The 54,854-nt window shown below is 60.0% G+C and carries 63 protein-coding genes (1 of these 63 running past the window's edge); 41 read left to right on the top strand and 22 right to left on the bottom strand.

Going from position 1 to position 54,854, the window contains the following annotated elements:
- On the top strand, window positions 1-493 hold the 3' portion of the coding sequence (locus ACR0J1_RS18245; RefSeq protein WP_480734112.1) for a Rieske (2Fe-2S) protein. Its footprint begins 62 nt before the window's first position; 493 of the gene's 555 nt are visible here — the last part of the coding sequence; its start codon lies beyond the left edge, outside the window; the stop codon is at window positions 491-493.
- 125 nt (window positions 494-618) lie between these two features.
- Here the strand turns inward: ACR0J1_RS18245 and ACR0J1_RS18240 are convergent, their stop codons facing one another.
- From ACR0J1_RS18240 to ACR0J1_RS18230, 3 genes are all read right to left on the bottom strand, one after another.
- On the bottom strand, window positions 619-969 hold the full coding sequence (locus ACR0J1_RS18240; RefSeq protein WP_480734111.1) for a hypothetical protein: 351 nt from the start codon (window positions 967-969) through the stop codon (window positions 619-621).
- A gap of 54 nt (window positions 970-1,023) precedes the next feature.
- Window positions 1,024-4,479: a chromosome segregation SMC family protein gene (locus tag ACR0J1_RS18235; RefSeq protein WP_480734110.1), complete on the bottom strand. Its 3,456-nt coding sequence runs from the start codon at window positions 4,477-4,479 to the stop codon at window positions 1,024-1,026.
- Window positions 4,480-4,621: 142 nt separating this feature from the next.
- Entirely contained in the window at window positions 4,622-5,017 is a 396-nt protein-coding gene (locus tag ACR0J1_RS18230; protein WP_480734109.1) for a hypothetical protein, read from the bottom strand.
- 111 nt (window positions 5,018-5,128) lie between these two features.
- On the opposite strand from ACR0J1_RS18230, the gene ACR0J1_RS18225 reads away from it, so the two are divergent.
- On the top strand, window positions 5,129-5,899 hold the full coding sequence (locus tag ACR0J1_RS18225; protein WP_480734108.1) for a FadR/GntR family transcriptional regulator: 771 nt from the start codon (window positions 5,129-5,131) through the stop codon (window positions 5,897-5,899).
- Window positions 5,899-6,375 (top strand): metal-dependent hydrolase, encoded by a 477-nt coding sequence (locus ACR0J1_RS18220; RefSeq protein WP_480734107.1) that lies wholly within the window; start codon window positions 5,899-5,901, stop codon window positions 6,373-6,375. Before ACR0J1_RS18225 ends, ACR0J1_RS18220 begins: the two co-directional genes overlap by 1 nt.
- A gap of 61 nt (window positions 6,376-6,436) precedes the next feature.
- On the opposite strand, the gene ACR0J1_RS18215 is transcribed toward ACR0J1_RS18220, so the two are convergent.
- The 6 genes from ACR0J1_RS18215 to ACR0J1_RS18190 form a co-directional block, all read right to left on the bottom strand.
- Window positions 6,437-6,997, bottom strand: a complete 561-nt coding sequence (locus tag ACR0J1_RS18215) for a F0F1 ATP synthase subunit B (protein WP_480734106.1) — start codon at window positions 6,995-6,997, stop codon at window positions 6,437-6,439.
- A 5-nt stretch (window positions 6,998-7,002) separates the two neighbouring features.
- Complete coding sequence (locus tag ACR0J1_RS18210; protein WP_480734105.1) at window positions 7,003-7,554, bottom strand: F0F1 ATP synthase subunit B'; 552 nt, start codon at window positions 7,552-7,554, stop codon at window positions 7,003-7,005.
- Window positions 7,555-7,640: 86 nt separating this feature from the next.
- Complete coding sequence (locus ACR0J1_RS18205) at window positions 7,641-7,865, bottom strand: F0F1 ATP synthase subunit C (RefSeq protein ID WP_005981269.1); 225 nt, start codon at window positions 7,863-7,865, stop codon at window positions 7,641-7,643.
- A 48-nt stretch (window positions 7,866-7,913) separates the two neighbouring features.
- Window positions 7,914-8,672: a F0F1 ATP synthase subunit A gene (locus ACR0J1_RS18200; protein WP_170587982.1), complete on the bottom strand. Its 759-nt coding sequence runs from the start codon at window positions 8,670-8,672 to the stop codon at window positions 7,914-7,916.
- Between the two features lie 2 nt (window positions 8,673-8,674).
- On the bottom strand, window positions 8,675-9,007 hold the full coding sequence (locus tag ACR0J1_RS18195; RefSeq protein ID WP_170673619.1) for an AtpZ/AtpI family protein: 333 nt from the start codon (window positions 9,005-9,007) through the stop codon (window positions 8,675-8,677).
- Between the two features lie 184 nt (window positions 9,008-9,191).
- A complete protein-coding gene (locus ACR0J1_RS18190) occupies window positions 9,192-10,103 on the bottom strand; it encodes a DMT family transporter (RefSeq protein ID WP_480734104.1) in 912 nt (303 codons plus the stop codon).
- An 82-nt stretch (window positions 10,104-10,185) separates the two neighbouring features.
- Here ACR0J1_RS18190 and ACR0J1_RS18185 point away from each other — a divergent pair, with 82 nt between their 5' ends.
- Complete coding sequence (locus ACR0J1_RS18185) at window positions 10,186-10,518, top strand: ArsR/SmtB family transcription factor (protein WP_480534209.1); 333 nt, start codon at window positions 10,186-10,188, stop codon at window positions 10,516-10,518.
- On the opposite strand, the gene ACR0J1_RS18180 is transcribed toward ACR0J1_RS18185, so the two are convergent.
- The 4 genes from ACR0J1_RS18180 to ACR0J1_RS18165 form a co-directional block, all read right to left on the bottom strand.
- Window positions 10,515-10,928, bottom strand: coding sequence for a universal stress protein (locus ACR0J1_RS18180; RefSeq protein ID WP_480734103.1), 414 nt, complete (start codon window positions 10,926-10,928; stop codon window positions 10,515-10,517). The genes ACR0J1_RS18185 and ACR0J1_RS18180 overlap by 4 nt on opposite strands.
- A gap of 75 nt (window positions 10,929-11,003) precedes the next feature.
- Window positions 11,004-11,276 (bottom strand): hypothetical protein, encoded by a 273-nt coding sequence (locus ACR0J1_RS18175; protein ID WP_480734102.1) that lies wholly within the window; start codon window positions 11,274-11,276, stop codon window positions 11,004-11,006.
- Between the two features lie 59 nt (window positions 11,277-11,335).
- The gene (locus ACR0J1_RS18170) at window positions 11,336-12,247 is read right to left on the bottom strand and encodes a DMT family transporter (protein ID WP_480734101.1); all 912 of its coding nucleotides are present in this window, start codon (window positions 12,245-12,247) and stop codon (window positions 11,336-11,338) included.
- Window positions 12,244-13,122 carry a LysR family transcriptional regulator gene (locus tag ACR0J1_RS18165; RefSeq protein WP_480734100.1) on the bottom strand — a complete coding sequence of 293 codons (879 nt, stop codon included), beginning with the start codon at window positions 13,120-13,122 and terminating at the stop codon, window positions 12,244-12,246. The genes ACR0J1_RS18170 and ACR0J1_RS18165 overlap by 4 nt, the downstream gene beginning before the upstream one ends.
- Window positions 13,123-13,242: 120 nt before the next feature.
- On the opposite strand from ACR0J1_RS18165, the gene ACR0J1_RS18160 reads away from it, so the two are divergent.
- On the top strand, window positions 13,243-13,824 hold the full coding sequence (locus tag ACR0J1_RS18160) for an FMN-dependent NADH-azoreductase (protein ID WP_480734099.1): 582 nt from the start codon (window positions 13,243-13,245) through the stop codon (window positions 13,822-13,824).
- 66 nt (window positions 13,825-13,890) lie between these two features.
- Complete coding sequence (locus ACR0J1_RS18155) at window positions 13,891-14,634, top strand: aspartate/glutamate racemase family protein (protein ID WP_480734098.1); 744 nt, start codon at window positions 13,891-13,893, stop codon at window positions 14,632-14,634.
- 66 nt (window positions 14,635-14,700) lie between these two features.
- Here the strand turns inward: ACR0J1_RS18155 and ACR0J1_RS18150 are convergent, their stop codons facing one another.
- On the bottom strand, window positions 14,701-15,231 hold the full coding sequence (locus tag ACR0J1_RS18150; protein WP_480734097.1) for a prolyl-tRNA synthetase associated domain-containing protein: 531 nt from the start codon (window positions 15,229-15,231) through the stop codon (window positions 14,701-14,703).
- Window positions 15,232-15,320: 89 nt separating this feature from the next.
- Between ACR0J1_RS18150 and ACR0J1_RS18145 the strand changes: the two genes are divergently transcribed.
- The 11 genes from ACR0J1_RS18145 to trmD all read left to right on the top strand — a co-directional run bounded on the left by ACR0J1_RS18145 (window position 15,321) and on the right by trmD (window position 22,216).
- Window positions 15,321-15,839 carry a hypothetical protein gene (locus ACR0J1_RS18145; RefSeq protein ID WP_480734096.1) on the top strand — a complete coding sequence of 173 codons (519 nt, stop codon included), beginning with the start codon at window positions 15,321-15,323 and terminating at the stop codon, window positions 15,837-15,839.
- Window positions 15,840-15,999: 160 nt separating this feature from the next.
- Complete coding sequence (ffh, locus tag ACR0J1_RS18140; protein WP_480734095.1) at window positions 16,000-17,508, top strand: signal recognition particle protein; 1,509 nt, start codon at window positions 16,000-16,002, stop codon at window positions 17,506-17,508.
- Window positions 17,505-18,059 carry a GNAT family N-acetyltransferase gene (locus ACR0J1_RS18135; RefSeq protein WP_480734094.1) on the top strand — a complete coding sequence of 185 codons (555 nt, stop codon included), beginning with the start codon at window positions 17,505-17,507 and terminating at the stop codon, window positions 18,057-18,059. Before ffh ends, ACR0J1_RS18135 begins: the two co-directional genes overlap by 4 nt.
- Window positions 18,056-18,595, top strand: coding sequence for a GNAT family N-acetyltransferase (locus ACR0J1_RS18130; RefSeq protein ID WP_480734093.1), 540 nt, complete (start codon window positions 18,056-18,058; stop codon window positions 18,593-18,595). The genes ACR0J1_RS18135 and ACR0J1_RS18130 overlap by 4 nt, the downstream gene beginning before the upstream one ends.
- Window positions 18,592-18,888, top strand: a complete 297-nt coding sequence (locus ACR0J1_RS18125) for a chorismate mutase (RefSeq protein ID WP_480534185.1) — start codon at window positions 18,592-18,594, stop codon at window positions 18,886-18,888. The genes ACR0J1_RS18130 and ACR0J1_RS18125 overlap by 4 nt, the downstream gene beginning before the upstream one ends.
- 42 nt (window positions 18,889-18,930) lie before the next feature.
- Window positions 18,931-19,308, top strand: coding sequence for a 30S ribosomal protein S16 (rpsP, locus tag ACR0J1_RS18120; RefSeq protein ID WP_480734092.1), 378 nt, complete (start codon window positions 18,931-18,933; stop codon window positions 19,306-19,308).
- Window positions 19,309-19,320: 12 nt separating this feature from the next.
- Window positions 19,321-19,956, top strand: coding sequence for a 5,6-dimethylbenzimidazole synthase (gene bluB / locus ACR0J1_RS18115; protein WP_480734091.1), 636 nt, complete (start codon window positions 19,321-19,323; stop codon window positions 19,954-19,956).
- 2 nt (window positions 19,957-19,958) lie between these two features.
- Window positions 19,959-20,105 (top strand): hypothetical protein, encoded by a 147-nt coding sequence (locus tag ACR0J1_RS18110; RefSeq protein ID WP_480734090.1) that lies wholly within the window; start codon window positions 19,959-19,961, stop codon window positions 20,103-20,105.
- Complete coding sequence (gene rimM / locus ACR0J1_RS18105) at window positions 20,098-20,601, top strand: ribosome maturation factor RimM (protein ID WP_480734089.1); 504 nt, start codon at window positions 20,098-20,100, stop codon at window positions 20,599-20,601. Before ACR0J1_RS18110 ends, rimM begins: the two co-directional genes overlap by 8 nt.
- Window positions 20,601-21,416, top strand: a complete 816-nt coding sequence (locus ACR0J1_RS18100; protein WP_480734088.1) for a hypothetical protein — start codon at window positions 20,601-20,603, stop codon at window positions 21,414-21,416. Before rimM ends, ACR0J1_RS18100 begins: the two co-directional genes overlap by 1 nt.
- Window positions 21,413-22,216, top strand: a complete 804-nt coding sequence (trmD, locus tag ACR0J1_RS18095; protein WP_480734087.1) for a tRNA (guanosine(37)-N1)-methyltransferase TrmD — start codon at window positions 21,413-21,415, stop codon at window positions 22,214-22,216. The genes ACR0J1_RS18100 and trmD overlap by 4 nt, the downstream gene beginning before the upstream one ends.
- Here trmD and ACR0J1_RS18090 read toward each other — a convergent pair.
- Entirely contained in the window at window positions 22,213-23,013 is an 801-nt protein-coding gene (locus tag ACR0J1_RS18090) for a glycoside hydrolase family 25 protein (protein ID WP_480734170.1), read from the bottom strand. The two genes, trmD and ACR0J1_RS18090, sit on opposite strands and share 4 nt — an antisense overlap.
- Window positions 23,014-23,390: 377 nt before the next feature.
- Between ACR0J1_RS18090 and rplS the strand changes: the two genes are divergently transcribed.
- Both rplS and rpmE read left to right on the top strand, forming a co-directional pair.
- Window positions 23,391-23,774: a 50S ribosomal protein L19 gene (gene rplS / locus ACR0J1_RS18085; protein WP_170350317.1), complete on the top strand. Its 384-nt coding sequence runs from the start codon at window positions 23,391-23,393 to the stop codon at window positions 23,772-23,774.
- 11 nt (window positions 23,775-23,785) lie between these two features.
- Window positions 23,786-24,007, top strand: coding sequence for a 50S ribosomal protein L31 (rpmE, locus tag ACR0J1_RS18080; protein WP_008757924.1), 222 nt, complete (start codon window positions 23,786-23,788; stop codon window positions 24,005-24,007).
- 149 nt (window positions 24,008-24,156) lie between these two features.
- Here the strand turns inward: rpmE and ACR0J1_RS18075 are convergent, their stop codons facing one another.
- Window positions 24,157-24,966, bottom strand: coding sequence for a division plane positioning ATPase MipZ (locus ACR0J1_RS18075; RefSeq protein ID WP_480534168.1), 810 nt, complete (start codon window positions 24,964-24,966; stop codon window positions 24,157-24,159).
- Window positions 24,967-25,184: 218 nt separating this feature from the next.
- Between ACR0J1_RS18075 and ACR0J1_RS18070 the strand changes: the two genes are divergently transcribed.
- On the top strand, window positions 25,185-26,072 hold the full coding sequence (locus ACR0J1_RS18070) for an AEC family transporter (protein ID WP_480734086.1): 888 nt from the start codon (window positions 25,185-25,187) through the stop codon (window positions 26,070-26,072).
- A 56-nt stretch (window positions 26,073-26,128) separates the two neighbouring features.
- Here the strand turns inward: ACR0J1_RS18070 and ACR0J1_RS18065 are convergent, their stop codons facing one another.
- Complete coding sequence (locus ACR0J1_RS18065) at window positions 26,129-27,367, bottom strand: adenylate/guanylate cyclase domain-containing protein (RefSeq protein WP_480734085.1); 1,239 nt, start codon at window positions 27,365-27,367, stop codon at window positions 26,129-26,131.
- A gap of 62 nt (window positions 27,368-27,429) precedes the next feature.
- Window positions 27,430-27,879 (bottom strand): MarR family winged helix-turn-helix transcriptional regulator, encoded by a 450-nt coding sequence (locus tag ACR0J1_RS18060; RefSeq protein WP_480734084.1) that lies wholly within the window; start codon window positions 27,877-27,879, stop codon window positions 27,430-27,432.
- A 58-nt stretch (window positions 27,880-27,937) separates the two neighbouring features.
- Between ACR0J1_RS18060 and hmgA the strand changes: the two genes are divergently transcribed.
- From hmgA to ACR0J1_RS18015, 9 genes are all read left to right on the top strand, one after another.
- Complete coding sequence (gene hmgA / locus ACR0J1_RS18055; RefSeq protein ID WP_480734083.1) at window positions 27,938-29,293, top strand: homogentisate 1,2-dioxygenase; 1,356 nt, start codon at window positions 27,938-27,940, stop codon at window positions 29,291-29,293.
- Between the two features lie 66 nt (window positions 29,294-29,359).
- Window positions 29,360-30,616 (top strand): fumarylacetoacetase, encoded by a 1,257-nt coding sequence (gene fahA, locus ACR0J1_RS18050; protein ID WP_480734082.1) that lies wholly within the window; start codon window positions 29,360-29,362, stop codon window positions 30,614-30,616.
- A gap of 10 nt (window positions 30,617-30,626) precedes the next feature.
- Entirely contained in the window at window positions 30,627-31,577 is a 951-nt protein-coding gene (locus tag ACR0J1_RS18045) for an MBL fold metallo-hydrolase (RefSeq protein WP_480734081.1), read from the top strand.
- Between the two features lie 137 nt (window positions 31,578-31,714).
- Window positions 31,715-33,325: an FAD-dependent oxidoreductase gene (locus tag ACR0J1_RS18040; protein WP_480734080.1), complete on the top strand. Its 1,611-nt coding sequence runs from the start codon at window positions 31,715-31,717 to the stop codon at window positions 33,323-33,325.
- Between the two features lie 5 nt (window positions 33,326-33,330).
- Window positions 33,331-33,528: a DUF2783 domain-containing protein gene (locus ACR0J1_RS18035; RefSeq protein WP_480734079.1), complete on the top strand. Its 198-nt coding sequence runs from the start codon at window positions 33,331-33,333 to the stop codon at window positions 33,526-33,528.
- 5 nt (window positions 33,529-33,533) lie between these two features.
- On the top strand, window positions 33,534-34,076 hold the full coding sequence (locus ACR0J1_RS18030; protein WP_170671183.1) for a VOC family protein: 543 nt from the start codon (window positions 33,534-33,536) through the stop codon (window positions 34,074-34,076).
- A gap of 7 nt (window positions 34,077-34,083) precedes the next feature.
- Window positions 34,084-34,722 carry a maleylacetoacetate isomerase gene (gene maiA, locus ACR0J1_RS18025; RefSeq protein ID WP_480734078.1) on the top strand — a complete coding sequence of 213 codons (639 nt, stop codon included), beginning with the start codon at window positions 34,084-34,086 and terminating at the stop codon, window positions 34,720-34,722.
- 89 nt (window positions 34,723-34,811) lie between these two features.
- A complete protein-coding gene (locus ACR0J1_RS18020; protein ID WP_480734077.1) occupies window positions 34,812-35,144 on the top strand; it encodes a DOPA 4,5-dioxygenase family protein in 333 nt (110 codons plus the stop codon).
- Window positions 35,145-35,451: 307 nt separating this feature from the next.
- On the top strand, window positions 35,452-36,843 hold the full coding sequence (locus ACR0J1_RS18015) for an aminotransferase family protein (RefSeq protein WP_480734076.1): 1,392 nt from the start codon (window positions 35,452-35,454) through the stop codon (window positions 36,841-36,843).
- Window positions 36,844-36,908: 65 nt separating this feature from the next.
- Here the strand turns inward: ACR0J1_RS18015 and ACR0J1_RS18010 are convergent, their stop codons facing one another.
- The gene (locus tag ACR0J1_RS18010; protein ID WP_480734075.1) at window positions 36,909-39,362 is read right to left on the bottom strand and encodes an autotransporter family protein; all 2,454 of its coding nucleotides are present in this window, start codon (window positions 39,360-39,362) and stop codon (window positions 36,909-36,911) included.
- Between the two features lie 282 nt (window positions 39,363-39,644).
- Here ACR0J1_RS18010 and ACR0J1_RS18005 point away from each other — a divergent pair, with 282 nt between their 5' ends.
- The 3 genes from ACR0J1_RS18005 to ACR0J1_RS17995 are packed head-to-tail and all read left to right on the top strand — an operon-like array spanning window position 39,645 to window position 42,026.
- On the top strand, window positions 39,645-40,460 hold the full coding sequence (locus ACR0J1_RS18005; RefSeq protein ID WP_480734074.1) for an ABC transporter substrate-binding protein: 816 nt from the start codon (window positions 39,645-39,647) through the stop codon (window positions 40,458-40,460).
- Window position 40,461: 1 nt separating this feature from the next.
- Window positions 40,462-41,295 (top strand): amino acid ABC transporter permease, encoded by an 834-nt coding sequence (locus ACR0J1_RS18000; RefSeq protein ID WP_480534140.1) that lies wholly within the window; start codon window positions 40,462-40,464, stop codon window positions 41,293-41,295.
- A complete protein-coding gene (locus ACR0J1_RS17995; protein ID WP_480734073.1) occupies window positions 41,295-42,026 on the top strand; it encodes an amino acid ABC transporter ATP-binding protein in 732 nt (243 codons plus the stop codon). Before ACR0J1_RS18000 ends, ACR0J1_RS17995 begins: the two co-directional genes overlap by 1 nt.
- A gap of 129 nt (window positions 42,027-42,155) precedes the next feature.
- Here ACR0J1_RS17995 and ACR0J1_RS17990 read toward each other — a convergent pair whose 3' ends face one another.
- On the bottom strand, window positions 42,156-45,275 hold the full coding sequence (locus ACR0J1_RS17990; protein WP_480734072.1) for an efflux RND transporter permease subunit: 3,120 nt from the start codon (window positions 45,273-45,275) through the stop codon (window positions 42,156-42,158).
- A gap of 8 nt (window positions 45,276-45,283) precedes the next feature.
- Window positions 45,284-46,384 carry an efflux RND transporter periplasmic adaptor subunit gene (locus tag ACR0J1_RS17985; RefSeq protein WP_480734071.1) on the bottom strand — a complete coding sequence of 367 codons (1,101 nt, stop codon included), beginning with the start codon at window positions 46,382-46,384 and terminating at the stop codon, window positions 45,284-45,286.
- A 313-nt stretch (window positions 46,385-46,697) separates the two neighbouring features.
- On the opposite strand from ACR0J1_RS17985, the gene ACR0J1_RS17980 reads away from it, so the two are divergent.
- The 5 genes from ACR0J1_RS17980 to ACR0J1_RS17960 all read left to right on the top strand — a co-directional run bounded on the left by ACR0J1_RS17980 (window position 46,698) and on the right by ACR0J1_RS17960 (window position 49,237).
- Complete coding sequence (locus ACR0J1_RS17980; protein WP_480734675.1) at window positions 46,698-47,216, top strand: hypothetical protein; 519 nt, start codon at window positions 46,698-46,700, stop codon at window positions 47,214-47,216.
- Between the two features lie 80 nt (window positions 47,217-47,296).
- A complete protein-coding gene (locus ACR0J1_RS17975; protein WP_480734069.1) occupies window positions 47,297-47,866 on the top strand; it encodes a hypothetical protein in 570 nt (189 codons plus the stop codon).
- Between the two features lie 285 nt (window positions 47,867-48,151).
- Window positions 48,152-48,553: a transposase gene (locus ACR0J1_RS17970; protein WP_480734068.1), complete on the top strand. Its 402-nt coding sequence runs from the start codon at window positions 48,152-48,154 to the stop codon at window positions 48,551-48,553.
- Window positions 48,550-48,900, top strand: coding sequence for an IS66 family insertion sequence element accessory protein TnpB (tnpB, locus tag ACR0J1_RS17965; RefSeq protein WP_480734067.1), 351 nt, complete (start codon window positions 48,550-48,552; stop codon window positions 48,898-48,900). Before ACR0J1_RS17970 ends, tnpB begins: the two co-directional genes overlap by 4 nt.
- Before the next feature lie 28 nt (window positions 48,901-48,928).
- On the top strand, window positions 48,929-49,237 hold the full coding sequence (locus ACR0J1_RS17960; protein ID WP_480734066.1) for a hypothetical protein: 309 nt from the start codon (window positions 48,929-48,931) through the stop codon (window positions 49,235-49,237).
- A gap of 314 nt (window positions 49,238-49,551) precedes the next feature.
- Here the strand turns inward: ACR0J1_RS17960 and ACR0J1_RS17955 are convergent, their stop codons facing one another.
- A complete protein-coding gene (locus ACR0J1_RS17955; RefSeq protein ID WP_480734065.1) occupies window positions 49,552-50,298 on the bottom strand; it encodes an N-acetyltransferase family protein in 747 nt (248 codons plus the stop codon).
- Window positions 50,299-50,673: 375 nt separating this feature from the next.
- Between ACR0J1_RS17955 and ACR0J1_RS17950 the strand changes: the two genes are divergently transcribed.
- From ACR0J1_RS17950 to ACR0J1_RS17935, 4 genes are all read left to right on the top strand, one after another.
- Window positions 50,674-51,768 carry a helix-turn-helix transcriptional regulator gene (locus tag ACR0J1_RS17950; protein ID WP_480734063.1) on the top strand — a complete coding sequence of 365 codons (1,095 nt, stop codon included), beginning with the start codon at window positions 50,674-50,676 and terminating at the stop codon, window positions 51,766-51,768.
- 482 nt (window positions 51,769-52,250) lie between these two features.
- Entirely contained in the window at window positions 52,251-52,826 is a 576-nt protein-coding gene (locus ACR0J1_RS17945; RefSeq protein WP_480734062.1) for a hypothetical protein, read from the top strand.
- A 102-nt stretch (window positions 52,827-52,928) separates the two neighbouring features.
- Window positions 52,929-53,489 (top strand): hypothetical protein, encoded by a 561-nt coding sequence (locus ACR0J1_RS17940; protein ID WP_480734061.1) that lies wholly within the window; start codon window positions 52,929-52,931, stop codon window positions 53,487-53,489.
- Window positions 53,490-53,662: 173 nt separating this feature from the next.
- Window positions 53,663-54,145 carry a hypothetical protein gene (locus ACR0J1_RS17935; protein WP_480734060.1) on the top strand — a complete coding sequence of 161 codons (483 nt, stop codon included), beginning with the start codon at window positions 53,663-53,665 and terminating at the stop codon, window positions 54,143-54,145.
- Window positions 54,146-54,854: the final 709 nt, after the last annotated feature.

Below are 54,854 nucleotides of genomic sequence, written 5' to 3'. Positions count from 1 at the left end.
AGCAGGGCACTTTTTGGTACAAACTGCTCAACCATCTGCAGACGTAGTAGCCAGAGTAAAAGCACAGTCTCCAAGCATCAATGTGGACGATTTCCAGCCCGGAGATGTGAAAATTGTCTTACTCAACAATCTTCCAATAGTCGTTTGGCGAAGAAACGAAGCTGACATGGCGTTAGCTGCCATCCAGAACGATCCAGAAATCTGGAATGAAAAGTACAGCAAAATCTTAGGGCAAGCCGATCCAGTGTTTGCTGATGACGCCAACCTAACGTTAGATGGTGAATGGTTCTTTGCAGTTGCATATCCGCCGGATAGCCCAGGTTGGATACCGTTGTTGAGAGCAGGTAATTATGATGGGTTCTTTGATTCAAGATACGCCGGTCACTACGACGTGGCTGGCCGAATTCGTCTTCAAGGGCGCAATAACTTGACAGTCGTTGCCGGAGAGATGTCCGAAGATGGGCAAACAATTGAGCTCAACCTTCGTCGATAACAGGCATAGTTTAGCGAGGCCCGTTGTTACCTTGAAACATAGCCGATGTCAGCAAGGCAGCTATTGCCGTCTGCTTTGTCTGCGTAGCCGTCACCGGAAGAAGCGATTGAGTGTTTGTTTTCGCCTCAATCCGACCGCACCGGATACCGATTGCCTTTCTCGTCAATCAAGATCAACCGCTCGCCACTGCGCACATACAGGTCACAGCGGCTAAACCCGTTGCGATAGGCGATGCAGATGCTGCCATCCTCGGCGATGGAATAGGTGCCGAAGGCGGATTCTCCGCTAGCGTAAGTGTAGGAATACGCCCCTCCAGCCGAGTATTTTGACTGTCCGTCATCGAAAAAGGTCAGTGTTCGCCCTGCAAGACCGTTGAGTTCTTCGGCAGACAAGAGAACGTCCCCGGGTTTGGTCGCCCATTCGGCGGCTGTGGCGGATGTGGCAGCGAACAGGGCAAGGATCAGATAGCGGGTCATGGGGTCAGTCTAGCCCGAAGCCCTCTGCAACAGGCATAAACTTGCGGTGATGGCTCAGGCGACCATCTGTTCGGCCTTCTTGAGATCGACCGAGACCAGCTGGCTGACGCCCTGTTCCTGCATGGTCACACCGAACAGCCGGTCCATCCGCGCCATGGTCACCGCGTGGTGGGTGATGATCAGGAACCGGGTGTCGGTCTGCCGGCACATCTCGTCCAGCAGATCGCAGAACCGGGTGACGTTGGCATCGTCCAGCGGCGCGTCGACCTCATCCAGCACGCAGATCGGGGCGGGGTTGGCGAGGAAGACGCCGAAGATCAGAGCGGTGGCGGTCAGGGTCTGTTCGCCGCCCGACAACAGGCTGAGGGTCGAGAGTTTCTTGCCCGGCGGTTGGCACATGATCTCAAGCCCGGCATCCAGCGGGTCATCGCTTTCGACCATGACCAGATTGGCCTCGCCACCGCCAAAGAGGTGCTTGAACAACATCGCGAAGTTCGAATTCACCTGCTCGAACGCGGTCAGCAGCCGCTCGCGGCCTTCGCGGTTGAGACTGGCGATGCCGCTGCGCAGGGCCTTGATCGCCTCCTCCAGATCAGCCTTTTCGCCGTTCAGGGTGTCGAATTCTTCCTGAACCTCTTTGCTGTCTTCTTCGGCGCGCAGGTTCACCGCGCCCATCGCGTCGCGCTGGCGTTTGTGGCGGTTGACCTCGGCCTCCAACGCATCGGCGGCGGGCATTTGGTCGGGGTTCACGTCTAACTGATTGAGCAATTGGTTCGGCGTCAGTTGCTGATCCTCGGCGATACGTTCGGCGGCGGCGGTCACCGCCTCTTTGGCAGCATCGCAGCGCGCCTCGGCTGCCGCGCGGGTTTCGCGCGCCTCGGAGGCCTGCCGTTCCGCTTCGCGTTCGGCCAGCACGACCTCGCGCTGCTCGGTTTCGGCCTCGGCCAGCTTGTCGGCGGCCTCGGCCCGGCGGGCTTCGGCGGTTTCGATCAACTCGTTCAGTTCTTCGCGGGCCTCGGCAATCTCACCGGGGGCAGCCATGGCCTCTTGCAATTCCTCTTCCGAGCTTTCCTTGCGTTCGGCCAGTTCCGCGATGCGTTTTTCGGCGGTTTCCAGACGGTGTTTCCAGCCGCTCAAGTCCTTGGCAACCTCCTGCGAACGGCGCGTCCGGGCCTCACCTTCACGGCGCAATTCGTCATGGGTCGAGCGGTGGGTCAGCATGGTGATCCGCGCCGCCTCGACCGTTTGTTTGATATCTTCAACCTGCGCGCGGGCGCTGTCGAGGTCGCCCAGCCCGGTCAGCGCGCCTTCGGCTTCGCGCAACTGTGCCCGCGCAGACATGGCGTCTTCTTTGTGGCGGTCCACGGCGAGGGTCAGAGTCTCCAACTTGCCCTGCGCCAGATTGCGGTCCGCCTCGGCCCGGCTGAGCATCCGCGCGGTTTCGGCCATACGTTGATCGGCGGCACGGCGGGCATCGCGGGCGCGACGGTCAGCTTCGGTCACGTCAGCCAGTTGCTGCGACAGCGCCTCATGCGCGGCGCGGGCCCCGTCGGCTTGCGCCTCGGTGCGGGCAAGTTCCTGTTTCAGTGTCTCAAGCTTATTGAGCTGTTCCAGACGCAGGGCCGCAGCGCTCGGCGCATCCTCGGCCCAGGCGCGGAACCCGTCCCAGCGCCACAGGTCGCCCGAGCGCGAGACCAGCCGTTGCCCCGGCTTCAACGACGCCTGCAACCGCGCGCCCTGATCCGAATCGACCAGACCGATCTGCGCAATGCGGCGGCTCAGGCGGTCGGGGCCGGAAACATGCAGCGCCAGCGGTTCGGCCCCCTCGGGCAGCGGCTGATCGGCGTCATAACCGGCGACCTGCACCCAACCAGATGGCCCGTCGCCCTCAACCAAAGGCGCCCGCAGGTCATCGGCCAGGGCCGCGCCCAACGCCTTTTCATAGCCCGAGGCGACGCGCAGCAGGTCCAGCACCTGCCCGCCCTCAGCCGTGTCGCGTTCGACCAGCTTGGCCAGCGCGGTGGTTTCAGCCCGGATCGCGCCCAACTCGCCTTCGGCCTCGGAGCGTTTGGCGCGGGCCTCAGCCTCACGCGCCTGCGTGTCATTGCGCAGCTCATCGGCGGCGGCGAGTGCTTCTTCGGCAGCCTCGGCCGCTTCGCGGGCTTCCTCCTCGCCCTCTTGCGCGGTCTCGAACGCCTCGCTGGCGCGGGTCAGGGCGGATTTCGCCTCATCGACTGCGGTGCGGGCTTTTTCCTCTTCGCCCTCGGAACGGGCCAATGTCTTGCGACTGTCCTCGACCAGTCGTTGCGCCGATTGGTGGCGGGCGACCAGACGGGCCATGTCTTCGGTCTCTTGCGACAGGTGGTCTTCGCGATCCTGCAGCACCGAGGCAGCCTCGCGGGCAACTTCCGCGGCCTCAGCCACCTTTTCGTCATACCCCTCGGCGGCTTTGGAAAGCTCGCGGGCCTCCCACTCCAGCCGTTCAATCATCTCTCCCGCATCCCGGTTCAGGCCGGATTCGCGTTCGATATCGTTGCCCAATTGCTGGATGCGGTTGGTCAGCGTTTCAATCGTCTGACGCGCGCGGGTTTCCTGATCGCTCAGCTGATCGCGCTGCACCATCTGACGCTGCAGGACGGCGGCGGCGATGGCTTCTTCTTCGCGCAGGGGCGGCAGTGTTTCTTCGATTTGGGCCCGTTTGGCGGCGGCGTCGCGAGCCTCGGCCTCGGCGCGCGAGGCTTCGGTCAGCCGGTCGCGCAGCTTGTCCTCGGCCGCCTGACGGGCCATGTCGGCCTCTTTCCAGCGGCGATAGAGCAGCATCCCTTCGGCCTGCCGCAACTGCTCACCAATCTCGCGATAGCGGGCGGCCTGCCGCGCCTGACGGGCAAGCTGCGCCAATTGCCCACCCAATTGTTCCAGCACGTCATCAACGCGGGTCAGGTTGGCCTCGGTGCCTTTGAGCTTTAGCTCGGCCTCGTGGCGGCGCTGATAGAGGCCGGAAATCCCGGCCGCCTCTTCCAGAATGCGGCGGCGGGCGCGGGGTTTGGCGTTGATCAGCTCGGCAATGCGGTTCTGCCCCACCAGCGCGGGTGAATGTGCGCCGGTCGAGGCGTCGGCGAACAGCATCTGCACATCGCGGGCGCGGACGTCTTTGCCGTTGGTCTTATAGGCGCTGCCCACGTCACGGGTGATGCGGCGCACGATCTCAAGCTGGTCACTGTCATTGAAACCCGAAGGGGCCAGACGTTCCGAGTTGTCCATGGTCAGGACCACCTCGGCAAAGTTGCGGGCCGGGCGGGTGGCGGCCCCGGCGAAGATCACATCCTCCATCGCGCCGCCGCGCATGGATTTGGGGCGGTTTTCGCCCATCACCCAGCGCAGGGCTTCCAACAGGTTGGATTTGCCGCAGCCATTGGGACCCACCACACCGGTCAACCCGTCCGCGATGATCAGATCGGTCGGGTCAACAAAGCTTTTGAAGCCGGTCAGTTTGAGTTTGCTGAAACGCAAATGGCTGCTCTTGGTATGATTCCTCTGACTATTAAGTGTGCGCAACCGAGGGGCGAGGTGTCAACGTGATTGCGCAGGATATGGGCCATTCGCCCGAGTTATCCACAACATCTTGGCAAAACTACGCGCGGACCCGCGTATCTCAGTATGGTGTGCATTCAAAGACCTGATAGCCGTATCCACCGGAATAGCCATAGTTGACGCATTCATAGGAGCGCATCAAAAGCGCGCCAAAAATCAGCTTTTCACCCAGTTCGCGGTCGCAGGCCAGCACCCCCACGGTCACCGCCGCATCCCCCAGAACATCCAGCAGCGGACAGCCCGAAACCTGCGCCATGGCCAACGCGGCGCGGTCGCGGATTGGACCAAGGCGCGGGGCGTATTGGGGATTTACGCGCACCGCCTCGGCCAGCGCATCCTTGACGCGGACGTCGAAGACGCTGCCATTGACCTCGACCCGCGTCGCGGGCAGGCCGTGGAAATGAGGCGAACCGCCCCCACAGGCGGCGAGAAACAGGAAGGCAAGCAGACGGATCATGATCGTTATCTAGCCGCCACTTGGTTAACGAAACCTTTCCGGCGGCGGCCATTCTTGAACCCGGGTCAGATACGTGGTCATATGATTTGACCAATTCAAAGCGATGGCGCGATGCCTTTCCAGAAAGTTCAGACCGAAAAACTGTCCCTCGCCGTGGTGCGCCAGATCGAGTTGCTGATCCTCCGCGGCATCCTGCGCCCCGGCGAACGTCTGCCATCCGAACGCGAACTGGCCGAACGCATGGGTGTGTCGCGCCCGTCGCTGCGTGAGGCGATCTCGGACCTGCAGGATCAGGGTTTGCTGACTGCCAAGGCCGGATCGGGGATCTATGTGGCCGAAGTGCTGGGTTCGGCCTTTTCGCCCGCGCTGACGCGGCTGTTCGGCAATCATGACGAAGCGGTGTTCGACTATCTCTCGTTCCGCCGCGATATGGAGGGACTGGCGGCCGAGCGAGCAGCGCGGATGGGGTCGGGCAGCGATCTGAAGGTTGTACAGGCCATTCTGGACAAGATGGAGGCCGCCCATGATCGAAACGCCGCCGAGGAAGAGGCGCATCTGGATGCCGAGTTCCACATGGCGATCATCGAGGCCAGCCATAACGTGGTAATGCTGCATATGATGCGGTCGATGTTCGATTTGCTGCGACAGGGCGTGTTCTACAACCGGCAGATCATGTTCCAGCAACGCACCACCCGCGACGCCATTCTGGACCAGCACCGCGCCATTAACGCGGCCCTGCAGGACCGCGACCCCAAGGGCGCGCGGCGGGCGGTCGAGGATCATCTGAACTTTGTCAAAAGCTGCATGGCCGATCAGCAGAAGGCCCTGCGCAATGAAGAGATCGCGCAGCTGCGGCTAAAGCACGAAACGGGTGAGGCCTGATGTTCATCGGGCATTTGCCGGGCGCTTATCTGGTCTTTCGGACTGCCGCACCAAACCTCGGTAAGCTTGCCTTTGCCGCGGCGATGGTGGGGGCCGTTGCCCCTGATATCGATATACTCTGGTTCTATCTGGTCGATGATCGGGGACATCATCACCATTCCTACCTCACCCACCGCCCAATCATCTGGGCGGGGTTTCTGCTTGCCGGGATGATGATACGTATCTGGGCCTTGAGAACCGGTACCTTTCTGACCTTCTTTGGTGCGGGCGGGCTGGTTCATATGGTGCTGGACTCGATCACCGGCGAGGTTGCGTGGCTCTGGCCGTTCTCGGACGCAACGCACCCGCTGGTCGTGGTACAAGCCACCCATTCTCATTGGATATTGTCCTTTCTCAACCATTGGACATTCAAGGTCGAGATCGTGATTACCGTGATAGCGCTGCTTGTCTGGTTTCTTAGTTGGCGCAGGGCCTGAGTGCACGAAAAAACCCGAGCGCCTGAGGCCCTCGGGTTCGTTCAAATTATTTGTATACAGATCAGTGCAGCTTTTCACCAACATCCGCGATGGATGCGTCGATCAGCTTGTTCGCCTGAGCGGCGGTCATCTGCTTGGCCAGCACGGCGTTGGCCGCCGAGACCGCAACGGTGATGGCCTGATCACGGACTTCTTTCACAGCCGAAGCTTCAGCCGACGCGATCTGATCCTGTGCAGCGGCCAGACGGCGTGCGATGGATTTTTCCAGATCGACCTTGGCCTGCTCGGCCGCGCGGACGGCATCTTCGCGGGCCGCCTCGACGATGGCATCGGCCTGACCCTGAACTTCGCGCTGTTTGCGCTCGTACGAGGCCAACAGGCTGCGCGCTTCTTCGTGCAGAGCGCGGGCCTCATTCAGTTCGGACTGAATGCCTTCTGCGCGATTGTCCAGCGCGCCACCGATCATGCCGGGGACCTTGAAGTAGAACAGAACCGCGATGAAGACGATGAAGCCCAGAAGGACCACAAAGTCGGTGTTGCCAAGCGAGAAGAACGGGCCGCTTGCGGCCAGCGCGGGGCTGGCGGCACCGACGCTCAGGATAAGGGCAAGAGTGTTCCGCATATCACTTATCCTTTCGTCTGCGCGTCTACGGCACCGTCGATGGCTTTGGCATCCGCCTCGCCGCCCAGTGCGGTGACCAGTTCAGCCGCCGTATCCTTGGCAACCACTTGAATGCTTTCCAGCGCACCGGCCCGGATTTCGGCAATAGCCTTCTCCGATTCAGCCGCCTTTGCAGCGATTTCCGCATCCGCCTTGGCAATTGCGTCATCCAGTCCAGACTGGATTTCGGCGCGTGCTTCGGCAGCGATACGCTGCGCTTCGGCACGGGCATCGGCCAGCGCCTTGTTATAGGCCTCTTCGGCCTCGACCGCCTTGGCCTTCAGATCTTCGGCCGCAGCCAGGTCATTTGTAATGGTCCCCTGACGTTCAGCCAGGATTGCCGCGATGCGCGGCAGGGCCACGCGGGACAGGACCAGAAAGATGACGACCAGCGTAATGACCAGCCAGAAAATCTGGTTGGGGAACCAATCGAAGCAGAGCTGCGGCATACCAATCGCCGACCCATGAGAGTCAACGCAGGTGCCAGCCACTTCTTTGGCAAGGGGTTCAGTCGCCATGATGTCCTCCGTCGGAACGTTGTCTTTACAACAGGTGGGCCGCTATGGCTTGGGCCCACCTGCGCGTAAGGATCAGGTTCCGCAGATTAGACGGCGAACATCAGCAGCAGCGAGACCAGGAATGCGAAGATGCCCAGCGCTTCTGCGAATGCGATACCGATGAACAGGGTTGCGGTCTGCGAAGCAGCCGCCGAAGGGTTGCGCAGGGCGCCGGCCAGGAAGTTGCCTGCAACGTTGCCCACCCCGATTGCGGCTGCGCCGGAACCGATTGCTGCCAGGCCTGCGCCGATGTGTGCGAGATCGCCTTCCATGATGTGTCTCCTTACGAATTGGAAGTTTCGATGTTGGGTGTTCGGACCTTAGTGCGACGGATGCAGCGCATCCTTCAGATATACGCAGGTCAGAATGGTGAATACGTAGGCCTGAATGAAGGACACGAGGACCTCAAGGCCGTACATTGCGGTGATCGCCAGAACCGACACGGGCGAGATCACGGCAATCGCGGCAAAGCCTGCGAACACCTTGATCACGGCGTGACCTGCCATGACGTTACCAGCAAGACGAATGGAGTGGCTGACGGGACGCACGAAGTACGAGATCAGCTCAATAATCGCCAGAACCGGACGCAGCGCCAGCGGTGCGCTGGAGACCCAGAACAGGCCCAGGAACGCGGCACCGTTCTTGACGAAACCCAGAACGGTCACGGTCAGGAACACGGCCAGCGCCAGCGGGATGGTCACGGCGAAATGCGATGTGGTTGTAAAGGATGTCGGGATCATCCCAAGGAAGTTCGCGCAGACGATGAACATGAACAGGGTCATGACATAGGGGAAGTACTTGACGCCTTCCTTACCGCAGATGTCTTCCAGCATCTTGTAGATGAAGCCATAGGCCAGTTCGGCCACCGACTGCATCCGGGTCGGAACAATCGCGCGCTTCGAAGTGCTGAGCACCAGCAGGCCAAAAATCGCGGCAATCGCCAGGAACATCCACAGGGTCACGTTGGTGGGCGTGTACCAGGCAATCGCACCGTCGCCAAAGAGCGGCTTGACGATGAACTGGTCCATCGGGTGGAATACCAGGCTGCTGCCTTCTGCTGCGGTGGTCTCGGTCGCCACGTTCAGTCCCTCTCGTCCTTCTCGGCCGCGCTTGCCGCCGCTTGTTTCTCTTGAACCTCTTTCGCGCTGCGGAGCATAACCTTCACGCCCGCGACAAGGCCCAGCAATGTGAACAGCACCAGAAAAATCGGGATCGTCCCGAGCAGGCTGTCCAGCCCGTATCCGATGCCAAATCCGATCCCCAGACCGGATACCATTTCGATGACCATCCTCCAGGCAAGCTCGCCCCCGGACACGTCAGCATCTGCACGGGGCTTGGGCGCTTTGGCCTTTTTCGCCGCTTCGATCTTGGCCTCAAGCTGCGCCATACGCTGCTTTTGGTCATCATCGGTCACGGGCGGGTCCCTCGTACAGTCTTGGGTAGGGTGCTAAGGGGCTGAGGGCGCAGAGTCAACGGCGTTGACGCCGCACGGAGAATGAAGCTAAGCTTCAGATTTTTATAATAAAAATCTCGAGCACCAGTGATCTGCCGGTGACACGAAACCGGTGGGTCAGGCGAAATCCGCTGAATCCTCATATTCAACCTTTTGGTTGATCTTTCCCCGTCACGTCCCGCCGCAGGCGCCGGACGATCCGCCCGTCGATCAGCAGCAGGCCAGCAAAAATCGCCGCCATGCCCAGCAGGTGTTCAGGTCGCAAGGTCTCGCCCAGAACCCATGTGCCCAACACCAGCGCTGAGACCGGGGCGATAAGCGTTACGGTCGAGATATTGGTCGGCCCCACCTTGGGCAGCAGCCAGTAGAACACGATGAACGCCACCGAGGTCAGCACAAACCCGATCATCATCAGCGAGGCCCAGGTCTCGGCCCGGGTGATGTGCGGCAGCCCTTCCCGCCAGAGCGCCAGCGGAGCGATCGACAGCGTCGCACCCGTCAGGGCCAGCGCCACCAGAACCACCGGCTGCATATCCCGGAACGCGCGGGCGAAATTCACCGAGAAGGCATAGCAGACCGGGGCGAGAAGGATGAGCAAAACAGCCCAGAACTCGGACTTTTCCCCCGATTGCAAAAGCGGCAGGGACAGCACGACGATACCGGCAAAGCCGCAGACCACGCCCAGCGATTTGAGCAGCGTAGCCCGTTCGCCTCCGGGCCAGAAATGCGAGACGATGACCGCAAAGGCGGGGGTTGTCGCATTCACGATCCCGGCCACGCCCGCGCCGATATACTGTTGGCCCAGCGCATAGAAGGCAAACGGCGCGGCATAGCTGAGCGCGCCGAAGCCCAGCAGGCCCGCCGCCCGGCCAACGCTCAGGCTGACGGGCAGACGCCGGCCCAGCACATAGGCCCAGCAGCCCAGCGCTCCGAACCCGACCCGGCCCATCGACACCGACAGCGGCCCAAGTTCGCGCAGCAAAATGGCGTTGAACATGAAGGACATGCCCCAGCCGATGCCGAGGATGCAGATCACCAGCCAGTATTTCAGCGCCATTGTCGCCCCCGCACACGTTCCGGCGCAGCATGGCGTGGGCTTGGAAATTGTCAAACCGCTTCCTGCGCATTAGGAAAGGGCCATGTCCAACGACCTCGACACCGTTTTCGCGGCCCTTGCCGACCCCACCCGCCGCGCCATCCTTGCGATGCTGCTTGAGGACGACATGGCCGTGACGGATGTGGCCGAGCCGTTCGAGATGTCGCTGGCCGCGATCTCGAAACATCTGGTCATTCTGACCCGCGCCGGGCTGATCTCTCAGGAAAAGCGGGGCCGGGTGAAATGGTGCAAGCTGGAACCCGACGCGTTGCGGGCCGCATCCGTGTGGATGCAGGGGTTCGGGCAGTTCGAACCGGTCAATCTGGATGCGTTCGAACGGTTTCTGGAAATCGAACTGCCCTCGGACGAGGCTTAACGGACGACAAAGACCGACATCGTCGCGTGTTTGGCCAGATGGCCCGCATGGCTTGAGAAGATGTAATCGGTCAACCGTGGCGCATGGGTGCCCACGACGATCAGATCGGCTCCGATCTCTTCTGCGGTGCGGGTCAGATCACCATCGGCCTCGACCGAGACATCGACCGAGCGGAGCGTGCGCGTTTCGACCGCCCCGCCGCTGCGCGCGGCGATCTGGTCGGCAAGGCCCTGCAATTCAGTGCTGACGGCGCTGTCGGTCAGCGCCGGGTCGCCGGGCTGGGTCCAGACCACGGTGACAAGCGTGATCTTCGCGCCCTGCCATTTGGCAATATCGGCGGCGATATCAGCGGCCTTGCGCACCTCGGGCGGCAGGTGCAGGTCGACAGGGATCATGATGTGGGTGAACATGGCAAACTCCTCCTCGCGTTAAAGCATAGGGAAATTTGCATATTTATGCCTTGATCTGCCTCAAGGGTGCCGGGGCTATCCCTGTCGGCTGTATTCCACTCCGGTCACAACGCCGGTTGCATCAGCTCGGCAGAGCCACGGGGCCTCGGCACCCGCCACGAAAACGCTGGTGACCGAGCCCGTCGGCCCGGATTGGGTCGAGGTCGCGCGGACCCCATCGGGCTGGGTGCCGGTCTCGGCAGCCACAAGGGCCTCGCAGCTGGCTTGCAGATCGGCCTCGGGCGACGGGCCGCTTGTTGCGCAAGCGCCCAGCGCCAGCAGCGCCGGGATGATAAGGGGTGTTTTCATGGCTCGTATCCTTGGGCAATGCGCGGGCAGGCTGCCATATCGGGCGCAGAAGGCAAGGCTCAATCCCGGTTGGCGGGTCTGTTGGCCGGGGCCTCGTCGGTCTTGAGCAACAGCAGCAGCGCCACGGCGGTCAGAACCGCACCGACCAGCACCAGCGCGGTGGGGGCGGGGCGTCCCAGCGCGATCTCCCACAGGATCACCCAGCTGGGGATTAGGTAGGTATAAGCCATCACCTTGGCGGCAGGCAGGCAAAGTGCCGCGAACTGGACCAGAACAAAGCTGGCGGCGGTGGCGAACAACGAAATATAGAGCAAAGTCAGCCAGACGATGCCCGGAAGGTTTGCCCAATCGGTCGCGCGGATATCGGACCAGCCCCAGAGCGACAGGATCAGGCACCCTGCGACCAGCGTGCCGAAGGCGAACACCACCGCAGGCTCACCCCGGTTCAGTTTCCTCACCATCGGCGTATAGATCGCATGGGCGGCGCAGCCCCAGAAATAGATGATCTCTCCGCCCCCGATCTGGAAGGCCCGGAAGGCCTGCCAATCGGCCCGGAAGATGACCCAAAGCGCGCCCATTGCGCCTACAGTCAGCGCCAGCGCCATGCGCGGCGTGGTGATCTGGCGCAGCAGCACCCATCCGGCCAGCGCCGACATGACAGGCGTCAGGGTAAAGACCGCCGCCGCGCTGACCGGCGGTGCGGTTTTGAGCCCGTAGAACATCAGCACAAAATAGCTGCCGAACAACCCGCCCAGCACCAGATAGCGCCAAGGCGCGCGCCCTGCGCTACGCGAGATCCCCGTGGTGGCTAGCGCCGCGATCCCGATGACCACCGCCGCAATTCCAAACCGCGCCGCCGTGATCGCCGCGGGTGCGATTTCATTCGCCACCATCGAGCCAAGCGAAAAACTGCCCGCCACCAGTGCCGAAAATGTCAGCATGGCCAGATGGCCGCGCGCCTGCGGTGTCACGGCAGCCAGCCCTTGGACTGGTCTTTCAGGAAGGACAAGAAAGCCTGCACCTTGGTGGTCCGGTGCAGGTCCACATGGGTCACCAGCCACAGCTTGCCGGACCATTCGGGCAGAGGCTCCATCACCTCGACCAGATCGGGATCGCGCGCGGCCTCCCACCGGGCCATGAAACCGATGCCCGCGCCGGCCAGAACCGCCTCGCGCATGCAGAAGTTGTTGGTGCAGCGGAAGGTGATCGCCTGTTCCGGCGCATTGGCGCGCAGCCAGCGGGAAAACGGCGCGCGGCTGTTTTCGTCATCATTGCCAACGAAGTGGTGATTGGCGAAATCCTCTACGCCAGACGGTTTGCCGTGACGCGCGATGTAGGACTTGCCGGCAAACAGCCCGACCTCTTGCGGGATGAAGGGCTGCACCACGTTGTCCGGCTGATCCGGTGCAGCACCCGCACGGATGGCCACATGCGCCTCGCCATATTCCAGCCGAAACAGGCGGTCGCCGGTCAGATAGCGCACGATCAGGCCCGGGTGGGTCGTCTGGAACTCGGTCAGCGTCGGCACGATCAGGGGTGCAAGCGAAGCCAGCGACGTCACCACCAGCTCGCCCGAGACATCATCCCCCCGCCCTTTCATTCGGCCCACCAGCTGGTTGAACTGATCCTCGGTCGCCTGCGCCACGCGCAGCAGGTCCTCTCCGGCTTCGGTGGGCGTGTAGCCGCGCGCATGACGCTGGAACAGCTTGACGCCCAGCCGCGCCTCGATCGCGTCGATATGGCGGATCACGGTGGCATGATGCACGCCCAGCACATCCGCCGCCCCGCTGACCGTTCCCATTCGCGCCACCTGATAGGCGGTTCTCACTTCGTCCCAATTGTCCATTGCATCCGACCTATTGTGCAAATTCCAACAATGCATGTTGGTATATCCGGGTTTTGTTCGTGAGCGCAACAAACATATTCGAACGACAGACGATCATTCCCTTACACAGGACACTCTGAGATGACCAAAACCATCCTGCATATCGACGCCTCGGCCCGCCGCACCGGGTCGACCACCCGCGACCTGTCGGACCGCGTTGTCCGCCACCTTAATGCCGGGCGCATCATCCGTCGCGATCTGGCCACGCCCCTGCCCCTGCTGACTGAGGACTGGATCGCCGCCAATTTCACCCCCGCCGATCAGCGCGATGCAGCGCAGCAAGACCTGCTGACCCTGTCCGATGAGCTGGTGACCGAGCTGCAAAAGGCCGACACAATCGTGATTGGCCTGCCGATCTACAACTTCTCGGTCCCCGCTGCGTTCAAGGCCTGGATTGATCTCGTCGCCCGCGCGGGCGTGACCTTCGCTTATTCCGAGGATGGCCCTAAGGGCCTGCTCGAGGGCAAACGCGCCATCCTCGCGGTCGCCTCGGGCGGCACTGCGGTAGGCTCCGAGATCGATTTTGCCACCACTTATGCTCGCCATGTTCTGGGCTTCATCGGCATCCAGGACGTTGAGGTCATCGCCGCCGACCGCATGGCGCTGGACCCCGAGGCCACTTTGGCCAATGCACAAAAAGCGGTCACCGAACTGGCGGCCTGATTGACCTGCACCCCCTGAACCGTCCAGTCTGCTCCCGAACGGGAATTGGCAGGCTGGACGTTTACCATGAAAAAGATCGGAATTCTGGGCGGCGTGGGCTGGGCCTCGACCGTCGACTACTATCGGGCGATTGCCGAAGGCGCAGGTCGCCACTTCGCCGAACGTGGCCACAGCTCCCCCCTGCCGACCCCGCCCATGACCATCGAGTCCGTGACGCAGGCCAAAACCCGCGCCCTGCGCGGCACCGCCGGAGACGAGGCCAGTTGGGCCGGTTTCGATGCCGTATTCCGCGAGGCGCTGCTGACGCTGGAACGCGCAGGCTGCGATTTCGGCATCATCGCCTCAAACACCCCCCACGCCCGGTTGCACGCCATCCGGCAAGGCGTGTCGATGCCGATCCTTAGCATCTTCGACGCCACAGCCGAAGCGACTGCACCGACCGGCGCATCAAACGCGCTGGTCCTCGGCACCACGGTCACGATGCAGGCCATCAACTATGCCGAACGCCTCGCGTCCGAGGGCATCACCGCAAACCCGCGCCTGCCCGACCCAGAGATCGCCGAGATGCAGGCGATGATCGACAGCGACTTCTACGGCGGTGCCTCAGAGACCGCCCATACCCGCCTGCTGGCCTTCTGCAACAAACATGCGACCCCCGGCACGGCAATCCTGCTGGCCTGCACCGAACTGCCGCTGGCCTTCCCCGACCATCTCGACGATCCGGTGTTCGAGGCCGATGGCCACCTCTTCATCAACCCCTCAGCCGCCCATGTCTCGGCAGCGCTCAAAGAAGCTCTGAACACACCATAAGAGCGCCCGCCCTTCTTCTGTTCAAAAATACTTCCGCCGGAGGCACGCGCCGCAAGGCGCGTCCCGTCACGCCAACCAAGCCACCTCGCACCCGATCCGATCAAAGAACGCCATCAGATCCCCGCGCGTCATCGCAACGGTCCGGTCATTGACCAACGGGTGCATATAAATAACATCCGCCTGCTGCGCGGCGGCGTCCATAAAGAAGCGCACGTCATTCCCCACCCCGTTGATCATCGCCAGAGGGCTGACCGCCCCGGGCCGAATACCAAGGTTCTGAAACAACCGATCCGCCGAGCCAAAGGACAGGGTGCCTATCCCCAGCTCCGCCCCCAGCGCCTTGAGGTCAATCTCACGGCTCTGCTCCAGCGTCACCAGATAGTTCCGCTTTTTCTTGTCGCGCAGGTAGAGGTTCTTGAGCCGCAACGCGTTCTCGCCGGGCACCATGAACTGGCCCTCGACGCCTTTGGCATCCTCGACCGTGCGCAATGGAACATGCGTGTGCAACCGATAGGCCAGCCCCCAATCATCCAACTGCGCCAACAGCGCGTCGGAACTGAGCGGCAATGTATCCTGAAAGGCAGATGATGCGTCCATGGGAACCTCCTCGTGTGACGCGCTCATCGCTTAACCCGCGGGCAAATTCAAGCCACGACAGGTGCGGTATTCGATGCTAGCGTGCCGCCATGAAAGTGACGCGCAATACTCCGAACCAACTGATCCTGTCCTATACGCCATGGTTCATCGGCATTACACTTGTGTTCTTTATTCTGGCCTTCGTCGGCGCGGGCGTGTTCATGGCCAGCGAAAGCGGCGAGGGTATCTTCTTTGGCGTTTTCTTCGCGCTTTTTGGCGGCGGCATGGGGGTCGGGGCCTTCTGCGCCTTTGTGCGCCGCGTTCAGGTCATTCTGGACCGCAGTAACAACAGCATCACCATCCGCAGGCAATCGGTCTTTGGCTATCAAGCCGTCGAGCACGCGCTTGCAAACCTGTCCCACGCCGAGATCGAAAGCACCACTTCGCGCAGTAACAAGGGAAGCTCGACCCTCTATCGTCCGGTCCTTGTCCTGCATCAGGGGATGAGCGCCGGGCGGCATCCCATCGTCGAGGCCTTCTCGAACGGGCGCGGCGCGCACCGGCTGGTTGACGCGGTCAACGACTGGCTTCCGGCACGCAAGGTTGACTCTGCCAGCCAATCAGCCTAAATCGCCGCAAACATCCGGAAGCGTCTGATCTTCCGGTCCCTTGAGTCGTTCAGGGATCGCCCCCCACCAGCGAGTTTCGCCCGTGGGGGCGTTTGTGCATTTAACCGGCGCGTCCTATCTAGGGCACGCCACAAGATAACCGGCTAAGGAGGCCGAAGGCATGTTTGAAAATCTATCCGAACGCCTTTCCGGCGTCTTTGACCGGCTGACCAAACAGGGTGCCCTGTCCGAAGAAGACGTCAAAACCGCCCTGCGCGAAGTTCGCGTTGCCCTGCTTGAGGCTGACGTCTCGCTGCCCGTGGCCCGCGAATTCGTCAAGAAGGTACAGGAACAGGCGACCGGTCAGGCTGTCACCAAGTCGATCACTCCGGGCCAGCAGGTCGTCAAGATCGTACATGACGCGCTGGTCGATACCCTGCGCGGCGAGGAAGACCCCGGCGCCTTGAAAATCGACAACCCGCCTGCCCCGATCCTGATGGTCGGTCTGCAGGGCTCGGGTAAGACGACCACGACCGGGAAGCTGGCAAAGCGCCTGAAAGAGAAAGAGGGCAAGAAGGTCCTGATGGCCTCGCTCGACGTCTATCGCCCGGCGGCGATGGATCAGCTGGCCGTTCTGGGCACGCAGGTTGGCGTGGATACTCTGCCGATCGTTCCCGGCCAGAAACCGGTCGATATCGCCAAGCGCGCCAAGCAGCAGGCAACGCTGGGCGGCTATGATGTCTATATGCTCGACACTGCGGGCCGACTGCATATCGATGAAGTCCTGATGGATGAGGTTGAGCAGGTCCGTAACGTGGTCGACCCGCGTGAGACGCTGCTGGTCGTCGACGGCCTGACCGGTCAGGTCGCCGTTGAAGTGGCCGAGGAATTTGACGCCAAGGTCGGCATCTCGGGCGTGGTCCTGACCCGGATGGACGGTGACGGGCGCGGCGGGGCGGCGCTGTCGATGCGTGCGGTTACCGGCAAGCCCATCCGCTTTGTCGGTCTGGGCGAGAAGATGGACGCGCTGGAGACCTTCGAGCCGGACCGTATCGCCGGTCGTATTCTGGGCATGGGCGACATCGTTGCTCTGGTCGAAAAGGCCCAGGAAACGATGGAGATGGAACAGACCGAGCGCATGATGAAGCGCATGGTCAAAGGTCAGTTCAACATGAACGACCTGAAAATGCAGCTGGAACAGATGATCCAGATGGGCGGCATGCAGGGCATGATGGGCATGATGCCGGGCATGAACAAGATGGCCAAGCAGATGGATCAGGCCGGTCTGGACGACAAGATCCTGCGCCAGCAGATCGCCCTGATCCAGTCGATGACCAAACGCGAACGCGCCAACCCGCAACTGCTGCAGGCGAGCCGAAAGAAACGCATCGCCGCCGGTTCGGGTATGGAGGTCAGCGACCTCAACAAGCTGCTCAAGATGCACCGGCAGATGTCGGACATGATGAAGAAGATGGGCAAGATGGGCAAAGGCAAGATGCTGAAACAGGCCATGAAGGGCATGTTCGGCAAAGGCGGCCCCTCGCCCGAGGAGATGGCCGCAGGCATGGACCCCAAGGCGCTAGAGCAGGCGGCCAAGGCGATGGGCGGCAAGATGCCAGGCGGTTTGCCCGGTCTGGGCGGCGGCATGGGTCTGCCACCGGGCCTGAGCGGGTTTGGAAAGAAGAAGTGAACCTGATCGCCGATCATATCCCCCAGCTTGAGACCGAGCGCCTGATCATGCGCGCCCCGTCCGAGGCTGATCTGGACGCGGACACCGCGTTCTTTGCCAGCGAGGCGGCGAAATTCGTCGGCGGTCCGCTGCGCCGGGATGAGGCCTGGCGAGTCGTCGCCTCGCTGCTGGGGCACTGGGCGATGCGCGGCTATGGCTATTGGAGCGTCGATGAGAAAGACACCGGCGCTTATGTCGGGCGCATCGGCCTGTGGTGCCCCGAAGGCTGGCCCGAGCCCGAGGTCGGCTGGACCCTGCTGACCCACGCCACCGGCAAGGGCTATGCGACCGAGGCGGCGCTGGCCGCACGAGCGCACGCCTATGATGTGCTGGGCTGGGAAACGGCGATTTCGCTGATCGATCTGGACAATCACGCCAGCAAGGCGGTGGCCAAACGTCTGGGCGCGCAGTTCGAATATCATTACGAGCACCCCAAATTCGGCAAATCCGAAATCTGGCGGCACCCGGCCCCTGGCGATCTGGTCAATGGCGGGATGGAGGCCTACGCATGACCTCGTTCACCATCCCCTCGGTCGAAACCGACCGCCTGATCCTGCGCGCGCCGCATCTGGATGACCTGCCCGCGATGATCGCGTTCTTCAAGACCGAGCGCAGCCACATGGTGGGCGGGCCGAGAGATGAGTTTGAATGCTGGAGGTCATATACAGGTCGCTTTGGCCACTGGGTAGTTCAAGGCTATGGCAGCTGGCACATCGAAGAAAAATCCAGCGGAAAATTTGCGGGCTGGGTCGGTATCATGAATGGACCAGGTTGGGCTGAGCCTGAGCTGGGTTGGACTGTGCTCGAAGAATTCGAAGGCAAAGGGCTCGCTTTTGAAGCCGCGCAGGCCGCGCGTGACTACGCCGCCCAGCATCAGGGCTTGAACGGTGTGATCTCGTATATCGCTCATAGCAACGACCGCTCGCGCGCACTGGCCGAACGGCTTGGCGCAACGCTTGAGCTTGAGAATGCCGAGCTGTTGGGCAAACGCGCCCAGATCTGGCGACACCCGCAGATCGATCTGACCACCGAAAGGACCGGCCAATGAACAACCCCGTGACGCGCGCCGCGACCCTGCTGAAAGAGCATCGCGAAAGCATCGACCGGCTGGATGCCATTCTGGTCTATACGCTGGGCGAGCGGTTCAAACACACACAGGCCGTGGGCAAGCTCAAGGCCGAACACAACCTTCCCCCGTCCGATCCTTCGCGCGAGGCAGCGCAGATCGCACGGTTAGAAGACCTGGCAAAGACGGCGGATCTGGACCCCGACTTCGCCAAGGCTGTTCTGAATTTCATCATTCAGGAAGTCATCCGACACCATAAGAAACATCAGAAATAACCGGGTAATCGCCGGTAAACGCCATCCAAAGGAGATACCACCATGGCAATGAAAATTCGTCTCGCCCGCGGCGGCTCGAAAAAACGTCCCTTCTATCGCATTGTTGCGGCTGACAGCCGTATGCCGCGCGATGGCCGTTTCATCGAGAAGCTGGGCACCTACAACCCGCTGCTGCCGAAAGACAGCGAAGAGCGCGTGAAAATGAACATGGAGCGCATCCAGTACTGGCTGGATCAGGGCGCACAGCCCACCGACCGGATCGCACGCATGCTGGAAGCAGCCGGCGCCCGCGACAAGGCCGAGCGCAACAACCCCAACAAGGGCACCCCGGGCAAGAAAGCTCAGGAACGCGCTGAGGAAAAGGCGGCCAAGGCTGCTGAAGCTGCGGCTCCGGTTGAAGAAGCAGCTGCGGAAGAATAAGCAGGCGGGCACGTGCGGGATCAGGCTTTTTCAGACGATTTTCGCACGCAGTTCGATCTGTTGCTGCGGCTCCGGCGTGATGTGCGCCGGTTCCGCACCGACCCTGTGGACGAGGCAGTGCTGACGCGCTGCCTCGACGCATTTCGGCTGGCCCCTTCGGTGGGGCTGAGCGAACCCTGGCGCGTCATTCGCGTCGAAAGTCAGGCCGTGCGCGACGCGGCGCTGAAGAATTTCCAGACGGCCAATGCCGATGCGTTGACCGGCTATTCCGGCGAAAAGGCGCAGCTTTACAGCCGTTTGAAGCTGTCGGGGATGCAAGAGGCCCCGGTGCAACTGGCAGTGTTCTGCGACGATGCCACCGACAAGGGGCAAGGGCTGGGTGCGGGCACGATGCCCGAGATGCGGCGCTATTCGGTGGTCTCGGCCATCACCCTGTTCTGGCTGACCTTGCGCGCGCAGGGGCTGGGGCTGGGCTGGGTGTCCATTCTGGACCCAGACCAGATGGCGCGCGATCTGGATGTGTCAGATGACTGGCGGCTGATCGGCTATTTCTGCGTGGGCTGGCCCGAAACCTTATCGGATACGCCGGAACTGGAACAGGTCGGTTGGGAAAACCGGACCTCTGCCCTGCCGATCGAGGTAAGATAGATATGTTCGGATTGTTACGGCTTCCCATCCTGCTGATGATCGCCTTTATTGTCGGCGTGTTCTTTGAACGCAGCAACCAGCGCGAGGCCTGCGAGGGGATCGGGCGATGGCAGAACGGGCTATGTGTGACGGGTGGTCAAAATGAGTGATCTGATCTGCGTCGGCAGCATTGCCGGATCATACGGTGTGCGCGGCGAGGTGCGCTTGAAAAGCTTCTGCGCCGTGCCGGAAGATATCGAGACCTATTCTCCGCTGACGGACGAGGCCGGAAAAGAACGCTATCCGTTGGTCCTGACCCGGTCGATCAAGAACGGCTTTGCCGCGCGGCTTGGCGGGGTTGAGACCAAAGAACAGGCCGATGCGATCAACGGCCTGCGGCTTTACGCGCGGCGCGATCAGTTGCCCTCGCTGCCCGATGACGAATTCTACCACACCGACCTGATCGGGCTTGAGGTCTATGACACCGGCGGCACGTTGCTGGGCCGGGTGAAATCGGTGCAGAATCACGGCGCGGCGGACCTGTTAGAGCTGCACGGGCCGGGGTTGAAGGCCACCGTATTGCTGCCCTTTACGCTTGAGGCGGTGCCGACGGTCGATCTGGATAAGGGCCGCATCGTAGCCGACCCGCCCGAGGGCCTGCTGTAATGCGGCGGGTTCTGCTGCATCTGGGGTTCCATAAGACCGGGACCACCGCTGCGCAGTCTTTTCTGTTCGAGAACCGCAGCCTGATCTGGCCGCACCACGCGCTGGTGCTGCCCTATCGGACTCGCCATTCGGGGCTGTCGGATGCCGCGACGCGCTATTCGCTTTATGGCACGCCCGGGGCGCTTGAGGATTTCCGCGACCAGATGCGCCGCTTTCTGAAATCGCTGACCTTTGGCCGCAAACGTGGCTTGGTGCTGAGCGAAGAGAATTTCTCGGGCCTGCGCCCCAGCCGCAACCCGGCGGTGGGGTATGAGACGGCACCCGCGCTGGCCACCTGTCTGGTCGATCTGGTCCGCGAACGGTTCAAACGCGAAGAGGTGCAGATCACGCTGTATCTGTCGGTCCGCCAGCGCGAAAGCTGGCTGCGCAGCCTCTGGGCGCATGACCTGCAACGCACCCGACTGGTGCTGGATTTCGGCACGTTCCGCGACCGGATGGCCCCGGTGGCGGAACCACAATCTGTCGCCGAAGAAATCCGGGGCCGCCTGCCCTCGGTGCTGGTGCGCAACCAGTGGCTGGAGGATCTGCAGACGCGGCCCTTCGGCCCTGGCACGCCTTTTGCCGATTTCCTCGACCTGCCCGAAGCCGAGGCCGCAAAGCTGGTCGGCCCGACCCGCAGGAACTCGGGCCTGCCCGACGGTCTGCTGGCGCAGATGTTGGATATGAACCGGTCCGCTCTGGACGACGCGGCGCTGATCGAGCAGAAGGCGGCTTTGGTGGAACACGCCCAGACAGAACTGATCGGCACAACATGACGGACACGCCCGGAAAATCCCATGGCCGCAAAGCCATCCGCCCGACGCTGAAACCGCGCGAGCTGATGACACCCACGCCCGACCTGCACGGGGTGTGGAAGGCCAAGATCATCACCCTGTTTCCATCGGCCTTCCCCGGCGTGCTGGGCGAAAGCCTGACCGGCAAGGCGCTGCAGGAAGGTCTATGGCAGCTGGAAACCGTCGATCTGCGCCAGTTCGGTGTTGGCAAGCACCGCAATGTCGATGACACGCCCGCAGGCGGCGGCGCGGGCATGGTACTGCGCGCCGATGTGCTGGGCGAGGCGATCGAGCACACCATGGCCGGGGTGCAGGGCAACTGGCCGCTGATCTACCTCAGCCCGCGGGGCCGTCGGATGGACCAGCAGATGATGCAAAACCTTGCGCGCTGTGATGGCATGACCCTGCTGTGTGGCCGTTTCGAGGGTGTCGATGAACGGGTGCTGGACCATTACGGCGTACAGGAAGTGTCCTTGGGCGATTTCGTCATGACCGGCGGCGAGATCGCGGCGCAGGCCCTGATCGACGCCACGGTGCGGCTGATCCCCGGCGTTCTGGGCAATCAGGCCTCGACCGAGGAGGAGAGCTTTTCCTCTGGCCTGCTGGAGCATCCGCAATACACCCGCCCCGCCGACTGGAAAGGCCGCGCGATCCCGGATGTTCTGATGTCGGGCCACCATGGCCGCATCGCGGAATGGCGGCACGAGATGTCGGAACAGATCACCCGCGACCGGCGGCCCGATCTGTGGGCGCACTATGAGGCGTCGAAAGACGACGACTAGCCGCCCGCCTTCCACCGCGCCCAGATGTCGGGCGTGCCGTTGAACGTGTTGATATCCACCTTGCCCTGCACCCCCGGCACCAGCCCGGTGCCGGTGTATTGCCAGAACCGCCAGATCGCGCGCGGATAGACGTTGCGGGGATGGCCCGCGACCGAGCGCAGCCAGAACTCGGTCTTGGGCAGGCGGGCAATGTCGGTGTCGTGGTAGAAATCCACCGTGGTATAGACGATGGGCCGGCGGCCATAGTGACGTTCGAGGATATCGAGGAACTTTTGCGCCTCGGCCCGGACGGTGCGGCCGTCGGGACGCAGGGTGCAGGTCTTGGAATGCGGCGTCCATTCCATGTCCAGAACATGCGGCAGGTCCGCCCCTTTGGGGACGTTTTGGATGAACCAGCGGGCCTGCTCATGCGCAGGGCGGCAGAAATAGTAGTAGTGATAAGCTCCCCATGGCACCCCCGCCGCCTGTGCGCCGCGTCGGTGTTCATCGAACATCGGGTCGGTGAAATCGCCCCCCTCGGTCGCCTTGATAAAGGCAAAACTGACGCCCGACGCGCGGGCGGTGTGCCAATCGATCGGCGGCTGCCAGCGCGACACATCCAATCCGTGGACGGGGTAGTGGCCGGGGTGACGTCCGTCCCACGGATGCGGATCAGCGTCGCCAAAGGCCGGGTAGATCACCGACGGAGGGGTGGTGTCCGCAAAGGCCCTCGTCTCGACCTGTTGCGGTGGCGGGCTGCTGCGTCCGCAGGACAGAACTGCAAGGGCCATCGCGGCCAGCAAGAGGGCATTGCGCATCATCTGTAAGGTCTCAAATCTGCTCTTATAATTCTCTCCAGAATGCCTGATCGGCAGCACAACGCAATGGTGCAGTTTGCGGGCGGCGGAAACGCACCGCCCGGGCGCGGAAGCAGGGCAATTAGGGCTTGATCCCTGTCCGCAAATTCCTTAAACGACCGCAATCCGGTGCCGCATCACGCGACTCCGGTGTTTTGGTTTGCATCATGGCGCAACGCTTGGCTTTCTTCTGCTTTGGCGTGTCATCGCAGACCAGACCAAAGGAACATTCGATCTGACCTCTGGCGGGCTGCATCGCAGGACCCGGTGAAGACCAAGAGCTCTCAGCCCGTGCCCAAACTTCGTGGACCAACCACGAGCATATAGGAGTAAATGCGATGGACCTGATCGCACAGCTTGAGGCGGAACAAATTGCCGCCCTGGGGAAAGACATCCCCGATTTCAAAGCCGGTGACACAATCCGCGTCGGCTTTAAAGTGACCGAAGGGTCGCGTACCCGCGTGCAGAACTACGAAGGCGTCTGCATCGCGCGCAAAGGTGGCGACGGCATCGCCGGCTCGTTCACCGTCCGTAAGATTTCGTTTGGCGAAGGCGTGGAGCGTGTGTTCCCGCTGCATTCGACCAATATCGACAGCATCACCGTTGTCCGCCGTGGCCGCGTTCGTCGCGCCAAACTGTACTATCTGCGCACCCGTCGCGGTAAATCCGCACGTATCGCAGAGGTCACCAACTACAAGCCCAAGGCTGGCGCCGAGGCGTAAGGAGCGGAAAGATGAAAAAAGACATCCATCCCGATTATCACGTCATCAACGTCAAAATGACCGATGGCACCGTGGTTCAGATGAAATCCACTTGGGGCGCCGAGGGCGACCAGCTGGCCCTGGAAATCGACCCCTCCTCGCACCCTGCGTGGACCGGTGGCGGCACCCGTCTGATGGACGCTGGTGGCCGTGTGTCGAAGTTCAAGAAGAAATACGAAGGTCTGGGTTTTTAATCCCGACCCCCCGATTCGAATGCGAAAGGCCGTCCATCAGGACGGCCTTTTTTGTTTGGACATCGCACCCTGCCGTCTGAACGATTTCATTAAATGAAATCGGGCCGGAAACTTTCAAAGTTTCCGGGCACCCCGGGCAGCGCCGCGGCCTAAAAGTCGATCTCGACCCCCGGCAGGTTCAGTTCTTTCATCATATCGCGCAGTTCCTGCCGCGCGGCGATATTCGAGATATTGAGCTGCTTGACCCCGATATCCTTGAGATCCAGCAGCGTCAGCCCGCGCGGGAACAGTTCGCGGAAAATCACCCGTTCAGAAAAGCCCGAGGCGACGCGGAAACCGATGCGCTGCGACAGCATCTCGATGGCGCGCTGCATCTTTTCCTTGTTGACCATGCGCTGGGTGCCGACCCGGTTGCGCACCACTACCCAGTCGATGGGCTTCAGCCCGGCCTGCGCGCGCAGTTGCCGGGCGTTCCAGACCATCTCGGAATAGACGGAAGGCCCAAGGATTTTCTCGCCCTTGGAATCGATCCGCGCCAGCAGGTCGAAATCGATGAAACTGTCGTTCAGCGGTGTGACCAGCGTATCGGCCAGCGAATGCGCTACCTGGCTGAGCCGGGTGTGCGAACCGGGGCAGTCGATCAGGATGAAGTCGCTGTCGCTTTCCAGTTCGGCCACCGCAGCCGACAGGCGGTGATCATAGATGTTCTCGCCCGGTTTCAGGGTGCTGGCGTCGATCTCGGGTAAGTCGTGATGACGCGGGCTGGGCAGGGACAGGTCCGCGCCGTTCAGGAAATTCAGCCGGTTCTCGAAATACCGCCCCAGACTGCGCTGCCGCAGGTCCAGATCCAGGGTGCTGACCTTGTGCCCCAGCCGCGCCAGAGCGGTGGCCACATGCATCGACACGGTCGATTTGCCAGCGCCGCCCTTTTCGTTCCCGACCACGATGATATGTGCCATGCCTGTATTCCCAAGTCCCGCCGTGTTTACCCACACGTTGTTGGCACCCACTATATGTTGTGTAGCAGGGGAAGGGAAGAACCTGAGGCCCTCATGATGCGCAATATCAGGCTCTGAATCGGAAAACCATGTGCTGGGCGGGGGTTAGGATGAATCCTTGCCAAATTGATACCTCTGTTTCAATGTCCCCGGCGGGGTTTCACGGACAGGAGCACGCTTTGGACCATCTGTTTCTGAACGTCCTGAACGTGGTTCTGCCGGTGCTGATCTGCGCCGGAATCGGCTATGGGCTGGCCGTGATCAAGGCGCCCTTCGAAAACAAAGTCATCGGCGGGATCGTCTCGAACGTGGGATATCCGACGCTGATCCTGTCGCATCTGTCGACCACGAAGATCGCGATTGGTACCTTTCTGGACGTCATGACCGCCGCGGCGCTGGCGATCGCGGGCTTCGGCGTGTTGGGGTTCGCGGCCCTGAAGCTATTGCGGCTGCCGGTGCGGGCGTTCCTGACGCCGCTGATGCATGGCAATGTGGGCAATATCGGTCTGCCGATCACCCTGCTGGCGCTGGGGAATGCGGGGATGGCCTATACGATGGGCTTTGTGGTGGTGGTACTGATCAGCATCTTCACCCTTGGCATGTGGATCCCCGCCGGAACCTTTTCGGTCAGGAAACTGATGACCTCACCGATCATCTATGCGGTGGCTCTGTCGCTGGTGTTGATGGGCACCGGCTACAGCCTGCCGCAGCCGGTGGCCAAATCCTTCGACATTCTGGGCGGGCTGTCGATCCCGCTGATGCTGCTGACGCTGGGGCATACGCTGGCCACGCTGCGGATCAACAGCCTGGGCCGCGCCGTCCTGCTGACCGGGCTGCATCTGCTGATGGCGGTGGTCATCGCCGGGACACTGGTCTGGGCCTTCGGCTTTACCGGGGCCGAGCGCGCCGCAGTGATCCTGTGCTGCTTGATGCCGTCTTCGGTGGCGACCTATCTGTTCATCGACCAGCATGTGCCGGAATACGGGCCGGATGTCGCCGGGTTCATCCTGGTCTCGACGCTGGCGACGATTCTGGTGCTGCCGCTGGCGCTGGCCTATTGGGTCTGACCGGCCCCGGAAACTTTGATAGTTTCCGGTTCGATTTCATTGAATGAAATCGCCTGCTAAGCGTCTGCGGCGTCATAGACTGTGAACAGCTCTTTCGGCTCGGCCACGCCGCGCAGCATGTAGCGCCCGACCGAAATCAGCTCTTGCGGACAAGGCTGCGCCGCGCGCGCAACGTCGTCCGACAGCAGGATACGCTGCCCCAGAGACCGGTGCATCCCCGAGATCCGCGCGGTCTGGTTTACCGCCGGGCCGATCACGGTGAAATCCAGACGGCTGTCGGCACCGATATTGCCATAGAGAATCTCGCCCGAATGCAGCGCCAGCGTATAGTTCGCCACCGGCTGCCCCTGAGACTGGCGTTGCGTGTTCAGCGCGACCATACGCTCCTGCAGCACCGAGACCGCGCCCAGCGCCGCGCGGGCGTCTTCGTCAATCTCGCCGACATCAAACATCGCCATCACCCCGTCGCCCATGAATTTCAGGATGCTGCCGCCGCAATCATGAACCACATCCACCGCCACGGCGAGGTAGTCATTCAGCATGTCGATGATCTCGATCCCCGGCAATTCCTCGGACAGGCTGGTGAAGCCTTCCAGATCGAAATTCCAGATCACGGCATCGATCTGCTGCAGCGACCCCCGGCGGATTTCACCCGACAACACGCGCTGCCCCGCATCGCGTCCCAGATAGACCCGCATCAGATCCTGTGACACCCGCGCGTTCGAGGCCGATTTCAGCGCCAGCCCCAGATGTGGCAGCGCGGCGTTGATCAGGTCCAGATCTGCGTCGCAGAACCCCTCGGGCGCGTTGCTGGCCCAGGACATCAGCACCCCGTCGATGGCCTTTTTCGCATCTCGTCGGTTGCTGTGACTGGGCACGTCAAAGCTGATGCCGGTGGCAAAATAATCGGTCGCCCCATGTTCGCGCAGATCATTCAGCAGCGGGAACCGGCTGGCCTCGTTCTGGTCCACCAGCCGCTCGCGGATCACGTCGACATCTTCGTTCAGAATGGTATAGAGCGGGCTTTTCTGCCACTCCTCGCTGGGTGTCTCGGAATATTCGTGGGTCTGAAAATCGCCGCCACGCCCCTGGTACCAGCTATAGCCGGTGCCGCCATAGACGGGGTGCAGCGCGGGCTGGGCGGCGTGGAACCGCATCAGCGGCACACCCAGATCGACCAGCCGGTTGCAATAGCCGTCCAGCAGATCTTCCTTATCCGCGCCCTCAAGGCCGCGCGTCACCAGCCAGTCGATCAGAGCATGGGATTTCGCCGCGTTGGGGTCCGGGGCTGTCATATCACGTTCCTGTGTCCGTTCTGCTGACAATCTGGGGACGGTTGCCTGGAATTACCAGTGCGTCAGTCCATCCCCGCCAGACGCCGCAGCATCATGCGCAGCAAAGCGGCCTCGCCGGTGGTAAAGCGCGCCGCCAGCTTTGCATCATAATCCCGGGCAATGTCGCGCAATTCCCGATACACCGCCTGACCCGCGCTTGTCAGCGATAGCTGTTCAACCCGCCGGTCATTTTCATCCCGCAGCCTTTGCAGATATCGGCGCTGTTCCAGCTTGCGCACGGCGCGGCTGATCTTGGTCTTGTGGATCTTGGCCCGCAGCCCGATATCCTTGGCGTTCATCTCGCCATAATTGCCAAGGTGAAACAGCACCCGCCATTCGGTGCGCAACATCCCATAGCGGTCCTTGTAGACGCGCTGAAACTCCAACGAGCTTTCCTCGGCCGCCTGATTCAACAGGAAAGGCAGGAAATTTCGCAGATCAAACTCATCTTCTTCATTATTCTTCTGCGCCATTCTTGTTAGTTACAAAATCAACTATTATTCGACAAGCAGTAACTTGAAGGAGCGTCCGATGAATCGCCCCACCGATCCGCACAAGATGACCCAGGCCAGCACACCCGTTGGCACCCATCCCGGCTATATGCCCGGCTTTGGCAACGACTTTGAAACCGAGGCCCTGCCCGGTGCGCTGCCGCAGGGGATGAACAGCCCGCAGAAATGTAACTATGGCCTATATGGCGAGCAACTCAGCGGCACAGCCTTCACCGCCAACCCGCCCGAGCGCACTTGGTGCTATCGCATCCGACCCTCGGTGAAGCATTCGCATCGGTATGAGAAGATCGATCTGCCCTACTGGAAATCGGCCCCGTGCGTCGATCCCGACGTGATCTCGCTGGGCCAGTACCGCTGGAACCCGGTGCCACATTCGGATGAAGGCCTGACATGGCTGACCGGGATGCGCACGATGACCACCGCAGGTGACGTGAACACTCAGGTCGGCATGGCCAGCCACATCTATTTGGTCACCGAGTCGATGGTGGATGACTATTTCTTCTCGGCCGATTCCGAGCTGCTGGTGGTGCCGCAGGAAGGCCGCCTGCGCTTTGCCACCGAGATGGGCATCATCGATCTGGAACCGAAAGAGATCGCCATCATACCCCGTGGCCTGCTCTACCGCGTCGAAGTTCTGGAAGGCCCCGCGCGCGGCTTTGTCTGCGAGAACTACGGCCAGAAATTCGAACTGCCGGGCCGCGGCCCGATCGGGGCCAACTGCATGGCCAACCCGCGTGATTTCAAGGCGCCGGTGGCGGCATTTGAGGATCGCGAGGTGCCTTCGACCGTGACGATCAAATGGTGCGGGCAATTCCACACGACAAAGATCGGCCACAGCCCGTTGGACGTGGTCGCATGGCATGGGAACTATACGCCCTACAAATACGACCTGCGCACCTATTGCCCGGTCGGCGCGATCCTGTTCGATCATCCCGACCCGTCGATTTTCACGGTGCTGACCGCGCCCTCGGGGCAGCCGGGCACGGCCAATATCGACTTTGTCCTGTTCCGCGAACGCTGGATGGTGATGGAAGATACGTTCCGCCCACCCTGGTATCACAAGAACATCATGTCCGAGCTGATGGGCAATATCTACGGTCAGTATGACGCCAAGCCGCAGGGCTTTGTCCCCGGCGGCATGAGCCTGCACAACATGATGATCCCGCATGGGCCAGACAAGGAAGCCTTTGAAAAGGCGTCTAATTCCAATCTTGGCCCGGACAAGCTGGACAACACCATGTCGTTCATGTTCGAAACCCGCTTTCCGCAACATCTGACCGCATTTGCGGCCACCGAAGCCCCGTTGCAGGATGACTACATCGATTGTTGGAGCGACATCGAAAAGAAATTCGACGGCACCCCCGGCAAGAAATGAACACCGTCTGCGATCCGAGAATATTCGTCGAATAATCTCGGACTCTGACAAAGGTCTGGAGACACTATGTCCTTGAAGAAATCCTGGGTCACATCGGCCAATTCCGCCGACCACCCGTTTCCGCTGAACAACCTGCCCTATGGGGTTTTTTCGACCGAAAAAACCGAACCCCGCTGCGGCGTGGCCATCGGTGACATGATCCTCGACGTGACTGCGGCCGAGGCTGACGGGCTGATCGCGCTGGCTGACGAACCCCTGTTCGACCTGCCCTTCTGGAACCCGCTGATGGAAGAAGGCCCCGCCGTCTGGGCTGCCCTGCGCGACCGCCTGACCGCACTGCTGGCCGAAGGTTCGGACGAACAGCACAAGGTCGAAGGCTTGCTGATCCCGCAGGACGAGGCCGAGATGCACATGCCCTTCGCGGTCAGCGAATACACCGATTTCTATGCAGGCCGGAACCATGCCTTCAACGTCGGCACCATGTTCCGCGGCCCCGAAAACGCGCTGCCGCCCAACTGGCTGCACATCCCCATCGGCTATAACGGGCGCGCGTCGTCGGTCGTGGTCTCGGGCACCGATATCCGCCGCCCATGGGGTCAGCTGAAATCCCCCGATCAGGACCTGCCCGCCTTCCTGCCCTGCCGCCGCCTTGACATCGAGCTTGAGATGGGCGCCATCGTCGGCACGCCCTCGGATGGCCCGATTTCGGTGCAGGAGGCAGATGACGCCATCTTTGGCTATGTGCTGCTAAACGACTGGTCGGCGCGCGACATTCAGGCCTGGGAATACCAGCCGCTGGGCCCGTTTCAGGCGAAGGCCACGGCCACCTCGATCAGCCCCTGGATCGTAACCAAGGCCGCGCTGGAACCGTTCCGCTGCGACACGCCCGCGCGCGAATTCGAGCTGCTGGATCACCTGAAGGATTGCGGACCGATGCTCTATGACATCGACCTGTCGATCACGATGGCCCCCGAGGGCCAGCCGGCAACGACCATCGCCGCGACGAACTATAACCAGATGTATTATTCGGCCGCGCAGCAACTGGCCCATCACACGACCTCGGGCTGCCCGATGAACGCAGGCGATCTGCTGGGCTCGGGCACCATCTCGGGGCCGACCAAGCCCGAGCGCGGCTCGTTGCTGGAACTCAGCTGGGGCGGGAAAGAACCGCTGACGCTGGACACCGGCGAGACCCGCAGCTTTATCGAGGACGGAGACACGCTGACCCTGACAGGCGCTGCCAAAGGCCACGGCTATACCATCGGCTTCGGCGACTGCACCGGCACCGTCCTGCCCGCGCTTGAAAACCCATACGCACGATAAGGAACCCAACATGGCCAAGGCATTCGCATCCCAGGGGGATATGACCGAAAAGAAGATCTCGTTCACCGAGGTGGGCGAGGGCCTTTACGCCTTTACCGCCGAGGGCGACCCGAACTCGGGCGTCATCATCGGTGATGACAGCGTGATGATTGTCGAGGCGCAGGCGACCCCGCGCTTAGCCCAAAAGGTGATCGAATGCGTGCGCTCGGTGACGGACAAGCCGATCACCCATGTGGCGCTGACCCATTACCACGCGGTCCGCGTCCTGGGCGCCAGCGCGTTCGGCGCGCAACAGATCCTGATGTCGGACATGGCCCGCGCCATGGTCGTGGAACGCGGGCAAGAGGATTGGGACAGTGAATTCCAACGCTTCCCGCGCCTGTTTGAAGGGCATGAAAGCATCCCCGGCCTCACATGGCCGACCACCACGTTCAGCGATACGATGACGGTCTATCTGGGTAACCGCCGGGTCGATCTGATGCATCTGGGCCGTGCCCACACGGCGGGCGATATCGTCATTCATGTGCCCGACCAGAACGTCATGTTCACCGGTGACATCGTCGAATACCACTCGGCCTGCTACTGCGGCGACGGGCATTTCAGCGACTGGGGCGATACGCTGGATGAGATCAAGTGGTTTGACGTGGACGCGATTGCTCCGGGGCGGGGCGACGCCCTGATCGGCAAGGACATGGTCAACGCGGCCATCGAAAACACCCGCGATTTCGTCGACAGCACCTATCGCCCCGCGGCCAAGGTCGCGGCGCGCGGCGGCAGTCTGAAAGAAGCCTGGGACGCGGTGCGCGCGGAATGCGACCCGAAATTCGCCGACTACGCGATCTATGAACATTGCCTGCCCTTCAACGTCGCCCGCGCCTATGACGAGGCGCGCGGCATCGACACCCCCCGCATCTGGACCGCCCAGCGCGATCTTGAGATGTGGGAGGCCCTGCAAGGCTAAGAATTCCGGGCCGTTTTTGATCCAGATCGTGGCGGCCCGGATTTGACGATGAAACGTTAAGCTGAGCCCTCCGCGCGACACCGCGTCGGAGACCGGATGAGGTACGCCCGGCGCGCAGAACACTGGGGAGAGAGACCGTGAACAAGATCTTCGAAGTTCCACTTTATGCCTACGAGGCCAGCCCGGACCAGTCGGCTTCGGCACCGGTTCGCCATCAGGTCATCGTCATCGGCGCAGGCCCCGTGGGTCTGGCCGCTGCCATCGATCTGGCCCAGCAGGGGGTCGAGGTTCTGGTGCTGGACGACAATGACAAGGTCAGCTTCGGCAGCCGCGCCATCTGTTTCGCCAAACGCCCGCTGGAAATTCTGGATCGTCTGGGCTGTGGCCAGCCGATGGTGGACAAGGGCGTTCTGTGGAACACCGGCAAGGTGTTCTTCGACGAACGCCAGGTCTATGAGTTCGACCTGCAGCCCGACAGCGGCGATCAGCGCCCCGCCTTCATCAACCTGCAGCAGTATTACTTCGAAGAATATCTGGTCGACCGGGTCCGCGAATTGCAGGCCCAGGGCGCGCCGATCGAGATCCGCGGCCGCAACAAGGTCGAGGCGGTCGGCACCCATCACGACCACACCAAGCTTGAAGTCGAAACCCCCGAAGGGTCCTATACGGTCGAGGCCGACTGGGTGATCGCATGTGACGGTGCCGCCTCGCCCATGCGCACCATGCTGGGCAAAGATTTCGTGGGCCGCGTGTTCGAAGACAACTTCCTGATCGCCGATGTGATCATGGAGGCGGATTTCCCCTCGGAGCGCTGGTTCTGGTTCGATCCGCCCTTCAACAAGGGCCAGTCGGCGCTGCTGCACAAGCAACCCGACGGGGTCTGGCGCATCGATCTGCAACTGGGCTGGGACATCGACAAGGAACGTGAAAAGCGCCCCGAAAACGTCATCCCCCGCCTCAAGGCGATGCTGGGCGAAGATGTTCAGTTCGAACTGGAATGGGTCAGCATCTATACCTTCCAGTGCCGCCGGATGGAGCAATTCCGCCATGGCCGCGTGATCTTTGCCGGCGACAGCGCCCATCAAGTCAGCCCGTTTGGCGCGCGTGGGGCCAATTCCGGCCTGCAGGACACCGACAACCTGTGCTGGAAGCTGAAACTGGTGATCGACGACAAAGCGCCCGAGTCGTTGCTGGACAGCTATGATACCGAGCGTATCCACGGTGCGGATGAGAACATCCTGAACTCGACCCGCTCGACCGATTTTATCACGCCGAAATCGCAGATGTCCCGCCTGATGCGCGACGCGGTGCTGGATCTGAGCGAGCATTACGATTTCGCCCGTCCCATGGTGAACTCGGGCCGGCTGAGCGTGCCGTGCGTCTACGACGGCTCACCGCTGAATTCGGCGGATGCGTTGAATGGCCCGGCCCAGACCCGCCCCGGTGCGCCCTGCCCCGATGCGCCTTTGGGCGACGGTTTCCTGCTGTCGAAGCTGGCCGGGCAGTTCACGCTGCTGACCATCGACACCGATGCACCGGATGAGATTGAGGTCGACGGGGTCGTGGTCAAGCGCCTTGCTCTCTCGGTCAAGGACGACCCCACGCTGACGCTGAAGCGCCGCTATCTGGGCGATGCGACCAGCGCGGTCTACCTGATCCGTCCCGATCAGCATGTGGCAGCGCGCCGCGACAGCTATGAAGAAAACGCATTCCGGCACGCGGTCCGCCGCGCCACCGGCAAGGAGTAAGCGATATGACCGATCTGATCCTGTCTCCCAACCTGACCCATGCGGATGATTTCTATGCCGACCTGCTGGCCGCGCATGAGGGTCTTGATAAAGCCGACAGCGACGCGCTGAACGCGCGGCTGGTGTTGGTGCTGGCCAACCACATCGGCGACAACGCCGTGCTGAAACAGGCGCTGGACGCCGCCGCGCTGAAACAAGGATAAGCGTTATGAAAATCGAACAGATTCACCACGTCGCCTATCGCTGCAAGGACGCGAAAGAGACCGTCGAATGGTATGGCAAGATGCTGAACATGGATTTCATTCTGGCGATTGCCGAAGACCATGTGCCCTCGACCCATGAACCCGATCCCTACATGCACCTGTTTCTGGATGCCGGGAACGGCAACGTGCTGGCCTTCTTTGAACTGCCCACCAAGCCCGAAATGGGCCGCGATCCGAACACCCCGAAATGGGTGCAGCACATTGCCTTTAAGGTAAAGGACCGCGACGAGTTGATCGCCTTCAAGGACCACCTCGAGGCCAACGGGGTCGAGGTTCTGGGCGTGACCGACCATTCGATCTTTCACTCTATCTATTTCTTCGATCCAAACGGGCACCGTGTCGAACTGGCTTGCCCGGACCCGGAAGAAGAGGCGATGCTGGCCCGGCTGGATTCGGTCAAATGGGATATGCTTGAGGAATGGTCGCGCACCAAGAAGGCGCCTCAGCACGCCGACTGGCTGCACGCCAAGGAACTGAGCAAGGGTTGAACGCTGAATGACCGAAGTTGTTCTGTACGATTACTGGCGGTCCTCGGCCAGCTACCGGTTGCGGATCGCGCTGAACCTGGCGGGCATCGCTTACCGCCCGGTGGTGGTCGATCTGGTCGGCGGGGCCCATCGCGCGCCAGAGCATCTGGAGCGCAATCCGCAAGGGCTGGTGCCGGTGCTTGAGATTGACGGGCTGCGCCTGACGCAGTCGCTGGCGATCCTCGATTATCTGGACGAGACCCGGAAGATGGGCCTGCTCCCGCAGGATCCGGCCCGCCGGGCCGCAGCGCGGGCGCTGGCCCATAGCATTGCGGTGGATATTCACCCGGTCTGCAACCTTTCAGTGGCGCGCCACGCAACTGCGCTGAGCGGTGGGGCTGGCGACATGCCCGGCGACTGGATGCGTCACTTCATCCGCCCCGGCCTGCTCGCCTTCGAGGCGCTACTGGTCGGGTTCGATCAGACGCCATTCTGCACCGGCGATACGCCCGGCCTGGCCGATATCTGCCTGATCCCGCAGCTCTACAACGCGCGGCGCTGGGAGGTCGATCTGTCCGAAATGCCGCGCCTGCTGGCGGTCGAGGCCGTCTGTACGGACCATCCCGCCTTTGCGGCGGCACACCCGGATCTGCACGCCCCCGCCTGAGCCTGCGCACAAGGTCTGTGTGTCGGCGCGCGTGGGCAAATCCCGCCCGCGGGCATAGGTTGGGCGCATCCGACACACGGGAGGCCCAAATGCCCGAGATCACCGGCTATCACGCCCATGTCTATTTCGACGCCGATACGCAGGAAACTGCGCGGCAGCTTTGCGAAGAAGCCGCGCACCTGTTCCCAGACTTGCAGATGGGCCGGATGCACGCCCGAAATGTCGGCCCGCACCCGCGCTGGAGCTGCCAGTTGGGCTTTCCCGCAGGGGTGTTCGATCAGGTTTTTCCTTGGCTGATCCTGAACCGGCAGGGATTGACCGTCTTTACCCATCCCGAGACTGGCGATCATCTGACTGATCATCGCGATCGCGCCGTCTGGATGGGTGAGATGTTGGAGCTGGATCTGTCAATCTTTGACTGAGTGTCTGCGCTTTGCCGACGGTTGGGGGCTCTGCCCCCGTCGCAGCAGGCTGCGACTCCCCCGAAGTATTTTTGAACAGAAGAAGCAGGGGAGCGGTGGGGCGAAGGCCGCGCCTTTGGGGGGCTTGGTGGGGTCGGGTCTCGCGAAACAAACCTGCAGGCCGGGGCGATTTTGATACACTGGCGCTATTCTATGGGCTAATCTGGCCCTACTGCGCGGGTCTCATTCGCGCTGATCTACGACATCACGTTCCCGCGCGCCCCTCTGGGCGTCTGATCCCGGCGCGCCCACCCTGAAAGGACCTGTCATGGACGGCACGTTCAACGAAAATGACCTCTCGCGCATTGTCGAAGCCGATCGCGCCCATATCTGGCATCATCTGATCCAGCATAAGCCCTTCGAGACCAATGATCCGCGCATCATTGTCGAGGGCAAGGGGATGCGCGTCTGGGACCAGAACGGCAAAGAGCATCTGGATGCGGTTTCCGGTGGGGTCTGGACCGTGAATGTGGGCTATGGCCGCGAAACCATTTGCAAGGCCGTTTATGACCAGTTGATGAAGCTGTGTTATTTTGCGCAGTCCGCGGGTTCGATCCCGGGATCGATCTTTGCCGAAAAGCTGATTGGCAAGATGCCGGGCATGAGCCGGGTCTACTATACCAACTCGGGCTCGGAGGCGAACGAGAAGGCGTTCAAGATGGTCCGTCAGATCGCCCATAAGCGGTATGGCGGCAAGAAGACCAAGATCTTGTACCGCGACCGCGATTATCATGGCGGCACCCTGGCGGCGATGTCCGCAGGTGGCCAGGACGAGCGTAATGCGCAATACGGACCCTTCGCCCCCGATTTCGTGCGCGTGCCGCATTGCATGGAATACCGCAAGCACGAATTGGACGGCGCGCCCGAGGAGAATTTCGGCGAATGGGCCGCCGATCAGATCGAAGAGGTCATCCTGCGCGAAGGCCCCGACACCGTGGGTGCGCTGTGCCTTGAGCCGGTGACCGCAGGGGGCGGCGTCATCGAAGCGCCCGAAGGCTATTGGCAGCGGGTTCAGGAGATTTGCAAGAAATACGACATCCTGCTGCATATTGATGAGGTCGTCTGCGGCGTGGGCCGGACCGGCACATGGTTCGGCTATCAGCATTACGATGTGAAGCCCGATTTCGTGACGATGGCCAAGGGCGTCGCCTCGGGCTATGCGGCGATTGCCTGTCTGGTTACCACCGAAGAGGTGTTCGAGATGTTCAAGGACGATGCCTCGGACCCGCTGAACTACTTCCGCGATATCTCGACCTTTGGTGGCTGCACCGCAGGGCCTGCCGCGGCGGTCGAGAACATGCGTATCATTGAGGATGAGAACCTGCTGGGCAATTGCACGGCGATGGGCGAGCGCATGAGGGGCAATCTTCAGGCGCTGATGGAAAAGCACAAGGTCGTCGGCGATGTGCGCGGCAAGGGCCTGTTTCTGGGGGCCGAACTGGTCGCGGATCGCTCGACGCGCGAAGCCGTCGACGAGAAGCTGGCGCAGGCGGTTGTGGCCGACTGCATGGCGCAAGGTGTGATCATCGGCGTCACCAACCGTTCGGTGCCCGGCAAGAACAACACGCTTTGCTTCTCGCCCGCGCTGATCGCGACGCCGGACGACATCGACCAGATCACCGACGCCGTGGATGGCGCGTTGGGTCGGGTGTTCGGCTGAGGCGAACAGCCGTTGCCGGTTTCAGAAAACCCGCCGATCAACGGCGGGTTTTTTTTGTTCGCCTATCAGAAATTCCAGCTTAGACCGGCCAGGAAATTCGGACCCTGAGCGGCATCGCCGATCTCATGCTCGGCGGTGACCTCGAACCGCATGTTGTTGGGCAGGTCATGCTCATATCCGACCAGCAGGCTGGCTCCGGTGAAATCGGTCGATGCGAAAGACAGGGTCTGCGTATCCGAGAAGACCGTCACCTCGGCATCGGTATCGCCAAGATCCCGCCGTACGACTCCGCTCAGCCGACCGATCAGAATGCCGCCATCGGCCAGCGATTTTCTGGCCTCGACCCCCACGCGCGCCTCAATGACCTCGGTGGTGGTATCGCCGACGCTTGCATTCGCGACCGAGCCGGTTTCGGTGTAGCTGTCATCTTCTTGACGGGTATAGCGGACATCGCCAAAGCCCAGCAAATCAAGAGTATCTTTGAGCTCGAAGCGGCGTTCCACACCGATATGGGCGGTGAACAGGGTGCTGTCGAAATCGGCCTCGGCGTCCGGGTTGCCGGCAACCTGTCGCGAGCGATCGGTGTCGAGCCAGCCAAAGCCCAACCCGCCTTCGACCGTAAAGGCCCCGAACTGGCGGCCAAAAGCGGCATCCAGATAGACGCCCGTGGTGTCAAAATCGGTTGTGTCGGTGTCCCCGTCAGACCGGAACACGCCCAGCCCGAAGGCCATCGTCAGGCCGTTCTCGGCCTGACCGGAATAACCGGCCACGCCGTTGAACACCGTCAGATCCGTATTGATGCCGGGGGTGTTCTCGAACCGGCGGAACTCGGCATCGATCATCGCGAAGGGACGGAACCCGCCGAAATTGCCGGCAAAGGCCTGACCCTGCGTGACCTGTTCGGGTGGATCATAGCGCAGGGCTTCGACCGTGCGGCCCACGACCGATCCGTAATAGGCCGCTATATCGCCGGACGCGGCAATATCTGCCCCGTCTATGACAGCGTAGATCGGGTCAGACCCACCCTCGTCATCGACGAACCACGCCGAGCGACCATCGGAAACCGTCGTCACAAAAGCGCCCGAGCCCGGGGCTGCAGCTTCGAAGAAAAAGACCGCGCTACCGCCCTGAGCGTCCAGATTGACCGTGTGGTCCTGAACGCGGATCAGCCCGGTCACATCATCCCGGCTGTCGATGTTCAGCGTGCCCGAGCCAGTGCCCAGATAGATCGCATATGCGTTGCCATTCGTCGCGGTGGCCGCAACACGACCCACATCGGTAATGACGCCGTCGAAGTTTTCAAACCGCAGGCCAAACGCATCCCCCTGCCCCGGCCCCGAAGCTGCCGCCATGATGGCCCCTTCGTTCGAGAACGCGCCCTGCATGTCGTTGACCCCGACCGCCGTTGCGGTCCCGCTGCCCGATCCGGCGCTGACCACAGCCTCGGCCGAGATCGAACTGGTATTCCGAATATCCCCGCGCAGCTGTCCGCCGATGTCGACACCTGCGGCTGTTGCAAGGGTCGGGCTTTCCGCCCGGGCGCTGATCATGCCGGAGTTATGAATGTTGCCGTCGACGTCCGCAGTCAGCGAATAGGCCGTTGCGATCGCCGAGGTCGCCGCCTCGGCTTCGGCCATCGCCGAACCGCTGTTATTCAGGTCGCCAGTCATCAGCCCCTGGATGAACGTTCCGACCGCAAAGGCCGAGTCTGCATTCTCGACACTTGCCTGGATTTCGCCCGAGTTTTCGAAGTTACCCGTCAGCGTACGCCCGATCAGAATTTGCGTACCGATCGCCTCGACCGACGCCCCATCCCGCCCTGTCGCAACAAGCGAGCCGCTGTTGGTGATGTTGGCGGTGACGTCCTCGTTGAACGCCAGCCCAAGGGCAAACAGATTGTTCGTTTCGCTTCCCTCAGCGAAGGAGGTAATGTTGCCCGAATTCTCCACCGACGCACCGGCCACGACAAAGTCGGCAAAGTTCAGGCCCGTGGCCACGGCCAGACCGCCCTGCCGTATCGCCCCGGTGGTGATGTCGCCCGTATTGATCACCGCGCCTCCCACCACATCGTCAAAGTCGATCCCGCGGGACACCACAAGGTTCACCGACTCCGAGATGACCTCGATGGACCCATTATTGATAATTCGCCCCCCTGGCAGGAGTTGGCTGGCAACGAACACGCCGGTACCCTGCGAAATGGCCGGAATGGGCGCGACGATCGTGCCATTGTTGGTGAAGGTGCTTGAATAGTCCGGGCTGATCGTCACCGCCGGTGCGGCACCGCTGGTCAACTCGACCGAGCCCGTCGAGGTGATCGTAATATCCTCGTCATTGCTAAAATCGAGCGGAGTGGTCTGCTGATCCGAGATCACCTGTGCCGTCGCACCGCCCGCGATCAGTGCAGCGATCGACGCCGATGCCAGAAACAGGGACGGCGCAAGGCTTGCCACCTGCCCTTTCCACCTGATCAGACGACCGCCACGCGCAACGCGTGCGCGTTCTGCCGCGCATCCATTCATGTTCCGACACCCCTACATATTTCATTCGTTAACAGATTGTAAATTTTCTACCCAGAGTCGAAGTTTGGCGCAAATGAGGCAACCGCTGCTAAACCTTTCGGCGGCCCTCTATTGCACATTCACCACACCACAGCCCTTTTGTTTCCGGAATCCGCACTATCACCAGCGCGGTTAATCATACCCGCCGCCAGACGCGATTCCCGCGCTTGACCGGCGTGGCTGGACAGGCTCGACCAGCAGAACTACCGTAGCTGCAAAGAATCCAGCAGGAGGTTTCAGCTGATGTTCAGGGCGCTTTCGCTTGCGACAACTTCGTTTTTGGTTGTGTCAACAACCGCTTATGCCGATCACCACTGTGCCGCGGGCAAGACGCTGACCGAGGGCAAGTTCACCGTCGCAACCGGTAATCCGGCCTATTACCCCTGGGTCGTCGACGACGCGCCCGAAAAGGGCGAAGGGTTCGAGGCCGCCGTGGCCTTTGCCGTGGCCCAGCAGATGGGCTTTGCCCCCGAAGATGTGGTCTGGGTCAGATCCTCGTTCGACGAGGCGATCCAGCCCGGGGCCAAGGAATTCGACGTCAACATGCAGCAATACTCGATCACGCCCGAGCGCGATCAGGTCGTTGATTTCTCGACCCCCTATTACACCGCCCCGATGGCGGTTCTGGTCAGCGCCAACGCCGCCGAAACTGCCCCGACGCTCGAGGCGTTGAAGGGGCTGCAATGGGGTGCGGTGGGCACCACCACCGCCGTGCCGCAACTGGCCCGCATCATCCAGCCCGACAACGACCCGCTGCTTTATGGTGACAACGCGGATGTCAACGCCGCGATGACCGCCAACCAGATCGACGCTGCACTGTTCGACCTGCCCACGGCCCTGTTCCTGAGCGCGGTGATGATCGAAGGGTCAAAGGTCATCGGCCAGTTCCCCGCCGATGAAAGCGACAATCCCGACCAGTTCGGAATGCTGATGGAAGAAGGCAACCCGCTGAAGGCCTGCGTCGACGCGGCACTGGCGGCACTGACCGAAAGCGGCCAACTGGCCGAAATCGAAGCCCGGTGGTTGCAGGATTCCACCGGCGTCCCCCTGATCCGGTAACATGAACAGTCGCAAGGCGGATGGCATGACCCGCCGCGAACGCTTTGAAGCGCAGCAGCGCCGCCGGTCGCTGCTGATCGCGGCGACCAGCACGATCACGGTCGTTGCTGCGCTTTGGCTTCTGGTGCCGCTGGCACCAGGCTGGGCCAAGGTCCAGCAGAGCTTTTTCAATGGCGCGGTTCTGGTGGAAACCTTCCCGAAACTGCTGGACGCATTCCGGATCAACGTGATGATCTTCGCCTGGTCGGCCCCGGCCATCGCCGTGCTTGGCCTGCTGATCGCGCTGGCGCGGGACGCCAAGTCGCCTGCGCTGTTTCCGCTGCGCATCTTCGGTGCCGCCTTCACCGATATCTTCCGCGGCGTGCCGGTGATCCTGACCGTCTATCTCATCGGGTTCGGCATCCCGGGGCTGGGCCTGCCGCGCCCATGGAATTCGCCCTATATCTGGGGCACGCTGGCGCTGGTGCTGACTTATTCCGCCTATGTCGCCGAAATCTTCCGCTCGGGCATCGACAGCGTGCACCATAGTCAGCGCGCCGCAGCCCTGTCGCTGGGCCTGTCCGAACGGCAGGTGATGCGCGACGTGGTGCTGCCGCAGGCCATCCGCAACGTGGTGCCCTCGCAGATGAACATGCTGATCGCGCTGCAAAAGGATGTCTCTCTGCTCAGCTTCATCGGCCCGGTTGAAATCTTCCGCCAAGCGGGGGTTTTCAAATCGCTGCTCGCCAACTTCACCCCTTATGTGGGCGCGGCAATCATCTTTCTGATCGTCACCGTCCCGGCCACCCGCTATGCCGATCACCTGATGGCCCGCCAGATGCGAGAGAGACGCTGATGCCCAAGCTGGAACTGCAGGGCGTGGTCAAACGCTTTGGCGACCGCACGGTCTGTGACGGGATCAACCTGACCGTGGACGAGGGCCAGATGGTCTGCCTGATCGGCGCGTCCGGGTCGGGCAAGTCCACCCTGCTGCGCTGCATCAACCTGCTGGAACCGATCGAGGACGGCGCGATCTTTCTGGATGGCGAGGATATCTCGGTCCCCGGCCTCAACCCGCAATCGGTCCGCGCCCGCATCGGCATCGTGTTCCAAAGCTTCAACCTGTTCCCCCACATGACCGCGTTGGACAATGTCCTACTGGCCCCCCGCCGGGTCCGCGGCCTGTCCCGCAACACCCTACTGCCCGAGGTCGAGGCCCTGTTCGCCCGGTTCGGTCTAGCCGACCGGATGCAGAACTATCCCGACCAGTTGTCAGGCGGCCAGCAGCAACGGGTGGCCATCGTCCGCGCACTTGCGATGCAGCCCGAGGTCATGTTGTTCGACGAGATCACCTCGGCGCTGGACCCGCAACTGGTGGGCGAGGTGCTGGACGTTCTGCTGCTGCTGAAACAGCAGGGCATGACAATGGTGATGGCAACGCACGAGATGGGATTCGCCCGCGAGGCCGCAGACAAGGTATGCTTTCTGGACAGCGGTCGCATCCTCGAGGAAGGTGTCCCGGAACACCTGTTCAACGCCCCGACAAACCCCATTACCCGCGCTTTTTTGGCTCGAGCGTTGAAGTAGGTCTGAACGGGCTGCGTCGAGATTCTCCGACCCCGGCTGCGGGAGGGCACAACCGCCATTGCCGGACGCAAGTGAGATGTCAGGTTTGATCGCCTATGCGGAGGAAAATTTCGCGGGAAAGGCAAATCGCTACCGCAATTTCGCCGACTGAACCAGTACCTCTTTGAGCGATTGAAAAGCAGCATAAAGCACAGGGATCATCAGAAGGCCCAGAGTGCTGTCCACCACCATGCCAAAGAGCACCGGATAGCCGATGGATACGCGGGCAGCGGCACCCGCCCCGCTGGACAAGACCAATGGCAACACGCCGACAATGAAGCATAAGCCGGTCATGGTGACAGGTCGGAACCGGATTTCTGCCGCTTTCAGGGCGGCGTCGTGGATGCTTGCGCCGGACAACCTCTCTTGATTGGCGAATTCGACAACCATGATGGCTTTCTTGGCGGCCAACCCGATCAACAACACCATGCCGATCTGCGCAAAGATATTACTAGTGAGGAATGGGAAATAGGCGATGGGAATGAGCGCACCCAACAGTGCAAACACAGCCGAGGTTATGATCGACAGCGGCAATATCCAGCTTTCATACTGCACCGCCAAAAACAGGTAGGCCAGCACCAGCGCGGATAACATGATGTATGGAACCATGTCCTGAGACTTGACCTCTTGCTGGGTCACACCGGACCATTCGATGCGAAAGCCGTCCGGCAGCGTTTGGTCAGCAATCGCCTGCATCGCCGTGATGCCCACCCCCGAGCTGACACCGTCTGCCAGCTGTGCGCTGACCGAGGCTGCGGTGAACAGGTTGTACCGGGGGATCGCATCCGGGGCCAGAACCGGTTCGCTGCTCACGAAGTTTCGCAGCGGCAGGGACTCTCCGGCGCTGTTTTTGACATAGATATTATCAACGTCCTCCAGTGTTTGCCGGAACTGCGCGTCAGCCGAGATGACAACCCAATAGACCCGCTCGGACAGGATGAAGTTATCGACGAAGAGTGTGCTGAGATTGGCCTGCAATGCGGTGAAGATATCCGAGACACTGACCCCCAGCGCTTCGGCGCGATCCCGGTCGACGGACAATCGGTACTGCGGCGTCTGACCCGAAAAGTTGCCATTGGCGCGGACGAATTCGGGCGCTGCGTTCAGCGCGGTGACGAAGGCGTGCATCACAGAATCCAACTGCGCCCCGTCACCCTTTTCCAGATCCAGCAGTTCAACCGAGATGCCCCCGGTCGATCCAAGCCCGTGAATGGTCGGGAAGGGAAACACATAGCTTTCGGCCTCTGGCAAGGTGGCCAGTTGCTGATCAAGATGCCCCATGATCGCATCCCAATGCAGATCCGGGCTGGTGCGTTCATCCCATGGTTTGAGCGTGACAATCGCCATTCCGACATTTGGCCCGCTGCCCCCCAGCATGCTCGCGCCCGAGACCGTGGTGACCGTAGCAACCCCCGGGGTTTTTTCGATCATCTCACCGGCCTTTGACATGAAGGCCTGTGTCCGCTGCAGAGAGGCTCCATCCGGCAGAGCCATGGCCGCCAGCAAGACCCCGTTATCTTCTTGCGGGATCAGCCCGGTCGGGACAGTTCTGAAAAGGTAAACCGTCGCGCCGACGCAGGCCGCGAACAAAAGCAGCGAGACCACGATGTACCGCAACATCAGCGACACCAGCCGCACATATTGCCGCCTGATCCACGACACCGCAGCGGGAACAAAGCGCAAGGGGCCGATTGGCCGAATGCCCGACTTCAGGACCATGGCACACAGCACCGGGGCAAGGGTCAGCGCATTTACGGCGGAAAGCACGAACGCAAAGATGATTGTCGCCGCAAATTGATAATAGATCGTACCGGTCACGCCGGGGAAGAAACACACCGGCACAAACACCGCCGCAAGCACAAAAGTGGTTGCGATGATCGGTCGGTTGACCTGCGACATTGCCGTGAGCGTGGCCTCGCGCGGATCAAGGCCTTCTTCGTTCAGAATACGTTCGGCGTTTTCGATGATGATAATGGCGTCATCAACTACAAGTGTGATGGCCAGCACCAAAGCGAACAGCGTAATCATATTTGCGCTGAATCCGATCGCGTAGATCAGCGCGATGGCCCCCAACAGCGAAACGGGGATCGCAATTGCAGGAACGATGGTGGCCCGGAAACTGGCGAGGAAGAAGAACGTCACCGCAATCACCAATCCTGCGGTCAGGGCCAAAGTCTTCAGGATGTCTTCAATCGAAACGCGAACGGCGTCTGTGACATCGTAGGAAATCTCGTACGAGACACCCTGCGGGAATTTCTTCGAAAGCTCGTCCATCAGATCGCGGACGCTGTCCGAAATCTCGAGCGCGTTGGCGGTGCTTTCCTGATGCACAGCGATAGCCGCCGTGTCTTTGCCGTTCAGCTGCGAAGAGCCGGCATAGGTGGCCGAGCCAAGCTCGATCCGGGCGATGTCTTCCAGTCGTGTGACTGAACCGTCATCGCCGGTTGAAATGATGATCCGGCCAAATTCTTCAGCGTCACGCAACAGCCCCTCGGCCCGCAGTTTGAACTGAAAATCGGTCCGGGCGTCGCCGAAGGGCGGCGCTCCGACCTGCCCGGCAGCGGCGACGACGTTCTGGCTTTCGATTGCTTTGGCGATCTCTGCCGCGGTGATGTTCAGCGCAGCCATGCGGACCGGATTGATCCAGACCCGCATGCTGTATTCCAACTGACCGAACTGCGAGACGCCGCCGACCCCTTTCAGGCGCTGCAGCGGATCATGTAGGAAATCGGCTGCATAGTTGCTTAGAAACAGTTCGTCCCGTGACCCGTCTGGCGAGGTCAGGTTGAGCACCAGGATCATATTGCCGGATTGTTTGGTAACTTCGATCCCCTGCTGTTGCACAACAGACGGCAGTTCGGCGCTTGCCAGCGCGATGCGGTTTTGCACTTCGACCGCCGCGACATTGGGGTCTGTTCCCAACTCGAAAGACACGCTCAGCACGTAATTGCCGTCATTCGAGCTTGTGGATTGCATGTACAACATGCCGTCGATGCCATTCACCCGTTCTTCGATCGGCGTGGCCACGGATTCCTGAATGACCTGCGCATCGGCCCCGGGATATGACGCCGATACATAGATCTGCGGCGGCGTGATGTTTGGATATTCCGAGATCGGTATCAGCCGGACGCAGACCGCACCGAACAGCACCATCAGGATCGCGACAACAGCAGCGAAATGCGGACGGTTGATGAAATAGTGAGAGATCAAGCCAAGCCCTAACTCTGACTATCGACCGGTTTCACGACAAGGCCATCGTGAATTTTCTGCAGCCCCTGCACGACGACCCGGTCGCCATCTTTCAGACCTGAATTCACCTGTGTTCTAGTCGCCGTCTGTGTGCCGATTTCAATGTCGACGCGATGAACCGTGTCCTTGTCATCCACCGAGAACACAAAATAACCCTTCTTGTCGAACTGCACCGCATTGCGCGGAACGGCCAGAACCTTGGCGTCTTCCGAGCCGCTGAGTGAAACGATCGCAAACTGGCCGGGAATAAGAAGGCCATTGGGATTGGCGAAGGTGGCCCTCAGCTCAATTGTGTCGGTGTCCTGATTGACGCTGTCACCCACATAGGTCACCTTGCCCTCTGACCCGTAAGCCTCACCATCGGCTAGCGTGATCCGCGTCGCCAGCTTGATACCATCAGCAGAAATCGATCCGTTCCGACGTTCTTTCAGCAACACGGGTTCACTTATGAAAAAGCTGACCAGAATGGGATCGATGCTTGTCACCGTCGCCAGAACGCCACTATCGGCATCAACGATGTTTCCTGCATCGACTGCCGACAACCCGATCCGCCCGTCCAGAGGGCTGACGATTTCCGTATAGTCCAGATCAATCTGTGCAATCTTCAGATTGGCCTGCGCCTCATCCACAGCGGCGTTTTCCTCTTGGTACGTCGCCTTGGCTGTATCGAGGATCGCCTGCGGGATATCGCCCTTGTCAAAAAGTGTCTGCTGTCGATCAAGGTCCGTCTTGGCGCTCTGCGCCGAGGCCTGAGCGCTTTTCAAGGCTGCCTGAGCGCTTTCCACGCTTGCTGCGTATTTTCTCTTTTCGATGCGAAACAGCACGTCACCCTTTTTGACCGTGCCCCCTTCGGTAAAGTCGACGCCCTCCAATACCCCTTCGACGCGGGCCTGCAGGTCGACGCTCTGATCCGCGATGACCCGACCGACGAATTCATCCTGTTTTTGCAACACCTGCATAGTGGCCGGGGCGACGACCACACTTGGCGGCGCCGGGTCTGATTGCGCATTTGCAGCCCCGCCCAGGACCATCACGAACAGACCACCAAGAATTAGACTTGCCATTTTCATCGGTGCTTATCCATCCGCCAACACATTGCCGCTTCGATACTATCCACGGCTCTATACGTTGGTGCAACGCAATTTTACGTTGGCCAGAAATCATGTGACCTCAACCTGTGCGTTAAATTAAGAGTGGTTAACTCTTTCTTGAAATGTAAGCTTGGCACACGAGATTGGGGGGAAAGGTGAGGTTATCGGCACCGTGTAATCAGATCGAAAGTTCTGTGAAGTCAACGAAAGCTGATGCTTGGTGAATAAACGGAGGGTCATGAAGCGCTGAGCGGCCGAGGTAAATTTCAACAACAACTGAAGTGAGAAGTCTATGACATTCCAAATCTCAACGTCGCTCGCCGCGCTTGCGCTCGGGGCTGTGGCAGTCTCGGCCACGGCAGAGGAACAGAAAGCGTCGGAAAGCGCTCTGCTTGTGCAGCACGCCGATAGCGCGGTTTTATCGGACGGCGTGCTTACGCTGGAACAGGCCGACAAAAATCTCATCATATTTGCTGATCGACCGCATCGGGTCACCGCTACGATTGCAAGCAAGCATCTGACTGATTTTTGGAGCGCAGGAGAAGATAGTTTTGCATCCGACCCGCCAAACGCCGCGTTGGTCGGGCAGCATGAAGGCAAACCCGTCTCTTTGGTTGTCGAACTGTCGGACCCTCAGATTTCAGGCGAGAACTTCGTCTATGGCTACAAGCTGATCGAAGGGGAAGAGATCACCGAAATTGATCGAGCTTACCTTGTCATCGATGATTGTTTTGCCTGCTTGGGCGATGTCTTCAACTATGCCGTTGGAGACCCCATCGGGTACATGATAAATCCAAACGATCCCAAATAGATAGACGCGAATATCCGCCCTTTCCGGCTGCCTCGTCAGCCGCTGTTTTGAGCTTGGCAACAGGCGTTATGGAGTACGATATGAAGACAACAACCAATGTGATTGCCGCTGCAGCGATGATCAGCCTGTGTGGAACTGCTGCGCTTGCAGACAGCTCTGCATCTTCGGATGCACCTGCGAGCGTTTTGTTCGTTCAGCATGCAAACAAGGTAACTTTTGATGGGGATAGGCTGACCCTAGAAGGGCCCGACCAGAACGTCATCGCCTTCACCGAACGACCCCATCGCGCTGCGGCCACCATCGCCTTGGATAAGTTCGTAAAGTCCTGGAGCGAAGGGCAAGACAGTTTTGCCGACGATCCGCCAAACGCCGCCTTGGTGGGGGAAACGCAAAACGGCGACCCTGTTTCGCTGATTGTTGAAATCACCAACCCGGATTTGGGCGATGGCACAATCAGCTATGGATACACGGTCCTCAAAGGTGAGGTGCCGGAGTCGATCACAAACCCCTATTTTGTGATCGACGATTCAGTAAACCCGTCGGTCCCGGAAACGGACTTGGCGGAAAGCACTGTTAATCTGGGCAGCACCCTCGCGACAGTTACCGGGTTTGGTGGCATCAACTCCGACTTTGAGGCGATCAAATGGTGACGGTCGGTTTTCCGATCGGTGTACATCTGGGCTGAAAGGCTTGATCGATAAGAATGGCCCCGGCAGACAATGAGTAATCATGCTCTGCCCGGGCATCCAGAGTTTTCTCTGGTTGATTAGGGCTTGAACAGGTTTTGGGAAGTTTGGTTTCGGGAGTAGGATTTGAACCTGCGGCCCGGTGCGTTGCGCGTTCGTCGGGTGATCGATCGTAAGCGTTGCATCTGACCCCTTAAATAGCCCCTATTTGCTTCCATGGCATATTGCCAAAAACGAGAGGCTGCAGCCATGGGGCAATTCCCACAATCATTCGAAGTCTATGGCTTCACCATCGAAGTGCATGCGGGCGGACGCCGTGTCTGGCCGCCAAGCTTCAAGCGGTTTGTCAAAACCAAACTTGATCTTGGTGAACTGACCGTCGGAGACATCATGGAGGACTGCAACGTTTCGCAGTCTCTCGTCTATAAATGGAGGTCAGACGTGAAATCGTCACGGGTCAGAAGCATCGCACGGAGCGAAGAACGGATCTTTTCGGAAGTTCTCGTTAACGAAGCGACACAGCCAAACCGCGATCCGGAAACTGACAATCGCATTCTACTGACGCGCCGGGAAAGCACTTTGTCTTTTCCAGCCGATTACCCGGTGAACGATCTGGTCACAATCGCACTCGCGATGGATAGCCAATCATGATTTCCCCAGCCGGTAACTTCAAATTTTACGTCGCAACCAAGCCGGTCGATTTTCGTAAAGGCATGGACGGTTTGGCAGCGATCGTTCTGAATGAATTCGATCTCGACCCATTTAGCGGCGCCATATTTATTTTCCGGTCAAAACGCGCAGATCGATTGAAGCTCATAGTCTGGGATGGGACGGGTCTGGTGCTGGTCTACAAGCGGATCGAGGGTAACGGTTTCGAATGGCCTCGCGTCGCTAACGGAGTGATGACCATGACCAAAGCACAGTTTGAGGCCCTTTTCGAAGGGCTTGACTGGAAACGTGTGGTCGCGCGCGGTACACGGCACCCGGTCGCTGTCTGACGCTTGATATCAACGGAAGGGATCTGTCTTGTCAGATTTGGTCATCACCGGCATTCCTGAATCCGTCTGGGGGACGCTTTTATCTGATGCTGCGGAGAGCAATCTGTCAGTCGAAGATTACGCCAGACAGCTTGTCTGTGATGCCGCCGCGCGTGCTATCCTGGCGAAGAGCCACGATACCTCGGCGGCACAGCTTCAAGACAACCTGAGTGCTTTTCTTAGGATCGCCGAGTCTCAACCGATCTTCATTGTTGATGAGTTGGGAAGACGATTTGCTCGGATATCATTTTCCGAATTCGAACGTTTGACCGGGACTTCAGAAAACGCTGACAACTGACGTTGCACGGGTACATTACACGCGTCATTTCCCAGGCTGCCACTGCGTGCACTTAGGCCGATTTCGGTTTTGTCCCGGCCCCAAAAGACAGCCATCTAATGGGCAAATGAAAAGTTAACCAGCGGCGCTTCAAGCGCTCGAGGAAGGGTTCCTCGACACAAAGGCCACCAAGCAGGCCTTCGCTGCTGGTGCAGGACCGGGCCTCAGCGACGGCGACAATGCACAGGAAGCGGACTTTAAATCAAAGATGCAGTGATTTGGAGCCGTGGACAGCTGCTATGCGGACTAGTTGCCGTTATTACCGCAGCGTCTATTCAGAGCAAGGAAAACCGATAGACGTTGTTCAGGTAGCCCTGATCATCAATGCGAAAGTGTGTCTCACCAACGTGTTCAAAACCCTTCGCAAGATAGAATGCTATCGCAGGATCATTTTCCGCATTGGTCGTTAACCACACAGAGCCGACAGAAGCATCGCGACAATGGTCGAGCGCCGCAGACAGTAGACGTTTCCCAATACCCTTTCCATGATGTCTTGGCTGGACGTATAAAGTGGAAATCTCTACGTCAGAACACCCATTTACTGGCGCAGGGCTGTTCGAAGAAACCCTTATAAAGCCGTCGATTCCTTCGGCGTTCTCAGAAACCAACATGAATTGTTCGGGGTCGCCAATCAGCTTCTTGGTCTTTTCAACCGTGAACTCTCCTAGCGCATAATCCGCAAAGAACGCACTCACGCCTTTCTTCAGGTAGGTGCCGATCCATACCTCGATAGAGATAGCTGCGATACTTGATGCATCCGAGTAAGTTGCTGCGCGAAGAACCATGCTGTTAGATGACACCCTTTCTGCGATTGCGAAAGCTGTTTCCTCCTGCAGGTCTGGGCTCACACCGGTCATCCGACGCTTTCTGTCGGGCTTGCGACTTGTCCTGACATGACCAACGGCGGTTGTGCGGACAAAGCCGCCCTTTGCCAGCACAGCGAATGAGGACGCAGAAATCCCTCGCGCCCGCAGCGAGTGAGTTTCCGCGCTGCGGCGGCTTCCCCGATTGCGGTCATTCATCAGGACGAACCTGAGTAGATCCCAAACCAGCCTTTCACCGCCAGCTATTTCAAATCTCGAGCTGCGCGACAAAGCTTTGAATTGCCGCCGCGCGGCCTGCGAAACCGGAAATTCGCCGCAGCAATGAACTTGCTTGGTTTGGTAAGAAACATAAAATATGGTTTTCCGTCAGTGCAAAAGGCAGCGTGGAAGCATAGGAGCCGGACGGACGCCGCGAGCTTTTGGCACTTACTCGCCACACAGCTTGTAAGATAGAAGTTTCGGCGTAGATACAGTAGTAGGTCATGGAGTGAGTAAACTTTGATCGACTCAACCTCTATGAGCTATGATGTGAACAAGATTTTTAGCTGAAAATATCCCGAAACGAGATCGAAGATGAATGGCCTCGAACCAGATCTTAATATCTCTATGCTCCCAGAAAAAGCGCGGCGCGATGCGTGGGACGATTTCATGGCGGACTTTTGGCGTATGGGCAGGCCCTTGGTTTCCCGTCGGAATCTGGAACTCAGCGTGTCGTCTCGTCAGTTGGACGATGCCGTGTTCTGCCAATTGGCCATGTCTCCGGCGGAACTCGTAGGCAACAATCACGAATTCGATTGTATTGTAGTCCGTTACCAGAATGAGGGACACACAGTCGCGAGAGTGAATGGAGAAACCACCCGGGTGGCACCTGGCTCTCTCACGGTAATGGACTTGTCCGCGACCCGATACTGCTACTGCGACCGCTCCAAAGTCACTTATCTTGCGCTCAGGAAATCGGCTCTTGAAGTCACTCGTTACCCTCTGCGGCCAATGACACATTTTGACAATACTACATCAGTCGGACGGTTGATGATCGCCAATTTCCTGCATCTGGCGAACGAAGTATCGCACAAACTGGAAACGGGCGATGCGTCCGCGATTAACCTGTTCGCGTCTCTGCTCGTCGCCGCGATAACAGATCGCGAGGAACTCAATTCGGAAGACCTGCATACCGAAAGAGCCAAGCGTATTCGCGCAGAACAATACATCTTCTCGCGGCCACTCTCGCTGCCTTTGAACGTTGATGAGATGTGCGTCGCCGTCGGTATGTCGCGATCGACGCTATATCGCCTGTTTCGCGCAGATGGCGGATTGCAGGCCTATTTGGCCAACCTCCGCCTGGAATACGCACGTGACACGCTTGCCAGCAGTCAGCCTACACGAGGGGCGGTTACATCTGTCGCAACTCGTTTGGGCTTTCTCGACACGTCAAGCTTTGTTCGAAGTTTCCGGCGCCGGTACAACTGTAAACCGGGCGATATCTTGGGCTCCGAATACAACAAACCAGGCGAATTGGATGCTCATCAAAACTCGGCCCACCTGCATCCAACACTGACCAGAGAAAACTCAATCAAACCAAACAAAGGCTTCTTTGAGAACCTTGGCGCGCTGGCAAGATCGAGTGGGACCTTCGACATAGCACACACACCCAACCAACATGCGACTTAGTGCGCTAGTGCCTTCCGAAGCAAAAGTTCAGCGAGCGTCATTTGCGCTAAGTCTTGCTACAGTTCCCACCCGGTGACTTTCTCTCGGTTCTCAAGATCCACGATATGCGTTGTGGTGATTGCGCCCACATCTCAGAGCTTCGCGGCCAAGGTAGCATGGTCGGCTCGGTTCAGTGTCGCAGAGGCGACGATCCTGGGTTCGGTCAGTGGCACTCTCTGACAGCGAACTTGAGACGTCATGCACGTGAGTCAAAGAGCTCAAGCTGATAATGCATAGTCAATCGGCGTTGTGTTGTTTGCTGGCTCGAAGGACCGCCAAAGGGAAATGGTTGCACTTATTCAAGAAATGCAACGCTTGGTACAACGTATGGATTTGTGCTCGGCTAGGAAACCCGTGGCGAAGATCGAGCAGGCTGCAAACAAGTCCGGTAGGGCGGTTCTTGCAATTGAGCCAAAACGAAACATGAATTGGATAGAAACCCTATGGATCAGGCACTGAAAGCACTTTGGAACCCGCTTGTTGCGTTTGTCATCGGACTGGCACCTGCGATTGCAGCTGCAGAAGAAAAACCTGCTCAGGAAACTTTCTTTTTCGTTCAACATGCGCCCTCTGCAACTCTGGGTGATGGCACGTTGACGCTTCATGACGCAGACGCAAGCATGATCGTTTTTGCGGATCGTCCGCACCGTCTTGCAGTTGCGGTACCAAGCTCGGAATTGATCAAGATCTGGGGCAAAGGGCAAAACAGCTTTGCCGAGGACCCGCCAAATGCAGCGCTAGTCGGACAATCCGCAGGCCAACCTGTTTCGATAATCGTTGAACTGACCAACCCAAAGCGGGAAGACGGAAACTTGGTCTTCGGTTACACAGTCTTGGAAGGTGCCGAGGTCCAATCCATAGAACAGAGCTATTTGGTCATCGACGACAACCCGTTCGCAGAGTTTTACAAGACAATGACCGACCTGGCGGCTGTTTCCACCGGGGACGCAGGACAATCTACACAGCTGAACGGCGATGTGGGTATGGGTATTCTGTCGCAGGGCGTTTCGTCGAACTGAGATGCTTAAGTGCGCTTCCCTGTCGCGGAGCCTTTCGCGGGGGGTGCAGCAGTCAACTCATATAGCGTTTGAAACGCTTTGCGCATCTACAAGGGTATAGGAATGACGAAGGCAGGCATCTTGAGCGCAGGCATTGCCACCACTCTGGCAGCGGGGGTCATTGCGGCTTCTGCATCTGCTGAACAAACGAAAGACCAAGCCAGCTTTCTGTTTGTTCAGCACGCCAGCGTGGCGACGCTGGACAACGGAATACTGACACTTGAAAGCCCGGACGCGAATATGATCATTTTTGCAGATCGCCCGCATCGCGCTGCAGGAGTCATACCAAGTGCAGAACTGCTTAAAGTCTGGAGTGAAGGGCAGGATAATTTTGCCGATGATCCACCAAACGCGGCACTCATGGGCCAGGCGGATGGCAAACCTGTTGCGCTGGTCGTCGAACTATCGGATCCTAGGCAATCCAGTGATACACTGACTTTTTCTTATACAATCCTGCAAGGTTCCGCGGTACCTGTCCTTGAGCAAAGCTATCTCGTGATTGATGAGAGCCCGTGGGCAGATATCGAAGGCGGGTGGGATCTTGCGGCAGATGCTCTCACAGGGGGCGGCAATACGATTAAGCTGGATGCAGATTCCGGGGTGTTGGGGACACAATCAGATTGAAAAAGTCAGTCAATCTGGTCAACGCCGGTCAAAACCACTGTTTGACCCAACGGATGCGAATCCAACTGCAGGTTTTTGTGAGTGGAACAAGAAATTGTCTGGCAGCAACAGCGCGGACAGGTATCTAGATTGATACTTCATACATAACAACGGTTCCAACACTGGAGGTAACTATGAGTGTTTCGGCCAAGCTTTTCGGAGCAGCAACTATGTTGAGTGCTCTCGCAGTCACTGCAACCGCACAAGCGACCAACAATGCATCAGAAGCCGTGAGTTATCTGTTCATTGAAACCGCTGATCGCGCCACGCTGACGGACGGCACTATGACTTTGCACGGAGTAAGTTCCGAGGTTCCCGTTTTCGCGGATCGGCCTTACCGTAGTGCGGGGCAGGTCAGCCGCGCTGACTTGTTGGACGCGTGGGGCAAGGGGCAGGACAGCTTTGCGTCGGATCCACCTAATGCAGCGATTACAGGTAGTATTGACGGAAAGCAGGTTGTCCTAATCGCCGAAATCAAAGAGCCCAAAGCGGATGGTGACTGGGTCAGCTATGAACTTACCATTCTAGAGGGATCCGATTTTTCCGAGCTGAGCAATTTGGTCATGGTGATAGATGATAATTTCATACAGGATCTCTTATGTTGGCCCTATTGCTGATAGGACCTTTTGCCCTGAGGCATGAGAGTTTTGAATAAAGTCTGGGACTATGGCGCACGTCGTCTGCAAGCCAGACATCAGCACAGACGGTCAATGTGCCCTAACTATGATTGCTCAAGGTTTGGCCTATCAAGGAAACGCTGTCTAGGATCACTTCGCTGCAGCAGAGGATTTCAGGCCGGTACAGAATAACTGCTCCTACTAGAGCGGCAGCGAGACAGCCAAATTCACAGGATGGGCTCACTGCAGACAACCGATCATTTCACTCAGACAATTGACGGGCACTTGGGGTCCAAGGACCGCAATGTGTTGTAAGCGGCCTAATGCACCCGCAGTAGCCAAGTTACGGAGCGATGGCGGCTTGGGGCTCAATCTACTTAGATCTCTTGCCTTTTGCCATACGCCAAGATCAAGCAAACTTGGGCAACCGGAGTGGCTGAACAAACCCTTGAATATGCTTTGGGCGAGAATAGTGCTCTGCAAGGTACGACAGCACACGCCAGTTTAAATCGACTGCCCATCTTGTCTTGGCATTTGTGAACACACGATCCTCGTCGCGGTGAACGTTCGGAATGTTCACCAGGTTATGAGGCTGCCGAGTTGAGATCTTTGATCACCCAGTCCAGTGGACTGTTTGTAGATCGAACGGGCTGTATTGGGGTTTTCTGACGCTGGTTGCGGGAGTAGGATTTGAACCTACGACCTTCAG

Source organism: Ruegeria sp. CJ3, from assembly GCF_056536725.1.
This window is presented reverse-complemented; position numbering and strand designations above follow the sequence as displayed.

Coding starts and splice junctions, on each gene's coding strand:
- ACR0J1_RS18240 (WP_480734111.1), bottom strand. CDS start 969: ATGACCCGCTATCTGATCCTTGCCCTGTTCGCTGCCACATCCGCCACA.
- ACR0J1_RS18230 (WP_480734109.1), bottom strand. CDS start 5,017: ATGATCCGTCTGCTTGCCTTCCTGTTTCTCGCCGCCTGTGGGGGCGGT.
- ACR0J1_RS18225 (WP_480734108.1), top strand. CDS start 5,129: ATGCCTTTCCAGAAAGTTCAGACCGAAAAACTGTCCCTCGCCGTGGTG.
- ACR0J1_RS18220 (WP_480734107.1), top strand. CDS start 5,899: ATGTTCATCGGGCATTTGCCGGGCGCTTATCTGGTCTTTCGGACTGCC.
- ACR0J1_RS18215 (WP_480734106.1), bottom strand. CDS start 6,997: ATGCGGAACACTCTTGCCCTTATCCTGAGCGTCGGTGCCGCCAGCCCC.
- ACR0J1_RS18210 (WP_480734105.1), bottom strand. CDS start 7,554: ATGGCGACTGAACCCCTTGCCAAAGAAGTGGCTGGCACCTGCGTTGAC.
- ACR0J1_RS18205 (WP_005981269.1), bottom strand. CDS start 7,865: ATGGAAGGCGATCTCGCACACATCGGCGCAGGCCTGGCAGCAATCGGT.
- ACR0J1_RS18190 (WP_480734104.1), bottom strand. CDS start 10,103: ATGGCGCTGAAATACTGGCTGGTGATCTGCATCCTCGGCATCGGCTGG.
- ACR0J1_RS18185 (WP_480534209.1), top strand. CDS start 10,186: ATGTCCAACGACCTCGACACCGTTTTCGCGGCCCTTGCCGACCCCACC.
- ACR0J1_RS18180 (WP_480734103.1), bottom strand. CDS start 10,928: ATGTTCACCCACATCATGATCCCTGTCGACCTGCACCTGCCGCCCGAG.
- ACR0J1_RS18175 (WP_480734102.1), bottom strand. CDS start 11,276: ATGAAAACACCCCTTATCATCCCGGCGCTGCTGGCGCTGGGCGCTTGC.
- ACR0J1_RS18165 (WP_480734100.1), bottom strand. CDS start 13,122: ATGGACAATTGGGACGAAGTGAGAACCGCCTATCAGGTGGCGCGAATG.
- ACR0J1_RS18160 (WP_480734099.1), top strand. CDS start 13,243: ATGACCAAAACCATCCTGCATATCGACGCCTCGGCCCGCCGCACCGGG.
- ACR0J1_RS18155 (WP_480734098.1), top strand. CDS start 13,891: ATGAAAAAGATCGGAATTCTGGGCGGCGTGGGCTGGGCCTCGACCGTC.
- ACR0J1_RS18150 (WP_480734097.1), bottom strand. CDS start 15,231: ATGGACGCATCATCTGCCTTTCAGGATACATTGCCGCTCAGTTCCGAC.
- ACR0J1_RS18145 (WP_480734096.1), top strand. CDS start 15,321: ATGAAAGTGACGCGCAATACTCCGAACCAACTGATCCTGTCCTATACG.
- ffh (WP_480734095.1), top strand. CDS start 16,000: ATGTTTGAAAATCTATCCGAACGCCTTTCCGGCGTCTTTGACCGGCTG.
- ACR0J1_RS18130 (WP_480734093.1), top strand. CDS start 18,056: ATGACCTCGTTCACCATCCCCTCGGTCGAAACCGACCGCCTGATCCTG.
- ACR0J1_RS18125 (WP_480534185.1), top strand. CDS start 18,592: ATGAACAACCCCGTGACGCGCGCCGCGACCCTGCTGAAAGAGCATCGC.
- rpsP (WP_480734092.1), top strand. CDS start 18,931: ATGGCAATGAAAATTCGTCTCGCCCGCGGCGGCTCGAAAAAACGTCCC.
- ACR0J1_RS18110 (WP_480734090.1), top strand. CDS start 19,959: ATGTTCGGATTGTTACGGCTTCCCATCCTGCTGATGATCGCCTTTATT.
- rimM (WP_480734089.1), top strand. CDS start 20,098: ATGAGTGATCTGATCTGCGTCGGCAGCATTGCCGGATCATACGGTGTG.
- ACR0J1_RS18100 (WP_480734088.1), top strand. CDS start 20,601: ATGCGGCGGGTTCTGCTGCATCTGGGGTTCCATAAGACCGGGACCACC.
- trmD (WP_480734087.1), top strand. CDS start 21,413: ATGACGGACACGCCCGGAAAATCCCATGGCCGCAAAGCCATCCGCCCG.
- ACR0J1_RS18090 (WP_480734170.1), bottom strand. CDS start 23,013: ATGCGCAATGCCCTCTTGCTGGCCGCGATGGCCCTTGCAGTTCTGTCC.
- rplS (WP_170350317.1), top strand. CDS start 23,391: ATGGACCTGATCGCACAGCTTGAGGCGGAACAAATTGCCGCCCTGGGG.
- rpmE (WP_008757924.1), top strand. CDS start 23,786: ATGAAAAAAGACATCCATCCCGATTATCACGTCATCAACGTCAAAATG.
- ACR0J1_RS18075 (WP_480534168.1), bottom strand. CDS start 24,966: ATGGCACATATCATCGTGGTCGGGAACGAAAAGGGCGGCGCTGGCAAA.
- ACR0J1_RS18065 (WP_480734085.1), bottom strand. CDS start 27,367: ATGACAGCCCCGGACCCCAACGCGGCGAAATCCCATGCTCTGATCGAC.
- ACR0J1_RS18060 (WP_480734084.1), bottom strand. CDS start 27,879: ATGGCGCAGAAGAATAATGAAGAAGATGAGTTTGATCTGCGAAATTTC.
- hmgA (WP_480734083.1), top strand. CDS start 27,938: ATGAATCGCCCCACCGATCCGCACAAGATGACCCAGGCCAGCACACCC.
- fahA (WP_480734082.1), top strand. CDS start 29,360: ATGTCCTTGAAGAAATCCTGGGTCACATCGGCCAATTCCGCCGACCAC.
- ACR0J1_RS18045 (WP_480734081.1), top strand. CDS start 30,627: ATGGCCAAGGCATTCGCATCCCAGGGGGATATGACCGAAAAGAAGATC.
- ACR0J1_RS18035 (WP_480734079.1), top strand. CDS start 33,331: ATGACCGATCTGATCCTGTCTCCCAACCTGACCCATGCGGATGATTTC.
- ACR0J1_RS18030 (WP_170671183.1), top strand. CDS start 33,534: ATGAAAATCGAACAGATTCACCACGTCGCCTATCGCTGCAAGGACGCG.
- maiA (WP_480734078.1), top strand. CDS start 34,084: ATGACCGAAGTTGTTCTGTACGATTACTGGCGGTCCTCGGCCAGCTAC.
- ACR0J1_RS18020 (WP_480734077.1), top strand. CDS start 34,812: ATGCCCGAGATCACCGGCTATCACGCCCATGTCTATTTCGACGCCGAT.
- ACR0J1_RS18015 (WP_480734076.1), top strand. CDS start 35,452: ATGGACGGCACGTTCAACGAAAATGACCTCTCGCGCATTGTCGAAGCC.
- ACR0J1_RS18010 (WP_480734075.1), bottom strand. CDS start 39,362: ATGAATGGATGCGCGGCAGAACGCGCACGCGTTGCGCGTGGCGGTCGT.
- ACR0J1_RS18005 (WP_480734074.1), top strand. CDS start 39,645: ATGTTCAGGGCGCTTTCGCTTGCGACAACTTCGTTTTTGGTTGTGTCA.
- ACR0J1_RS18000 (WP_480534140.1), top strand. CDS start 40,462: ATGAACAGTCGCAAGGCGGATGGCATGACCCGCCGCGAACGCTTTGAA.
- ACR0J1_RS17995 (WP_480734073.1), top strand. CDS start 41,295: ATGCCCAAGCTGGAACTGCAGGGCGTGGTCAAACGCTTTGGCGACCGC.
- ACR0J1_RS17985 (WP_480734071.1), bottom strand. CDS start 46,384: ATGAAAATGGCAAGTCTAATTCTTGGTGGTCTGTTCGTGATGGTCCTG.
- ACR0J1_RS17980 (WP_480734675.1), top strand. CDS start 46,698: ATGACATTCCAAATCTCAACGTCGCTCGCCGCGCTTGCGCTCGGGGCT.
- ACR0J1_RS17975 (WP_480734069.1), top strand. CDS start 47,297: ATGAAGACAACAACCAATGTGATTGCCGCTGCAGCGATGATCAGCCTG.
- ACR0J1_RS17970 (WP_480734068.1), top strand. CDS start 48,152: ATGGGGCAATTCCCACAATCATTCGAAGTCTATGGCTTCACCATCGAA.
- tnpB (WP_480734067.1), top strand. CDS start 48,550: ATGATTTCCCCAGCCGGTAACTTCAAATTTTACGTCGCAACCAAGCCG.
- ACR0J1_RS17955 (WP_480734065.1), bottom strand. CDS start 50,298: ATGAATGACCGCAATCGGGGAAGCCGCCGCAGCGCGGAAACTCACTCG.
- ACR0J1_RS17950 (WP_480734063.1), top strand. CDS start 50,674: ATGAATGGCCTCGAACCAGATCTTAATATCTCTATGCTCCCAGAAAAA.
- ACR0J1_RS17945 (WP_480734062.1), top strand. CDS start 52,251: ATGGATCAGGCACTGAAAGCACTTTGGAACCCGCTTGTTGCGTTTGTC.
- ACR0J1_RS17940 (WP_480734061.1), top strand. CDS start 52,929: ATGACGAAGGCAGGCATCTTGAGCGCAGGCATTGCCACCACTCTGGCA.
- ACR0J1_RS17935 (WP_480734060.1), top strand. CDS start 53,663: ATGAGTGTTTCGGCCAAGCTTTTCGGAGCAGCAACTATGTTGAGTGCT.